Source organism: Moorena producens 3L (assembly GCF_000211815.1).
Classification (GTDB): Bacteria; Cyanobacteriota; Cyanobacteriia; order Cyanobacteriales; family Coleofasciculaceae; genus Moorena; species Moorena producens.
Genome location: NZ_GL890816.1, coordinates 57,672 through 108,346 on the forward strand (window position 1 = coordinate 57,672; position 50,675 = coordinate 108,346).

General features: G+C 43.7%; 43 protein-coding genes and 1 pseudogene (1 of these 44 only partly in view). 19 read left to right on the top strand and 25 right to left on the bottom strand.

Features of this window, described 5'->3' with window-relative positions; all coding sequences use genetic code 11:
* Window positions 1–555, top strand: partial view of an AI-2E family transporter gene (locus LYNGBM3L_RS00570; RefSeq protein WP_008177751.1) — the 3' end only. It extends 639 nt beyond the left edge of the window; the window shows 555 of its 1,194 coding nt (coding positions 640–1,194); its start codon lies beyond the left edge, outside the window; it ends in the stop codon at window positions 553–555.
* Between the two features lie 516 nt (window positions 556–1,071).
* On the top strand, window positions 1,072–2,271 hold the full coding sequence (locus LYNGBM3L_RS00575; RefSeq protein WP_008177754.1) for a homocysteine biosynthesis protein: 1,200 nt from the start codon (window positions 1,072–1,074) through the stop codon (window positions 2,269–2,271).
* A 374-nt stretch (window positions 2,272–2,645) separates the two neighbouring features.
* Here the strand turns inward: LYNGBM3L_RS00575 and LYNGBM3L_RS00580 are convergent, their stop codons facing one another.
* From LYNGBM3L_RS00580 to LYNGBM3L_RS00590, 3 genes are all read right to left on the bottom strand, one after another.
* Window positions 2,646–3,401, bottom strand: a complete 756-nt coding sequence (locus tag LYNGBM3L_RS00580) for a cysteine dioxygenase family protein (protein ID WP_008177756.1) — start codon at window positions 3,399–3,401, stop codon at window positions 2,646–2,648.
* Between the two features lie 518 nt (window positions 3,402–3,919).
* Entirely contained in the window at window positions 3,920–4,486 is a 567-nt protein-coding gene (locus tag LYNGBM3L_RS00585) for a GNAT family N-acetyltransferase (protein WP_008177758.1), read from the bottom strand.
* A gap of 71 nt (window positions 4,487–4,557) precedes the next feature.
* Entirely contained in the window at window positions 4,558–5,595 is a 1,038-nt protein-coding gene (locus tag LYNGBM3L_RS00590; protein WP_008177760.1) for an ATP-grasp domain-containing protein, read from the bottom strand.
* A gap of 121 nt (window positions 5,596–5,716) precedes the next feature.
* Here LYNGBM3L_RS00590 and LYNGBM3L_RS42545 point away from each other — a divergent pair, with 121 nt between their 5' ends.
* On the top strand, window positions 5,717–5,857 hold the full coding sequence (locus LYNGBM3L_RS42545; RefSeq protein WP_154659633.1) for a hypothetical protein: 141 nt from the start codon (window positions 5,717–5,719) through the stop codon (window positions 5,855–5,857).
* A gap of 126 nt (window positions 5,858–5,983) precedes the next feature.
* Here LYNGBM3L_RS42545 and LYNGBM3L_RS00595 read toward each other — a convergent pair whose 3' ends face one another.
* From LYNGBM3L_RS00595 to LYNGBM3L_RS00610, 4 genes are all read right to left on the bottom strand, one after another.
* The gene (locus tag LYNGBM3L_RS00595) at window positions 5,984–6,967 is read right to left on the bottom strand and encodes a DMT family transporter (protein WP_008177762.1); all 984 of its coding nucleotides are present in this window, start codon (window positions 6,965–6,967) and stop codon (window positions 5,984–5,986) included.
* Window positions 6,968–7,203: 236 nt separating this feature from the next.
* Window positions 7,204–7,977, bottom strand: a complete 774-nt coding sequence (locus tag LYNGBM3L_RS00600) for a hypothetical protein (protein WP_008177763.1) — start codon at window positions 7,975–7,977, stop codon at window positions 7,204–7,206.
* A complete protein-coding gene (locus LYNGBM3L_RS00605; RefSeq protein WP_008177765.1) occupies window positions 7,974–9,023 on the bottom strand; it encodes a Rieske 2Fe-2S domain-containing protein in 1,050 nt (349 codons plus the stop codon). The genes LYNGBM3L_RS00600 and LYNGBM3L_RS00605 overlap by 4 nt, the downstream gene beginning before the upstream one ends.
* A gap of 97 nt (window positions 9,024–9,120) precedes the next feature.
* The gene (locus tag LYNGBM3L_RS00610) at window positions 9,121–9,633 is read right to left on the bottom strand and encodes a hypothetical protein (protein WP_008177767.1); all 513 of its coding nucleotides are present in this window, start codon (window positions 9,631–9,633) and stop codon (window positions 9,121–9,123) included.
* Between the two features lie 39 nt (window positions 9,634–9,672).
* Between LYNGBM3L_RS00610 and LYNGBM3L_RS42550 the strand changes: the two genes are divergently transcribed.
* A complete protein-coding gene (locus tag LYNGBM3L_RS42550) occupies window positions 9,673–9,945 on the top strand; it encodes a hypothetical protein (RefSeq protein WP_154659634.1) in 273 nt (90 codons plus the stop codon).
* 265 nt (window positions 9,946–10,210) lie between these two features.
* Here LYNGBM3L_RS42550 and LYNGBM3L_RS00620 read toward each other — a convergent pair whose 3' ends face one another.
* Window positions 10,211–10,657, bottom strand: coding sequence for a YraN family protein (locus tag LYNGBM3L_RS00620; protein WP_008177774.1), 447 nt, complete (start codon window positions 10,655–10,657; stop codon window positions 10,211–10,213).
* Between the two features lie 41 nt (window positions 10,658–10,698).
* Between LYNGBM3L_RS00620 and LYNGBM3L_RS00625 the strand changes: the two genes are divergently transcribed.
* From LYNGBM3L_RS00625 to LYNGBM3L_RS00635, 3 genes are all read left to right on the top strand, one after another.
* Window positions 10,699–11,046 carry a hypothetical protein gene (locus LYNGBM3L_RS00625; RefSeq protein ID WP_008177776.1) on the top strand — a complete coding sequence of 116 codons (348 nt, stop codon included), beginning with the start codon at window positions 10,699–10,701 and terminating at the stop codon, window positions 11,044–11,046.
* A 381-nt stretch (window positions 11,047–11,427) separates the two neighbouring features.
* Window positions 11,428–11,793, top strand: coding sequence for a YtxH domain-containing protein (locus tag LYNGBM3L_RS00630; RefSeq protein ID WP_008177778.1), 366 nt, complete (start codon window positions 11,428–11,430; stop codon window positions 11,791–11,793).
* Window positions 11,794–12,331: 538 nt separating this feature from the next.
* Window positions 12,332–12,901: a DUF948 domain-containing protein gene (locus LYNGBM3L_RS00635; RefSeq protein WP_008177780.1), complete on the top strand. Its 570-nt coding sequence runs from the start codon at window positions 12,332–12,334 to the stop codon at window positions 12,899–12,901.
* A 129-nt stretch (window positions 12,902–13,030) separates the two neighbouring features.
* Here LYNGBM3L_RS00635 and LYNGBM3L_RS46850 read toward each other — a convergent pair whose 3' ends face one another.
* Together LYNGBM3L_RS46850 and LYNGBM3L_RS34560 are read right to left on the bottom strand one after the other, a co-directional pair.
* Window positions 13,031–13,210, bottom strand: coding sequence for a hypothetical protein (locus LYNGBM3L_RS46850; protein ID WP_008177782.1), 180 nt, complete (start codon window positions 13,208–13,210; stop codon window positions 13,031–13,033).
* A complete protein-coding gene (locus LYNGBM3L_RS34560) occupies window positions 13,179–17,636 on the bottom strand; it encodes a reprolysin-like metallopeptidase (RefSeq protein WP_008177784.1) in 4,458 nt (1,485 codons plus the stop codon). The genes LYNGBM3L_RS46850 and LYNGBM3L_RS34560 overlap by 32 nt, the downstream gene beginning before the upstream one ends.
* A gap of 1,347 nt (window positions 17,637–18,983) precedes the next feature.
* Between LYNGBM3L_RS34560 and LYNGBM3L_RS00655 the strand changes: the two genes are divergently transcribed.
* The 3 genes from LYNGBM3L_RS00655 to LYNGBM3L_RS00665 all read left to right on the top strand — a co-directional run bounded on the left by LYNGBM3L_RS00655 (window position 18,984) and on the right by LYNGBM3L_RS00665 (window position 22,434).
* The gene (locus tag LYNGBM3L_RS00655) at window positions 18,984–20,330 is read left to right on the top strand and encodes an ABC transporter substrate-binding protein (protein ID WP_008177789.1); all 1,347 of its coding nucleotides are present in this window, start codon (window positions 18,984–18,986) and stop codon (window positions 20,328–20,330) included.
* A 441-nt stretch (window positions 20,331–20,771) separates the two neighbouring features.
* Window positions 20,772–21,365, top strand: coding sequence for a hypothetical protein (locus LYNGBM3L_RS00660; protein ID WP_008177791.1), 594 nt, complete (start codon window positions 20,772–20,774; stop codon window positions 21,363–21,365).
* A 220-nt stretch (window positions 21,366–21,585) separates the two neighbouring features.
* Window positions 21,586–22,434, top strand: coding sequence for a carbohydrate ABC transporter permease (locus tag LYNGBM3L_RS00665; protein ID WP_008177794.1), 849 nt, complete (start codon window positions 21,586–21,588; stop codon window positions 22,432–22,434).
* Window positions 22,435–22,450: 16 nt separating this feature from the next.
* On the opposite strand, the gene LYNGBM3L_RS42555 is transcribed toward LYNGBM3L_RS00665, so the two are convergent.
* Together LYNGBM3L_RS42555 and LYNGBM3L_RS48250 are read right to left on the bottom strand one after the other, a co-directional pair.
* Window positions 22,451–22,594, bottom strand: a complete 144-nt coding sequence (locus tag LYNGBM3L_RS42555) for a hypothetical protein (RefSeq protein WP_154659635.1) — start codon at window positions 22,592–22,594, stop codon at window positions 22,451–22,453.
* Between the two features lie 138 nt (window positions 22,595–22,732).
* Window positions 22,733–22,858 (bottom strand): hypothetical protein, encoded by a 126-nt coding sequence (locus LYNGBM3L_RS48250; RefSeq protein ID WP_267871961.1) that lies wholly within the window; start codon window positions 22,856–22,858, stop codon window positions 22,733–22,735.
* A 55-nt stretch (window positions 22,859–22,913) separates the two neighbouring features.
* On the opposite strand from LYNGBM3L_RS48250, the gene LYNGBM3L_RS00670 reads away from it, so the two are divergent.
* Window positions 22,914–23,801 (top strand): carbohydrate ABC transporter permease, encoded by an 888-nt coding sequence (locus tag LYNGBM3L_RS00670; protein WP_044491826.1) that lies wholly within the window; start codon window positions 22,914–22,916, stop codon window positions 23,799–23,801.
* Between the two features lie 131 nt (window positions 23,802–23,932).
* On the opposite strand, the gene LYNGBM3L_RS00675 is transcribed toward LYNGBM3L_RS00670, so the two are convergent.
* Window positions 23,933–24,640 (bottom strand): hypothetical protein, encoded by a 708-nt coding sequence (locus LYNGBM3L_RS00675; protein ID WP_008177798.1) that lies wholly within the window; start codon window positions 24,638–24,640, stop codon window positions 23,933–23,935.
* A gap of 124 nt (window positions 24,641–24,764) precedes the next feature.
* Here LYNGBM3L_RS00675 and petL point away from each other — a divergent pair, with 124 nt between their 5' ends.
* Entirely contained in the window at window positions 24,765–24,863 is a 99-nt protein-coding gene (gene petL, locus LYNGBM3L_RS39340; RefSeq protein ID WP_071106406.1) for a cytochrome b6-f complex subunit PetL, read from the top strand.
* Between the two features lie 304 nt (window positions 24,864–25,167).
* Here the strand turns inward: petL and LYNGBM3L_RS00685 are convergent, their stop codons facing one another.
* On the bottom strand, window positions 25,168–26,085 hold the full coding sequence (locus tag LYNGBM3L_RS00685; RefSeq protein WP_008177803.1) for a histone deacetylase family protein: 918 nt from the start codon (window positions 26,083–26,085) through the stop codon (window positions 25,168–25,170).
* 76 nt (window positions 26,086–26,161) lie between these two features.
* A complete protein-coding gene (locus LYNGBM3L_RS42560) occupies window positions 26,162–26,302 on the bottom strand; it encodes a hypothetical protein (protein WP_008177807.1) in 141 nt (46 codons plus the stop codon).
* 341 nt (window positions 26,303–26,643) lie between these two features.
* On the opposite strand from LYNGBM3L_RS42560, the gene gyrA reads away from it, so the two are divergent.
* Window positions 26,644–29,259, top strand: coding sequence for a DNA gyrase subunit A (gene gyrA / locus LYNGBM3L_RS00690; RefSeq protein WP_044491792.1), 2,616 nt, complete (start codon window positions 26,644–26,646; stop codon window positions 29,257–29,259).
* Between the two features lie 109 nt (window positions 29,260–29,368).
* Entirely contained in the window at window positions 29,369–29,935 is a 567-nt protein-coding gene (locus tag LYNGBM3L_RS00695) for a Uma2 family endonuclease (RefSeq protein WP_008177811.1), read from the top strand.
* Window positions 29,936–30,055: 120 nt separating this feature from the next.
* Here LYNGBM3L_RS00695 and era read toward each other — a convergent pair whose 3' ends face one another.
* Window positions 30,056–31,072, bottom strand: a complete 1,017-nt coding sequence (era, locus tag LYNGBM3L_RS00700) for a GTPase Era (RefSeq protein ID WP_008177814.1) — start codon at window positions 31,070–31,072, stop codon at window positions 30,056–30,058.
* Between the two features lie 201 nt (window positions 31,073–31,273).
* Here era and LYNGBM3L_RS00705 point away from each other — a divergent pair, with 201 nt between their 5' ends.
* The 3 genes from LYNGBM3L_RS00705 to LYNGBM3L_RS00715 all read left to right on the top strand — a co-directional run bounded on the left by LYNGBM3L_RS00705 (window position 31,274) and on the right by LYNGBM3L_RS00715 (window position 36,657).
* On the top strand, window positions 31,274–33,151 hold the full coding sequence (locus LYNGBM3L_RS00705; RefSeq protein WP_008177816.1) for a DUF3370 family protein: 1,878 nt from the start codon (window positions 31,274–31,276) through the stop codon (window positions 33,149–33,151).
* Between the two features lie 471 nt (window positions 33,152–33,622).
* A complete protein-coding gene (locus tag LYNGBM3L_RS00710) occupies window positions 33,623–35,230 on the top strand; it encodes a hypothetical protein (protein WP_161603112.1) in 1,608 nt (535 codons plus the stop codon).
* Between the two features lie 215 nt (window positions 35,231–35,445).
* Window positions 35,446–36,657 (top strand): RNA-guided endonuclease InsQ/TnpB family protein, encoded by a 1,212-nt coding sequence (locus LYNGBM3L_RS00715; protein WP_008177823.1) that lies wholly within the window; start codon window positions 35,446–35,448, stop codon window positions 36,655–36,657.
* Here the strand turns inward: LYNGBM3L_RS00715 and LYNGBM3L_RS00720 are convergent.
* A pseudogene (locus tag LYNGBM3L_RS00720) lies at window positions 36,644–37,255 on the bottom strand (type I glyceraldehyde-3-phosphate dehydrogenase); the annotation flags it as partial. The gene LYNGBM3L_RS00715 and the pseudogene LYNGBM3L_RS00720 overlap by 14 nt on opposite strands.
* A gap of 588 nt (window positions 37,256–37,843) precedes the next feature.
* Here LYNGBM3L_RS00720 and LYNGBM3L_RS00725 point away from each other — a divergent pair.
* On the top strand, window positions 37,844–38,842 hold the full coding sequence (locus LYNGBM3L_RS00725; RefSeq protein ID WP_008177826.1) for a 2-hydroxyacid dehydrogenase: 999 nt from the start codon (window positions 37,844–37,846) through the stop codon (window positions 38,840–38,842).
* A gap of 299 nt (window positions 38,843–39,141) precedes the next feature.
* On the opposite strand, the gene LYNGBM3L_RS34565 is transcribed toward LYNGBM3L_RS00725, so the two are convergent.
* The 7 genes from LYNGBM3L_RS34565 to LYNGBM3L_RS00755 form a co-directional block, all read right to left on the bottom strand.
* Entirely contained in the window at window positions 39,142–40,218 is a 1,077-nt protein-coding gene (locus LYNGBM3L_RS34565; RefSeq protein WP_165691857.1) for a calcium-binding protein, read from the bottom strand.
* A 168-nt stretch (window positions 40,219–40,386) separates the two neighbouring features.
* Window positions 40,387–41,070 carry a YggS family pyridoxal phosphate-dependent enzyme gene (locus LYNGBM3L_RS00735; RefSeq protein ID WP_044491833.1) on the bottom strand — a complete coding sequence of 228 codons (684 nt, stop codon included), beginning with the start codon at window positions 41,068–41,070 and terminating at the stop codon, window positions 40,387–40,389.
* 31 nt (window positions 41,071–41,101) lie between these two features.
* The gene (locus LYNGBM3L_RS00740; protein WP_008177832.1) at window positions 41,102–43,501 is read right to left on the bottom strand and encodes a CHASE2 domain-containing serine/threonine-protein kinase; all 2,400 of its coding nucleotides are present in this window, start codon (window positions 43,499–43,501) and stop codon (window positions 41,102–41,104) included.
* 990 nt (window positions 43,502–44,491) lie between these two features.
* Window positions 44,492–44,629 carry a photosystem II reaction center protein K gene (locus tag LYNGBM3L_RS35225; RefSeq protein WP_008177837.1) on the bottom strand — a complete coding sequence of 46 codons (138 nt, stop codon included), beginning with the start codon at window positions 44,627–44,629 and terminating at the stop codon, window positions 44,492–44,494.
* 47 nt (window positions 44,630–44,676) lie between these two features.
* Entirely contained in the window at window positions 44,677–45,801 is a 1,125-nt protein-coding gene (gene tgt / locus LYNGBM3L_RS00745; protein WP_008177840.1) for a tRNA guanosine(34) transglycosylase Tgt, read from the bottom strand.
* Between the two features lie 180 nt (window positions 45,802–45,981).
* On the bottom strand, window positions 45,982–46,434 hold the full coding sequence (locus LYNGBM3L_RS00750) for a hypothetical protein (RefSeq protein ID WP_008177841.1): 453 nt from the start codon (window positions 46,432–46,434) through the stop codon (window positions 45,982–45,984).
* A gap of 790 nt (window positions 46,435–47,224) precedes the next feature.
* On the bottom strand, window positions 47,225–48,484 hold the full coding sequence (locus tag LYNGBM3L_RS00755; protein ID WP_008177843.1) for an RNA-guided endonuclease InsQ/TnpB family protein: 1,260 nt from the start codon (window positions 48,482–48,484) through the stop codon (window positions 47,225–47,227).
* A gap of 417 nt (window positions 48,485–48,901) precedes the next feature.
* On the opposite strand from LYNGBM3L_RS00755, the gene cobS reads away from it, so the two are divergent.
* Window positions 48,902–49,696 (top strand): adenosylcobinamide-GDP ribazoletransferase, encoded by a 795-nt coding sequence (cobS, locus tag LYNGBM3L_RS00760; RefSeq protein ID WP_044491793.1) that lies wholly within the window; start codon window positions 48,902–48,904, stop codon window positions 49,694–49,696.
* Window positions 49,697–49,768: 72 nt separating this feature from the next.
* On the opposite strand, the gene LYNGBM3L_RS00765 is transcribed toward cobS, so the two are convergent.
* On the bottom strand, window positions 49,769–50,218 hold the full coding sequence (locus LYNGBM3L_RS00765) for a PPC domain-containing protein (protein WP_008177847.1): 450 nt from the start codon (window positions 50,216–50,218) through the stop codon (window positions 49,769–49,771).
* Window positions 50,219–50,675 lie beyond the last annotated feature (457 nt).

Genomic DNA, 50,675 nt, shown 5'->3' on the forward strand with positions numbered 1-50,675 from the left:
AGTTTTGTGGGTTTGGTCATCCTACAAGTTAAACTGGCACTGGCACAGGCGGCTTTGGCAGGTATCTTGACATTTATCCCCAATATTGGCCCTGGATTGAGTGTAGTCCCACCGATTGCGATCGCTCTACTAGATGCACCCTGGAAAGCGATCGCTGTTTTAATTCTCTACATTATTATTCAGCAGGTGGAAAGTAATTTGCTAACTCCCCTGGTCATGAAGCAACAGGTATCCCTGCTACCAGCAGTAACCCTTTTGGCTCAGGTATTTTTCGCGACATTCTTTGGTTTTTTAGGTTTACTGTTAGCTTTACCATTAACAGTAGTTGGTCAGGTTTGGCTCAAAGAAGTTTTAATTAAAGATATCCTCGATCAATGGAAAACTAGTCCGATATCCATCAGACATACCCAGACCCCTTCAGAAATCGTTGCGATCGCATCACCAGATCCTGATTTAGCCAGCCCGACTACATCACAGGATTCCCAGGATAGCACTGAATCGGACAATCACCCCAAATCCGACAAATCAGATCAAATCGAGAAGGAGGAAGAGTAAACCTTCATAAGCCTTCAACCGTTACAACGCGAGCTATGGATTTTAACAACTTAAGCATTCAGCCGTCAGCCGTCAGCCGTCAGCCGTCAGCCGTCAGCCGTCAGCCGTCAGCCGTGGGCAAAAGGTCCACGCTACTTGAGGTGCTGACGTAACTCAGCATTATTCCAATGCTTACCTGTTGTATTCAAAAGCACCTCAAGTAGCGTGCGCATTAGCTGATAGCTGATAGCTGATATAGCGGTTTTTAGCCTCATGAGGTACACATAATTTTTTACCTTTTCCCTCTTCTGACTTTACTGCTCCCTACTCCCTGCTCCCTGCTCCCTAAAACCCAAAAACTTGTACCTTACTAGCTTAAAAAGCGCTATAGCTGATAGCTGATAGCTGATAGCTGATAGCTGATAGCTGAATACTTACTTAACAACTGCCTATGATCACCCTCGGCTGACGGAGGTAAGCTAAGATACCACTGACAAGTGATATTTTGGAAAACCCTTCTCCTCATTCCCAATCCCTATGCGAACCATTGCTCAAATTAATGACAAAATCGAGGGTAACTGTGCCGTAGTGTGGACAGTGGAAGAATTAAAAGCACGGGTGGCAGACATCGGTGTGACTCAGGCGGCGAAAGAAGTAGACATCATTACTACCGGTACCTTTGAGCAGATGGAGTCTTCCGGAGCAATCATGAATTTGGGACATACTGACCCACCCGTGAAAATACGGAAATGTTGGTTAGATGGGGTTCCAGCTTACACTGGCTTCGGAGCAGTGGATTTGTTTTTGGGAGCAACTCAAGTTGTTGACTACCCAGATAACCGTGAGATTCCAGATATGGAAGAACATAGGCAAAGGGGTGGTGGTCATGTCATTGAAGACCTGATTGCTGGGAAACCGGTCAACCTGCAAGCCCTTGGACAGGTGACAGATTGTTATCCTAGAAGCTCCTTTGAGACCACGATCACTAAGGATAGGATTAATCAGTTTTACTTATTCAATCCCCGCAATCTGTATCAAAACTTCATTGTAGGGGTGAATGGAGGCGATCGCCCCTTGTATACTTATCTGGGTTTGCTGCAGCCCAAACTCTCCAATGCGGTTTACTCTAACCCAGGAGCAATCTCACCCCTAATCAATGATCCGGAACTGAAGCTAGTGGGTATTGGCACACGGATTTTTATGGGTGGAGGTATTGGCTATATTGCTTGGGAAGGGACCCAACACTTCCCACTGCAAAAACGCCTTCCCAATCAGACACCCATAGGACCAGCAGCAACTCTAGCTTTAATTGGAGATGCCAAGCAAATGAACCCCAAATGGGTGCGGGGTTGTTACTTTAAAAATTATGGCCCCTCTCTGATGCTGGGTGTGGGCGTACCAATGCCAGTACTGAATGAAGAAGTAGTGCAACGTTGTGCTGTACAAGATCAAGACATTGTTGCACCAGTGGTAGATTTTGCCATTCCTAGACGGGTGCGTCCAACCTTTGGGTTAGTCAGCTACGCTCAGCTGAAGTCTGGTCGGATCACTATTGATGGTAAATTAGTACGTGTAGCTCCTCTTGCTAGTATTTTCCTCTCCCGGCAAGTTGCTATGGAATTAAAGCAATGGATTGAGAGTGGCAAATTTACCCTAACTGAACCAGTAGCACCAATTCCAATGGACCGCTCATTTCTACCTCAAGACCTATGGGGTTCACAAATTAGTTTGGATTGATTGATTTAGTCATTGGTCATTTTAAAATTAAAAACTGAAAATTGAAAAGGTAAGCATATGCGCTACGCGCAGGCTACGCCAACAGCTATCAGCGTGTCGCGTATCAGCTTATGGGGTACATCACAGGCTAGAAGCCTGTGCTACTTGAGGTGCTATCAGCCAACGGCTGAATACTTAGATAGGCAAATCCCCAAACTTTCAATTCTTTAAAATCTCAAACTATTAAATTATCCTGTTCGATGTTTATTTTAAGCATTAGGCTGACAGCTGAATGCTGACAGCTGAATGCTTACTTGAAAAGTAATAATTAGCAATTACCAATTAGCAATTACCAATTAGCAATTACCAATTAGCAATTACCAATTATCTTTAGCTTACTTGAGCTGTGACATTTGCTCGTCTAACACAGCTAATTTTGAGCGGAGTAGAGGATTGTCCTCTACTGCAAGGATTCGACAAATGCGATCGCGCATTTTTTCGTGGTGTCTGAGCGTGGTATCAGTGTCTGCTTGTAAGCCGTAGTGCCGCTCTTTAATTTGTGTCTCTGGCAAGCAGAAGAACACCCCTCCATCAGTGCGTTGAATGCTGCCTTCAAGCAGGTCAAAGATTCGTGCGTTGCTAGTAATCGAGCCCTTGGAGTTTTCGGTCCCGTATACATGAAGGCTAAAAAAGCAGGATTCTCCGGGGTTGCCCATCTGGTGAATCATATCGTCAGCTACCGCCTTTACCTCTCCAGAGCTATAGTCCAGTCGCTTCAGGGTTTGCAGCACTCCATCTGTTAAGGTATACACGTAGTGTTCCGCCTCGCCAAAGCACTGTACTGCTCCCCATTGGGCTGTGCCGTGGTCATGAATCGTGCTGTAGTCTCCTGGAGCCCAAGACATCACCATAATTTCAAAGGAACCACACTCGTACAGTAGCTTTCGACCGTAGCTGTCGGTGATGGGATGATCAAAGTCAGCCCATCCCATCAAGTCTTCCGGTGAGATGCGTGCATCCAAAATGCACAAACGAGCAATTTTCGGTACCAATACCGACTGACTTTGGATATTACTAATTAAGCGCTGGATACTCTTGGGAAGACTTTGGTCGGATACAGAAGTCTTCATGCCAGTAATAATCTGAATCATTTTGCCATCCTCTAATTTTTTAAAAAACTTGATTCTCTGAAAATAGAGACTTAAAAATTGAAAATTAACAAAATCGGATTAACCATCCTACGAATGGATTAACCGAAATTGATAGTATTACTAGGTGGGAGAATGGTGTTAGGGGAATGCTGTTAGAGTTTACTATTCAAAGCCTAATCCCTAATACTTAATCCCTCATCCCTAGATTTACCTAACTAATAATTCCTCACTGGTTGACTTGACTGTATAAACCTTAAAGCTCTAGGCTGAGAGAAAGCTGATAAATTCCTCACTATCGTCTGAAAAAAATTGAGAAATATCTCAGCTTATTTTGATTCAGAACACATGATGATTATTCCTCATATCATCAAAGATTTATTCAAGCTATAGCAAGCCTGATTGAAACGATAAAGAAATCGCTGCACCTCTTCGACCTCCTTCCCATATTGCTATCCGTTACATCCGCTCGAACTATCCGTTGCAAGCTCCTCCCATGCTCAAAACTAAAACACAGAATGTTATAGTTCAGGACGGTAAGGTAAGATATGGGATAAAACAAGCTGCATAATAACCATGTCGTGCCAGCGTCCCTTGAAAAACCCAATTTCTTTTTGAACACCTACAACCTCAAATCCAAATCGCTTGTGAAATTCAATACTCCCTTGATTGCAGCCCAAAATTTTAGCAACGACATGGTGATAGCAAAACTCCTCAACTTTCTTGAGCAATGCTGTTTGTAAAATACTGCCGTAACCCTTACCGGTTTCCGCTAAAGAAAAATAAATCGAAATCTCGCAGCAAACACGGTAGCCTAAGCGAGGGCTATAGCGCTTGATGACACCCCACCCGATAACACAGCTTTCTCGTTCTGCAACCAGTATGGTTTCGCGATCGCCAAACTTATTCGCGAGTACTTCCATGTCCTCAGCGGTATAAAATTGGCAATCCATCGTACTGTTGCCTGCAACGATAGACTCGTTATAGATAGATGCAATTGCTTGAAAATCAGTCTCTTTATATTGCCTTACCAGAATGTTGGGATGCTCTGATAAATCTGCACAGAAATTCTCTTGTTTAGTTGACATTTTTCTGCACTTATTTTGTTGCCCGTAATTATTTGCTCTCTCTCAATTATAATTTAGAGAACTAAACACTCCTAATCCTCAACCAAAGATAACGATAGGTTTTTTCTCGGCTTTCGATAAAACTCAATCATCCAGCTAAACAATCGCTCCATTATCGATTGGTTGGTTAACAGTTCTAATCTAGCAAAGCCACCAATATTTCCTCCATTGATTTCGCTAATGCACCAGTTACCCTCATCATTCATCAAAAAGTCATATCCCAAGGTATGTATACCCCGACAGCGATAGTGTTTAAAGGTAGCGTGAATTGCTTCTTTTTCTTCAGAGCTGATATCTGATAAGAAACATTCTCCATCTACGCTGACATTATGCACCCAATGACCACTTTTCGAACGGCGGATATAGGCACCGTAAATTTCACCATCTACCACAACAATCCGCTTGTCTCCCACATCAACTCGCTGCAAGTATTTCACAAATTGTAGTGGTTTACCTGTGGAACCTTTCAGATAATTCATCACCTCGGAAAAGTGACTAAACTCCCTGGTAGCTGCAAAGGGATTATCCACTAAGAAATGACCGTTGTGATCCCAAATTTTAAAAACTCCTCTACCACCACAACTATTATATCGCTTAGCCACAATAACTTGGTGCTTTTCAAAAAAAGCCAATCCTTCCATCCAGCTACTGGTTACTATCATGTCTGGTGTAAATTTACTGGCTACTTTGAGGAAGAATTCTTGCTGAATTTGCTCATGAATTCCAGTAGGACTGTTAACAAATTTTACAAACGGTTCCCACAATCGTAGTCTATCTAGATATCCTTCAGGAAAAGGCTTTAAGGTGCGACAAAATACCAAGTCAAACTCCTCTAGCGATCGCAAATCCTGGGCTTGTGAATCTAATTCGAGAAAGGTAGTGTAAGGTAGTATTCCCTTCACCGAAGCTACCTGAATCGATTCAGTCTTCGCTCCTTGGGTGAATACGCCCTCAGTAGGGATGTGGAAGAATTCAAATCGTTCGTCGAGGGCTAGCCGTTGGTAAAATATGGGTATGTCCAGTAACGGACTAGAGTATCGAGAAGGATTGCAAATGGAAAGTAATTTCATCTTACATTACTTCTTATATTACTTCTTACTTTCATTAAATTACAAGCTGATTTTACTATGCTGATTTTACTATACCGATTGCTAACTCTTTTCTACTCCTTTTATAGCAATTATCATACTGATGAGGTACAAAAATTTTTGTCCTAATCCCTACTCCCTACTCCCTACTCCCTACTCCCTACTGGGTGCATCTCATCTTTGTAAAAAAGAAGGGAAGTGCCGGAAGTGTCGGAAGCGTGGGGATTTTAGGGAGGGTGGGTAGTGTAGGCAGTTTGGGAATTTTATTAGAATTTTTGTTTAATTGCAAAAATGAGATGCACCCCTCCCTACTCCCTACTCCCTAACCACTCCTAGTAACTACCTCACTGAATTGATAACTGCTATCTACTTACATAGAAGAGGCAGAACTTTCTCCTCTAGCTGCAATTTCCTGTATCGGTTGGGGCTTTTGTTTACTAAAGTTAGTGATCGACACTCCAATCATGATCACAATAAATGCTATTACTTGCATCAGTGAAGGGCGTTCTCCATTGAGAATTAGCGCATAAATTATCCCAAATACGGGGGATAATACAGTCCACTTACCCACCGTCTTGGAGTCTAACTTTTCCAGGGCAGCGTACCAGAGAAATTGGGTAATCACGATGATAATTAGTGCATAGATCCCCATCACCATCCAAAGCTGACCTGAAAAGACATCTCCAAAATGAGACGGACCAAACAAATAACTAGCGATCGCGAAAAATATTACAGCTGATATAAAGTTACGGCTGAAGACAATTACCGACAAACTCTTGTTTTTAGAAAGGGTCAACTTGCCGATAATCGAAGTAACTGCATACAAAAACGTTGAAGCCAGGATTAAAAGGTCACCCTGATTGATTTGATAATTACTGCTTTTAAAAACAATAGCAACAACACCAACGCCAATCAGAGAAAAGCCAATCCATTCCCATTTCAGAATACGCTTGCCAAATAAAATTGCTCCTGCCAGAGCATAGAGTACCGGACCAAATCGCCCCAATAAGACTGCATTGGTGACAGTAGTGTGTTGTAATCCCAGGAAAATCAGTGCAGACAGTAAGGCGGCTAAACAACCATTAATAAACAATCCCAGAAGCAGCTTTACATTCAACTTTCTAAGTTCATTTAGAATAGGAATTGCTCCAAAAAAAGCCACCACTGCCAAAGACGCACAGAGATTGCCAACAAACAGAACGTTACAAAACGATATTGGTGTTTCCTTCCCGCCACTGAGCATACTAGCGTTTGCAATTAGGAAAGCAATCACCGAGGGTCGCAATGCTGCCAGGGCTCGGGAGACAACCAGCAGCAATTTAGGATTAAGGTTATTGATACTATTGGCAATCATTTCCGTTCTTCAGGAAGAGTGGTATATCCTTTCCTAGTAAAGCATTACTCCAGTAATAACAGGAATGGGTAAATTAATGACGATAGAACACCTAAAAGGGGTGGGATAAGGATACCTAAATCTACCCTTTTCTGTTAATACATATTTAAGATAATTTGTCAAATTCTAGACAAGTGTGGAATAAGGGGGGAGTGTAGGTAATTTCGTTACCCATGGATTGCCCATCATCCCCAGCTTTACTGAGTCACCAGTTCATAACTTTCTGGGTCAGCTTTGAGAACAAACATATCCCCATATTGAACTACTTCCCCAGTGATGCGGATAGGGTCAGCTACCTTATCCAAAATCCGAGAGTTAACCGCCTGGTTTTGCCGATCTACTAGGAGCAGATAAAGATTATCCCCCTGCTGATTGTACACGAAGAACACCGGAGGAACACCACCACTGATGCAGCGAATAGCACAGGAGCGATGGGTTTTAGTTTGTCCTGGTTTCATCACCCCCGGGTAGCATTTACTGTCTACAATCTCTCCTAAGAGGGAGAACTCACCCAGAGATTTACCCGCATCCGGTTTCACTGCTCCCGAAGGAGCGTCAATTGCCTCTGCAGAGCGAGCTGCTATCACCGTAAGGTTGTTGCGATAAACTGGACTACCGGTTAGCTTGACCCACTTTCCCACTTGATCCAAGACGCTGGACTTGGGTGAGGTTTTTCCCGGACCCGTGAGCAAGTAGCGAGAGTAGGAGGCTTGGGAGGAGGTATCCCCTGGACGGGGTACCAGCAAGTGAGGAACAGGTTGTCCTAACAGCAACCCTTCAAACTCTTGAGCCTTATTGACCTTTCCAGAATTAAACTGGTCATGAATTAAGGGGAAGACAGCCCCTAGAATCAGAATCACCAGGGCTAGGACGGGAATCAATATTAACAGAAACCGTTTGATAGCGGTAGGCACCTTACCATAACCGATATAAAATTCATCGGTGTTTTGACCTTGGCTGTTGGTACTCACGTCTTTTCCTCCATGGCGATTACAGCAGGACTAACGCTGGTACCAGGAAGGTTCGGTATAGTTTTCACTAAAATGCGATCGCCCTCTAATTTAATATCAAACGTAGGGATTTTTTCTGTAAACGGTGGCGGGGAAGCACCGTTTTCTGGCAGATACTGGTAGCCGTGCCATGGACAGGTGATGCAGCCATCCACAATTTTTCCCTCCCCTAGAGGGCCATTCTGATGCTGACAGACGTTGGAAACAGCAGAAATCTTACCGTCATACTTAAAAATTGCCACCCGCTCGCCCCCGAGAGTGACTATCTTAGCTCGCTTTTCCGGGATTTCTGCGATGCTGCCCGCATCCACAAATTCTTCGTTTCCTGTAACAAGCTCCTGATTGTCCTGCCCGAACTCCCGAATCCCTGCTGCCAAATGCACTCCCACAATCCACACTAGTCCAACACCAACAGCAAGGGTCAGAACTGGATCCGTGTTAGTTTGCAGTGCTCCTAGCAGGACATGACCTGTCAGTAGTCCGTAGGCAAGATAAACGCTCATATGTAAACCTTTCCAAACCGGAGCCGTTAGGTTAGCCAGCCAGAAATCGTGGCTAGTGGCTGCCATTAGGAACAAGATCACCAGGGGAACAAATCCCAAAACCTGGAAGGGAAAGCGAATAAAGGTAAGATAGTTAGTATTGCTCACAAACAGACTGACCAGAGGTTCGAGATTGCCGAAGTCGTGGTACCATTGCAGGCCAAGGCGGGTGTGCTGGAGAGCCAAGAAGAACATCGTAACCCCCATATGACGCCGATTGTAGAGGAGGGGATAGAATTTTGGACTCAGGCGAGTTAGCGGACCAATGGATAAGATCACATGCAACAGGATGAAAGCAGCTGAGCCAAAGGCGCGAATCCTGACTCCCCTGATGTCGATGTTGCTATCGAACCACTGGGTAACATTGATGAAAAGTACAATATAAAGGGCAACTAGGCTCAGAAGGATAGCATCGTAAATAAACTTCTGGCGGTTCCACAGAACAGCTTTATAGGCAACACTCATTTTTTTACTAAAGGTTAATTGCTATTGCTATTGCTCATTATTCATTAGTTATTAGTTATTATTAACTATCAGTAAACCTTCTTTTATTTACTAAGCACTAATAACGATAAAGTCTAGTCAGTTTGGCTGGCAATGGTAGAGCTGTAATCAGCTTTTGTTGCCCCTGGCTGTATATCAGCAAATGTCCCGCTTTGCCTCGCACACTGGGAGGAAGCAAAAATTGTTTACGAGATAACCCGGCCAGATTGCCTAGCAGTATTGAGCGGACGCTAATTTCTGTGGGGGCTTTTTGCCTAGGGTCCCAATACAGCAAGGGATCGGGAACTTGGAGCAAAGAAAGAGACTTAAGTTCCATCACCAGTTTGCCTTGGTAATTGACAAAGGTTTCAACATGAAACCGAAATGTTCCATCATCAAGTTTAGTTGAGCCAATTGCCTTTCTGGGTTGGGTTTGTGTCACGAACCCTGCCTGTGTAAATAAGTTATTGCTAGCTACATCAACTGGTTCGTAACTAGGACGCAGTAAAATCCCTGCCAAGAAGCACACTGGTAGGACAACTGCTAGTACCACAAAGGAATAAAAGTGAGTTTTACGGCGAGCGAGAATCATAGCATTTCCCTTTCAGGTCAGTCGTTTGGCCGAGATACGGTGAGCATTGCGTTCAGTCGGAAGAGTTTTGCCTCTCAACAGGCGAGTGGCAAACATCGGCCAGAAGGCAGTCACACCGGGAATGATCATAATGCGAAAGCCGATCGCCCATCCCTGGGCATTGGGATCCACCCGTTGCACGCCAAAGATGACGAAAGGAACCGCAAAAATCAAACCTGCGACCAGGTAGACGCGGAACAGTTTTATGATCCACTCGACCATAGCAATGGTGAGGCTTTCCATGTTTCTACTCTTGAGGAGTTATGGATATGATTCAGTTTATACCAAGCTATGATAATGGGTATCTGTTTCTTCTTTAAGATTAGGTAATACCGGAGAATCTGTCTGCCTGAAAAAATCGTATGTTTGTGACACTCCCACCTGGGAAGCCTCTCAAGGCTAGGTTTGTTGAGATAAAGGGCGCTGACTATACCAAGAAGCAAGTCCCGAAAAAATCAGGCAAAAGCAAGCCAAAAGGCAATGTTGATGATTAAGAAAAAATGAGCTAGCAGCAAAACCCAACCCCCAAACCGAGTAGCTAATCAAAAGCTGACTGCATGTAGTGTTGTAGCATCAGCTTATATCCTGCCACCAATACCGGTTGAGCTAGTTCAACTATCGGAAATTCGATCTCTTGATCTGCGGTTGTAGAGTGTAAAGGTTGGTTCAGGCACTGGCAACGGACAAGAGCAACATCAAATCGGCACGGTAAATCAGCTAAATCTGGATGTTCTGACAGAAATAACTCAGCTGTAAGCCGGAGTTTAGCTTGCTTTTGTGGTGTAATTGCTAGCATACCATCGGCATCCCAATTCCCTCGACTGCGAGTTTTAACCTCGACAAAAGCCAATGCCACCGGGTTTCCTTTGGCAATTAGGTCAATCTCTCCCCATCGACAGCGCCAGCTATGGTTTAGGATGATCCAGCCTTGGCTTTGTAACCACCTAGCGACTAACTTCTCTCCCAGTTGCCCAACCTTAGCCATCGTATCATTGTAAAGTCAATTATATCACTGGTATCTTGATTATGATACTTGTAATCGTCATCAACATTATGCTCTCCCTCTTGTGTCTATACATTGCTTGCCAAGTTTGGCGATTGGGACAGTGGCTTTCATCTATCGCTAATCAGTTGGAAAGGGTTGAAGGCCGTATCTCTAAAACGTTACATAGTGCTCCCAAGGCAATTGTTCTTGGGCAAGTAGGTATTCATGGTTTAAGAGAGGAGTATCAACAATTACAGGTTAAGCTACACACACTCAAGCAAATTTTTCTACTGTTGGGTATGCTTCAAAAATTTGGAGGATTTAGGTGGCGCTTTAGTAATAAACCGATGAGCAAGAACAGCTTACTTCCTCAAAAGCGATCGCACTAGTATAGCACTACGCATTCAGATGTTTGACATTCCCAAACTACGAAACGTAAGTAATCGCTGACTTCTGACTTCTGACTTCTGACTTCTGACTTCTGACTTCTGACTTCTGACTTCTGACTTCTGACTTCTGACGCTAAGCGTAGCGCTATATCAGGTAGTGACTAGTATCGGGTTGTAGTATTCCCAGCATAGCCGTCACCAACCCTAAGCGGCAACTGAGATCACCCTCACCGTAGCTCCCGTGATCAACCCACACTCAAGCGCCTACTAACTACTGATTAATTATCAAGCTACTTGTAGGATAATTAATCAAAACCATTTAGTATAAAAGTTTTATCCATCCCATTTATCTAAAATTGTTGGAGGAACACAAATCAAAAGATGTCAAAAAAAAGTGCTGGAACATTTATCGGTGGCATGCTATTGGGTAGTGCCGTAGGAACAGTGGTAGGGTTACTAATTGCCCCCCGTACTGGTCGCGATACGCGCAAGCTATTGAAAAAATCAGCAGATGCCTTACCCGAATTAGCCGAAGATCTTTCTAGCAGTGTGCAACTACAGGCAGATCGCCTTTCCGATTCCACACTGCGTAACTGGGATGATACCCTAGCTCGACTAAAGGTAGCGATCGCAGCAGGTCTTGAAGCTTCTGTCCCTGAAAAAGGTTCTGTCCCTGAAAGCGTAGAGCCTCAAAAGTCCGAGTCGGCAGTTGCCGCAGAGTCCAACTCGTCCGCTAATCAACATTAGCTTTAGGCATCCCGGACGGGGGGTAAGAAGGTTTAGTGCTTTTTTTTGGTGTTACCGATTGACCCAATCTCATGGGTTTTTTCTTACGTGCCCTTCTTCCGCTTCTTCCCCCTCTTCCCCTTCTCCATAAATTATCCCCCTACAAGTGCAAAGTCCTGTTTTTGTGTCGGTTAGCCGACTCACGAATATCGGAAATGGAAAAATTTATCCTATGGTGCAAGTATTAGCCAATAATATTACTAAACGTTGTCAAATACGTTGTCAAATGTCAAGAAAACTGATAGCATACAATTGGTTAAAGTTTGGGCGAGCTTAATGGTGTTTTCTCAAGGGTGTTTTTTCAAGACTCCAAGCTTGCTATTGAATTAAGTTGACTTAAGCTTAATTACTGCAGGCGAGGGCTTGATCAAAAAAGTCGTAAACTCCGATTTTCCATTGCCAGTTACTGAATCATAGCACAGGTTAACCTGTATAATAAATCAACGGTCATCACCCCTCTCCCCCATAGACGGGGCTTCCCAACATCCTAGGATTTTTTGTGATTGATCCTCTATTTTGGCTCGGGCTGTCCTTTCTGCTCGTAGCAGTTAGTTTAACCGCTGTTTTGGTAACGTTATTGCCTGCTGTACAAGAGTTAGCGCGGGCAGCTCGTAGTGTGGAAAAATTAGCTGATACCCTAAATCGGGAATTACCACCGACCCTAGAAGCCATTCGGCTCACAGGCTTAGAAATCAGCGACTTGACGGATGATCTTAATCAAGGAGTCCAAAGTGCTGGTCACGTGGTTCAACAGGTTGATCACAGTATTAGCAGTGCTAAAAACCAAGCCCAAAAAGTCAAAGAGAATACTCGTAATGTGGTTAAGGGTGTCAAAGCTGCCTGGAAAACTTGGAGGGGTACCTCACCAAAATCTTCTAGGTCAATCGATTCCCTACCATCATCTCACAGAAAAGCTCTAGAAATTCCTGAGACTGATCAACGCTCATCAGACGTTAATCAGCCAAGGCTCGGAGATAGTAACTATAACCATAAAGAGGTCAATCACGGGACTCGTGAAACCTCTGGTAACGAAATCCATGATAATTCTATCGATGATAATTCTTTTTAGCGAAGGCAATACCAAGACTCGAACCTGAAGACTATACAGAATAAATAAAGAATAAATGTAATGGCACCCTTTAGTTTATAAATTAAAGGGTGCCATTATACCGTTTTTGTTAATGGATGAGAAATCTAGTTAGTCAGTAATTGAGAACTGGTAAACACCAGCAGATAAAAGTATAGCAATCCTATTCAAACAGGCAGAAAAATCAGTCCGACTCTCGGTAGATGCTTCCCCATCTTCCCTAACTTCGGTCATCTTGCCAATCTTACAACTGGTCAGATTAGGAAAGAAATTCAAGTCTACTGCTGACATCACTCACAGATACATCGTGTAATACTGCAATCAAATCATTCTTAAAATATAAAGCTGTGCTACCGGGTAACCCATTATCAGCGTCAACCAAATCATATTGATCCGCTACACCATAGAGCTGAATGATGTCTTTAGATTCTAAGTCATAAATCTCTGCATAATCATTGTCGCCCTTACCCTGGTAGAAAGCGCGATGATCATCTCCTAGGATAAAAGTATCTGACCAAGCTCCACCAACAAGAACATCAATTTCACCATTACCTCGGGAACCATTTCCAACTCCATTGAGAGTGTCATTACCGGAACCTCCAATCAAATAGTCGTTACCAGAGCCACCCTTAAGGAAGTCATGGTGCTGCCCACCGTCGAGGAGGTCATCACCCGAACCTCCGATCAAATAGTCGTTGCCAGAGCCACCCTCAAGACTATCATGGTCCCGGCCACCGTCGAGGAGGTCATCACCCGAACCTCCGATCAAATAGTTATTCCCAGAGCTACCTTTTAAGGTATCATGGTCACTCCCGCCATCAAGGGTGTCATCACCCGAAGCCCCGATCAAAGAGTCGTTACCAGAGCCACCCTCAAGGCTGTCATTTCCATCGTCTCCTCTAAGGTAGTCATTGCCAGAGCCACCTTTGAGGGTGTCACCTCCCTTACCTCCTCTGAGACTATCATCTTCTGTCCCAGCCTCGATCAGGTCATCACCCGAACCTCCGCTTAGATTGTCCTCACCTGAACTACCTTCTAGGGTATCGTTGCCTACATCTCCCATGATCCTATCATTGCCAACACCCCCAGAAAGGGAGTCATCTCCCTGACCACCTCCGAGAGTGTCATGACCCGAGCCACCATGGAGAGTGTCATTGCCCCAAGTGCCCCTGAGAAAGTCGTTACCGAAACCTCCCACAAGACTGTCATCCCCAGAACCTCCTGAAAGAGTGTCATGACCCGAGCCACCAATTAGTGTGTCATTATTGCGATTACCCCAAAGCCTATCATCACCATGACCGCCTTCAAGGCGGTTATCGTAACGGTCTCCCCTAATCGATTTGCTTTCCCAATTCTGGTTAAGGACTTCAATCGTGAAAATTTCCTCGTAGCTTTTACCTCCGGAATCCGTGGTGCGGATTTTGATCGGGTGACTAGAGTTGACATCAAAGTCTAAGAGAGTGCCATCTTTGACTTTTAGTTGATCGTCAACAATTTTAAAGCGACCCTGAGCATCATCTAATAATTTATAAGTATGGCTATCTCCCCAATCAACATCCTTAGTAGTCAGCCTAGCAATAGTAGTGCCATTTTTACTGAATTCTTTGACACTGTTGCCATCAAGGCTGATATCTGTCGGAGCAAAATTCTGGTTAAGGACCTCAATGGTGAAAATTTCCTCGTAGCTTTTACCTCCGGAATCCGTGGTGCGGATTTTGATCGGGTGACTAGAGTTGACATCAAAGTCTAAGAGAGTGCCATCTTTGACTTTTAGTTGATCGTCAACAATTTTAAAGCGACCCTGAGCATCATCTAATAATTTATAAGTATGGCTATCTCCCCAATCAACATCCTTAGTAGTCAGCCTAGCAATGGTCGTGCCATTTTCACTCAATTCCTTGACACTGTTCCCAGAAAGGGTGATATCCGTTGGAGCACTATTCTGGTTTTCGAGGACTTCGATACTGAAAGTTTCCTCGTAGCTTTTACCCCCGGAATCCGTGGTGCGGATTTTGATCGAGTGACTAGAGTTGTCATCAAAGTCTATGAGGTGGCCATTTTTGACTTTTAGTCGATTGCCATCAATTTTAAAGCGACCTTGAGCATCATCTAATAATTTATAAGTATGGCTATCTCCCCAATCAACATCCTTAGTAGTCAGCCTAGCAATAGTAGTGCCATTTTTACTGAATTCTTTGACACTCCTGCCATCAAGGCTGATATCTGTCGGAGCAAAATTCTGGTTAAGGACCTCAATGGTGAAAATTTCCTCGTAGCTTTTACCTCCGGAGTCGGTGGTGCGGATTTTGATCGAGTGACTAGAGTTGTCATCAAAGTCTATGAGGTGGCCATTTTTGACTTTTAGTCGATTGCCATCAATTTTAAAGCGACCTTGAGCATCATCTAATAATTTATAAGTATGGCTATCTCCCCAATCAACATCCTTAGTAGTCAGCCTAGCAATAGTAGTGCCATTTTTACTGAATTCTTTGACACTCCTGCCATCAAGGCTGATATCTGTCGGAGCAAAATTCTGGTTAAGGACCTCAATGGTGAAAATTTCCTCGTAGCTTTTACCTCCGGAGTCGGTGGTGCGGATTTTGATCGAGTGACTAGAGTTGTCATCAAAGTCTATGAGGTGGCCATTTTTGACTTTTAGTTGATTGCCATCAATTTTAAAGCGACCTTGAGCATCATCTAATAATTTATAAGTATGGCTATCTCCCCAATCAACATCCTTAGTAGTCAGCCTAGCAATAGTAGTGCCATTTTTACTGAATTCTTTGACACTGTTGCCATCAAGGCTGATATCCGTCGGAGCAAAATTCTGGTTAAGGACCTCAATGGTGAAAATTTCCTCGTAGCTTTTACCTCCGGAGTCGGTGGTGCGGATTTTGATCGAGTGACTAGAGTTGTCATCAAAGTCTATGAGGTGGCCATTTTTGACTTTTAGTTGATTGCCATCAATTTTAAAGCGACCTTGAGCATCATCTAATAATTTATAAGTATGGCTATCTCCCCAATCAACATCCTTAGTAGTCAGCCTAGCAATAGTAGTGCCATTTTTACTGAATTCTTTGACACTGTTGCCATCAAGGCTGATATCCGTCGGAGCAAAATTCTGGTTAAGGACCTCAATGGTGAAAGTTTCCTCGTAGCTTTTACCCCCCGAATCGGTGGTGCGGATTTTGATCGAGTGACTAGAGTTGTCATCAAAGTCTATGAGGTGGCCATTTTTGACTTTTAGTCGATTGCCATCAATTTTAAAGCGACCTTGAGCATCATCTAATAATTTATAAGTATGGCTATCTCCCCAATCAACATCCTTAGTAGTCAGCTTAGCAATGGTAGTCCCATTTTTACTGAATTCTTTGACACTGTTGCCATCAAGGGTGATATTCGTCGGAGCAGTGTTGGTAGTTTGAGGCTCCTCTTGAACATACTGAACGTCGCTAATATTTGTTATTGTGTCCGGAATAATAATCTCTTCCCATACAGGTGCTTGACTCTCCTCCTCGAAGATAATCTTAAGGAGATCGCTTTCAGAGACTGTATGGTAGTCTTTGAGGGTAATCGAACTATCCGAGCCTAGACCAAGAATCAGGTCATCACCGCTTTGGGTTTGGGTCACACTAGAGAAAGCATAATTGGAAAGATCTAAAGTATCTAGATAGTTCCAACCTTTAATAAGATCATCACCCGTGGAAATTTCAAGTTCATAACCGCTAAAGATATTGGCCGCACTATTGGCAATGATGTAATCGTTACTGTTGGAGTTGATCAGATTTTCAAAAACTGTACCGAATGCGATCGCAGTCCCAAATTCAGACGTAACGTATTCTCTTCCGCTGTCATCGCTCCTAGCTTTATAAGAGCTATCATTGTAAGCTTCTTGGGTGGTCAGAATACCCCCCTCATTCATATCAAAGTGGTAACCTTTCTCCACAAAAGTCAGGTTTGAAAAGTCTAAGGTATTTACACCACCACTATCCCAGAGGGTTTGCTTAATCTCTTCGATCGGTTTGGTTTTACCATAATACTCACTACCATCTGTGTAGTAATTAACGCTGTCAAAGGAGTAAGTAGTATCCCCGTGGTTATACTCCCTAGCTCCATAGATAGACTGTAATGCTTGAATGTCGTAAATCATTGGGGTAATCGCTGATTTCCCAGCAAAGTTATACGACATTACTGTGTTGGTGGTATTGTCCTCGTTAAAGGGCAAAAATGGACCGTGATCATTATCCTCGTATGGATTCGGATGTTTTAACCCCAGACTATGTCCTATCTCGTGAATCACGGTCATGTAGCCATGATTCCCTGGATCGTCAGCAAATCCGTTATTACCTGTGGTGTCGTAAGCTTGGTTCAAATGCACATCCCCGGCCACATCCGACCAATTGCCAACATTGGTATTAAATCCCTCAGGCAAATAGGTATAGGCATAGCCCGGACCATCAGATACCATGTAGCGCAATAGACCATAGTCTGTTGCTGTATCTGCTACCTCATGGAAATCAACAGCAATGTATCTTTCCAGAGTTTCGAGGATGCTTCTGATATTGTCTTTGGTTTTTTCTGATATCTCTGAAACCCCCGTTTCAGGTCCGTAATAAGAACCACTATTGGCATTGTTATAGAAGCTGTAGGTGATAGTATTAGTGTCCCAATGGTGATGATCCAGAAGTGAATCAGCTGAGGAAAATGTGTTAGACATTGCTTTTAGTTAACTCTTACTGCTTGACAAAGCCTAGTTACGGTAAATGATTTGGCGCTCAGGGAAGTTCCTGATTGTTGATGGTTCATGTTTAATGGCTTATTGCCAGTTGCCATGAATCGTAGCTATAACCCCATTCTATAACTATTAAAAACCACTGAATTTCCTAGGATATTTATGTGAAAAACAATAAATATTAGATAGTTTTTAGACTTAAATTAATCATGAATTATATATGTTTAAAGTCAAGTTTAATATGTGTATACTTTTGGTTTGGTTTTGGTTTTTTTACGGCTTATATGCCCAAAAAAAACCAAAACGTAAATCCGGACAATAATCAGTAATTAAATAAATTAAATTTAAATAAATTAAGTTAGCATTTTTAAGTATGAAATATGAATTTTTATTGAAGTTTTTGATTGTCAATTAAGCCACATTAACATCAGATAGCGTTTTTATTTTAGTTTTGAACATACTACCTTAGGTAATATACAAAATACAAAATGCAAAACGCAATAGGGGAAACAGCTCCAGCGTTTTATTGTCCACTAAAGACCTCCTAGGTTTACATCTCATTTATAAACCCTATAAATAAAGCCTAGGAATAGGGATAAACTCTCAAAATTTTCCAGTTTACGTCGAACTCCAATCCTAGTTATGTGAAGTTAGTATAAAGTTATAACAAATAGATAGAGGCTAAAATCAGTAGTTTTTCTAGGTCACCGTTTATTGGTAAGCATTCAGCATTCAGCTTAAGCTTTTTTTTGTAGGTGATGTCGCCATGATGCCCTTTTGTTCGGTTCGTTCTGTTGCCAGCATCATGAATGGCTGATAGCTGGCAACCATAGCATGGGCTTAGTTGCGTAGGGTGCGTAGGGTGTGTTATATCATGTCAGGATAATTACCCTTAATAAAAATTTCCCCCATCTCCCCATATTCCCCTCCTGGGAGGTTCCCATCTCCCCATCTCCCCACACTTCCCGCGCCCGGGCCCCAAAATTGATGGGTATTCAACCAGACTTGATATTAGGGGCGGGCTTGCCCTCATCTTCAACCTCGTAGCCAGTGTTGCGACAGCCCGCCCCGTAACCCACCACCCAAGGGCGAGCCCTGATTTTCTTGGTAGCCAGTGTTGGGACAGTCGGTCCCGTAACCCACCACCTAGTAGGCTGAAGGGTTACGTTGATCAAGCCTGCCTTTCAAACATAGAGTCTTTCATCTGTGTATTCTGATTTCTCAAGCTTCCCCTCCCTAAGTTGTTGCTCAAGTCATTGAGTGGGGTTATCTTAGAACGGAATTGTACTCACAGTATGAGTGTCATTATTTGCTAAGGCTCATAATTGAAAGATGTTCAGACCCAAATTCTGGATCAAGATAGGTTTTGTCGAACAGATAGGAGAATTTTTGGCGAAATTTAGAACTAAACCGGCTCCTAACACGGTATTTACTACTGTATTTCTAGGTTTATCTTTAGTTTTAGTCGCCTGTGCCCCCAAAGGTAGAGAAAGTAAAAGCAATACGGTTACTATCCTGGGAGTAATGACAGGGGAAGGGGAGCAAATCATCGAACAGATACTAGAACCCTTCACTAAAGAAACGGGTATCAAGGTGGTGTATGAAGCCAGTAGTGATTTCGCCACCCTCCTACCTGTGTTGGTGGAATCTGGAAATGCTCCCGATCTTGCCATGTTCCCTCAACCGGGTTTGATGGCTGACTTTGCTAGGGAAGGTCAACTGGTCCCTCTAGATACCTTCATGGACAAATCCCAGTTATCTGCTGCTTATTCTCAAAACTGGCTAGATTTGGCAACTGTCGATAGTAAAGTATACGGGGTGTGGATTAGGGCGGCGGTCAAAAGCTTAGTTTGGTACAATCGAGCTGCGTTTAAGGCAGCTGGTTACAAAATCCCTAACACCTGGAATGAAATGATGGCACTGTCCGATCAGATTGTGGCAGATGGCGGTGTCCCTTGGTGCATCGGAATAGAAAGCGGTGCGGCTACAGGATGGGTTGGTACCGACTGGATTGAGGATATTATGTTGCGCACGGTTGGTGGGGAAGTGTATGACCAGTGGGTTGCTCACAACATTCCCTTTAATCACCCAGCGGTTAAGAATGCTTTTGAGCAGTTTGGCAACATTGCCCTTAATCCTAAGTATGTGTTTGGTGGTACTGTTGGTATTATTAGCACTCCATTTGGTGACGCAGCCACACCCTTATTTGATAACCCCCCAGTTTGCTATCTGCATCGCCAAGCTAGCTTTCTTACTAGCTTCTTACCTAAAGATGTAGCCCTAGATAAGGATGTGAGTATCTTTCTGTTACCGGGTATTAAACAGGAATTGGGAGTGCCAGTGTTAGTGTCTGGTATTGCGACTGCTATGTTTAAGGATACTCCAGAAGCACGGAAGTTGATGGAGTATTTATCAACTGCCCAACCCCATACTATCTGGGCAAGTCAGGGAGATTATGTTTCACCCCATAAACAGGTTAGTTTGGATGCTTACCCCAATCACATTCTTAAACGTCAAGCGGAAATCTTAGCCAATGCGGATATGGTGCGCTTCGATGGTTCGGATATGATGCCAGGAGCCGTGGGTACCGGGACATTCTGGAGTGGCATTGTTGATTATATTGGTGGGACAGATGTGGATACAGTTCTGAAAACTATTGAGGAAAGTTGGCCAGATTAAGTATGAGGAATTAGGGATTAGTCATTGTCAAAAAAAATATTTATTTAAAATCGCCTTCTAATGTTACTTTAGCAGAATTGCCTGGGAAATCTGTAACTATAAGATACTGAAATCAAATTAAGTCAGTTATTCGCAACCATTTAGCGAAAGGGACAATAGTGCCGTTTAGGCATTAATTACGATTAAATCTCTGAGTGCAATATCAGCAATTGCGCTTCGCTCCGCTGTAACGGCAATCCCTTGGGGTGTAAGCAGGAAGGATATAGTAGGATGTCAGTGACTACTATAAATTTGGCGTTGCTGAATATTTGGGTACTGTATAGTTGGAGCAGTTACCGATTACCGATTACCGATTACCTTTGGATCTTCCATAATTGAGGAACACCGTAAGTTTAGGATTCCCCCTTTAGGCCAAACTCAAGTTTAAATAAGAAATAAGCTATGGATACTAGTCAGATTGATAAATTTGTTTCCTATTGCCAAGGTGAACAGCCACAAAGTGAAGAAGATATGAGACGTTTTTTTATAGGGGTTATTGGTTTTCCCTATGATAAGGAACTTCTATTACAGGCATATCTATTTTTCAATATAAACTCATTATTTCCAACCTGTAGTCAGCTCATCCTGTTTGAAAAGGCTCTAATCCAAGACTATACAAATTTAGGCAAAGTGGATTTTGTTTATCTTAGTAAAAACAAAAAAATATTTTTAATTGAAACAAAATATATTGATACTGAAGCAACAGGAAAACACGAAAGAACTAGAAGAAATAAGCATAGAAATAAGGTAGTGGAACAAGTCATTGATTGGAAATACAAATTGAGGGATTATTGGAATATATCAACTAACCAAATTAATTGTGGAGTATTTACAACCGATCCACAAGTAGGTGATCGTGCAAGGAGCACTGACATTATCGCTAAATCAATATCTATCTATGAACTGGAACGGTGGCAAAAAAATTATAAATTTTATAAATTAGACCATGGCAAGAAACGGGATTCGGTGAGAGATATATATGAGGTGATCAAGTGATCAAGTGATCAAGTGATCAGGTGATGAAGTGATGAGGCAATGAAGGATGGTATTGTTCAAAATTGTTACTTTCATTCTCGCCGTTGTCATAGGCTGTGCTGGGGTGATGGCTTTGTTATATGGCATGAATGGCTTGGTAAATCAGCTACCCAATAAAACGCGATTGACCTTGGCCAAAAGGCCACGCTACGCGAACGGTCACGCTACGCGAAAGCATTTTATGGCTTGGGTATACTTAGCCCCTGCTTTAGCATTACTAACCGCTTACCTGATTCTGCCCACCCTCAATACTATCTATATCAGCTTCTTGGATAAGCGATCGCAAAATTTTGTGGGACTGGACAATTACATCTTTGCCTTTACCAACCCTACTATGCTAATCGCTTTTCGTAACAATGTCCTTTGGTTGGTATTGGTAACAGGGTTTAGTGTAGGATTGGGTTTAATTATTGCGGTGCTGGTGGATCGGGTACGCTATGAACCGGTAGCCAAGTCCATAATCTTTATGCCCATGGCAATTTCCTTTGTGGGGGCTAGCGTGATTTGGCGATTTATCTATGCTTTTCGTCCAGCTGGATCAGAACAAATTGGCTTACTCAATGGCATTATTACCCGTTTAGGATTTGAGCCTGTAGGTTGGTTAGTGGAGCGCGAACTTAATAATTATGCTCTGATTGTGATTATGATTTGGTTGCAGACAGGGTTTTGCTTGATTTTGCTCTCTGCTGCAATCAAAGGTATCCCCAAAGATATTATCGAAGCTGCACGGATAGATGGAGCTAGTGAGTGGCAAATCTTCTGGACAATTACTATTCCGATGATACGAGGGACTATTGCTGTGGTTGTGACTACTGTAGTAATAGCGGTGCTGAAAGTCTTTGATATTGTCTGGGTGATGACCGGTGGTAATCAAAATACGGAAGTGATTGCGTCTCGTATGATTAAGGAAATGTTCAATTATCGGAACTTTGGACGAGGTAGTGCGATCGCAGTTATTTTATTACTAGTTATTATTCCAGTTATGATTAGCAATATCCGTCGATTTCGAGAGCAGGAGAACAGCCGTTGATAGTAATATATAATTATTATTTGAATTGTGAACATACTCCCGCTTGGGAAAGGCAAGAGGCAAGAGGCAAGAGGCAAGAGTTAATCAAGTAGCGATGCAGCAAGGGAACAGGTGAGCCAGTGAGGCCAAAGGGGATTTCCCCCATTCGCGACTGCATCAAGACATAGAAGGATTTTGGTTAAGGTCAAAAACGGTAATTATGATTTATTATTTCTAATTGATTTAGAAATGCTATAGTATTCAGATTAAAGTTAAAATTTGATTCTGATGGCGTCACCGAGTTAAGCAACTGTTCTAGCTATGGTTGAAATTCTATAAGGCTTGGGGTGATGCGATCGCATCTTGCCCAGTTGTTTTGCCCAGTTGTTTTGCCCAGTTGTTTTGCCCAGTTGTTTAACCACTGCTGTTGTGGGATTGGTTGCACAAAGCGCTTATCTTGGAAAAAAATCGACTATTCCAGACATGACTTTAACCCAGCTATGGTACCAAAACCGCTCTTTGTAGCAAAATCCCAACATCTACAGCAATTCTTCTGGAAAATCCCGATTCATCTGACCCTGATTATCATCTCTTTGATCTGGACTCTACCCACTGTTGGCTTGTTCATTAGTTCCCTACGCTACCGAGATGATGTGCTCAAAACCGGTTGGTGGTCAGTCTTCCAACACCCCTTCAATTTCACCCAATACCACCTCGGTAACTATATTGATGTGATTACCTCCGAAGGGATGGGACAGGCATTTCTCAATAGTCTGGTTATCTCGATTCCCGCTACAGTCATTCCGATTGTGATCGCTACTTTTGCTGCCTATGGGTTTGCTTGGATGAAATTTCCTGGTCGCCAAGTCCTGTTTATGGTAGTAGTTGGTTTGCTGGTAGTCCCGTTACAGATGACTCTGATTCCGGTATTGCGAGTCTACGGATATCTAGGACTTTCCGGTACATTATTAGGTATTTGGTTAGCCCACACAGGCTATGGTTTGCCCTTAGGAATTTATTTATTGCGTAATTATATTGCTAGTTTGCCTCAGGAGTTAATCGAAGCAGCAGCAGTGGATGGTGCGTCTCATCTGACCATAGTTACCCAGCTGATTGTGCCTCTATCCATGCCTGCGATCGCATCATTTGCCGTGTTTCAATTTCTCTGGGTATGGAATGACTTGCTAGTTGCTTTAGTCTATCTCGGAGTTACACCAGACGTTGCCCCGTTAACGATCCGATTAACAAATATAGTAGGTTATCGTGGGCAGCAGTGGCATCTTCTTACCTCTGGTGCATTTATCACCATGATTGTACCACTGATTGTGTTTTTTGTTCTACAGCGGTACTTTGTGCGGGGGATTTTAGCCGGTTCGGTTAAGGGTTGAAACTCTTATCTATAGCAGTTCTTAATTGGGAGAGGTACTTTCGTCCTGGGTTTTAGGGAGCTTCAACAGCTGGGAGTAGGGAGTAGGGAGTAGGGAGTAGGGAGTAGGATTCAGTTTATCGAGGGTGAGATTCAGGGCTGACCTACTTTAGGTAATTCTGTTTCATTGGAGAGAGCGAAATTATCTAAAGAAACCTTTGCTGAATAGGCAATAGCATCCCGCTGGTACAAAATTAATAGGCTATTTGCGTTTAGAACCTTGTAACCCAAAAATCTATCTACTCCACTTACTACTTCCTGATAGTCATTACCATTGTAATGGGTAAATGCTATTGTGAGCATATCATTGTTTGTTAATCTTCCATCACCATTGGTATCTTGTTTAATAAGGTGGTATAAAACTGCTATAACTGGTTTAGATTCAACCCTGTTATTAGCTCTATCATTAGTTTCTGAAATGAAGCTATCGCTAGTAATTAGATAGTCATTATTAGCAAAGATCCATTTGCTTTTCCCTGTTTCACTATCCAAAAACAAATAGTTTATAGTTGAGCGTGTCGATTTGCTATAATAGGATTGGGTATAAGATTGGTCTGAGTAAAGCGGCACCATTAGATAGGTTGTGCCATCAACCTCCCTGAGATTACCCAGCTCCCACTCTTGAGAGCTTGAGCTATCGTCATTAACATTAACAATGTTAATCCCCTGGCGCTCTCTCGTAGTGCTTTTGACTATCTCGATAGCAGCAAAAGCTAAAACTGCTATTGCTAGCAATCCAGTAGCCATAATAACAATGGCATTAAAGCGCCACACAAAACGAAAAAATTTATTGTCTTCCATGTTTGTTCACCGTTGACTATTGACGGTTGACTATTGACGGTTGACTATTGCTCTGAGGAATAAGACTCAAGATCAGGTAAAATTAGGTAATATTATTATAATAGTCAATTTTTGGGAGAATAATATGATCTCTGGAGCAATCGCTTACTTTGTAATTCTAGCTGGTGCCACTGTTGTGGCTCTGACTCTATTTTTTGGACTTAGAGCAGTTAAGTTGATCTAACTACTCTTGTTTCCAAAACAATTAAAGCAGTATGGCGGGTTGAAACATTTAATTGTTTTGAGTATAGCCGCATACTGTAGCGCTATAGTTAACCGTAAGCATTCAGCAGTCAGCGGTCAGTGGTCAGCTTATTTTATTCAAAAGTACTGCGCTACGCGCACCCTGCGCAAAAAGTAGCCTAGTGACACAGGCTTCGACGTTGGGACCACCTAACCCATAAGCTGATACGCGACACGCTGATAGCTGAATGCTTACAGTTAACCAGCTATACTTACACCTAGCTATACTTACCCAGATCAACTCTCTAAGTCAAACAAGCTTCAATTGTTGCTAGCACCGACTGAGCTAGAGCAGTGAGTTCATACCCCCCCTCTAAACCAAAAACAATCCGACGAGTTAGTTGCAGACAATAGTTCGTAAATAGCCCATAATCATCTGGCTGCAAGGCAATATTTGCCAAAGGATCTGCGGCATTAGCATCATAACCAGCACTGACAATCAATAAATCTGGCTGAAATTTGGTTAAAAATGGCATCACTTTCTGTTCAAACATAGGCTGGTAATCTGCTAACGTGCTGCCTGGTGCCATGGGAAGATTGAGGACATTATTGTGAAACCCCTGTTCACTGGCTTGGCCTGTACCAGGATAGCAAGGGGATTGATGAAGGGAGATGTAGGCAATGCGAGCATCTCGTTCCACAACATCTTGAGTGCCATTGCCGTGATGGACATCCCAGTCTAAGATGGCAACCCGTTCGACTTCCGATTGCTCTAAGGCGTAGTAAGCTGCGATCGCAGCATTGGAAAATAAGCAAAACCCCATCCCTCTCTGACGTTCAGCATGATGACCAGGGGGACGGGCTAGAACAAAGGCTGAATTATTGGTAGTGAGGACTTGATCTACCGCATCTAGCCAAGCACTAACGGCGAGTAGGGCAACATCGTAACTGCGGGGGGATATCCCTGTGTCCGCATCTAACCTGCCACCATTACTCCTAGCAATTTTTTCAACTGTCTCAATGTAGCGCTGGCTATGAATTTGTTGTACTAGAGGCATCACTCGACGAGTTTCCACCGCTGTCGGTAACTGCCACTTAATTTGGTCAGCCCAAGGTGCAGCTTTGATGGCATTCACAATCGCCGTTAAACGTTCTGGTCGTTCTGGGTGAAACCGACCGTTATCGTGTTCAAGAAACTCATCGGAGTAAATGACAGGGAACATATTATAGCACGATTCAGCCAAAATTATGGAAAAACGTTTTAGAGCAAGGTACTTGTGAATAGATTAACCTTTCCGATTATTTCATCAGGTGATCCCTAAACAGACCAAACACGACACCAAAAGCGATCAGAGCTAGAGCGAGGCTGGCAGGGATTAAATCTGGTCTCAAAATGAAGGCAAAAATAGCTAAGCCGATCAAAACATAGGATAGTTTCATCAAAAACTCCTTAGTTGTTGGGAACTTCTGAGGTTTAGTCAGGGAAGGAAAACAATCTGGTGGTATAGACCGCCAGTCAACATCAGCAAGAAGAGGTGAATGTCCTAAGCTGCCCTAGGAAATTTTCGGTCTTTTTCCCATAATTTTTGCACAAGAAGCGCGAATCTGCTCATTGTCTAAGGCTTGCCCGTGGTTCTGTTACCGGCTATAGTCGAGATTTTGTGTTAAAATTTAAAAATAACCAGCCAAATTTGGAAAATAAAGGTGTTAAAAGCCTCTTTTGAGAGATTTTAACCGATTTTTTTAGCAAAATCCTCGATAATAAGGGAGTTTGTCCAACTATGAGTACATCCCAAGAACGCATTGTCCCGACAAATTTGCGGAACGAAATGTCCCGGTCTTATTTAGAATACGCCATGAGCGTCATAGTAGGTCGGGCATTACCAGATGCCAGGGATGGGCTCAAGCCAGTACACCGAAGGATTCTCTATGCGATGCATGAGCTGGGATTAAGCCCAGAGCGTCCGTTCCGCAAATGCGCTCGTGTGGTGGGGGAAGTGTTGGGTAAGTATCATCCCCATGGGGATACTGCTGTTTATGACGCTTTGGTGCGCATGGCTCAGGATTTCTCCATGCGATCGCCTCTGATTAATGGTCATGGAAATTTTGGCTCAGTAGACAACGACCCCCCAGCGGCAATGCGTTACACAGAGTGCCGCTTGCAAGCGATCGCTACCAATGCCCTACTCCGGGACATTGAGTCAGAAACTGTAGACTTTGTTGATAACTTTGACGGTTCCCAGCAAGAACCGACTGTCTTACCGGCACGGATTCCCCAATTACTGCTCAACGGCTCATCGGGGATTGCTGTGGGTATGGCAACCAATATCCCCCCTCATAACCTGGGAGAGTTGGTGGATGGCTTAGTGGCCGTGATCCATAATCCCGAAATCACTGATAAGGAATTAAGGCGGTATATCCCTGGTCCAGATTTCCCCACTGGGGCACAGATTTTAGGAACATCGGGTATTAAAGATGCTTACACCAGTGGTCGGGGTTCTATCACCATGCGAGGTGTGGCAGAAATTGAAACCATTGGGCAACGAGGTCGTCCAGACAAGGAAGCCATTATTATTACTGAGCTACCTTACCAAACTAATAAGGCAAGTTTAATCGAAAAGATTGCTGAATTGGTCAATGATAAGCGCATTGATGGCATTTCCGATATTCGGGATGAAAGCGATCGCAATGGCATGCGCATCGTAATCGAACTAAAGCGCGATGCTTATCCCAAAGTTGTCCTGAATAATCTCTACAAGCAAACCCCCCTCCAAACTAATTTTGGAGCAAATATGCTAGCCCTGGTGGGCAATGAACCCCAGTTGCTGACCATAAAGCAGTTCTTAAACGTTTTCCTGGATTTCCGCATTGAAACCATTACCCGACGGACTCAATATCAATTGCGCAAAGCTGAGGAACGGGATCATTTACTGCAAGGGTTACTAATTGCCCTAGATAGCTTAGATGCTGTGATTGCGGTGATTCGGGGGGCGGCGGATACGACTACAGCACGAGGACAATTAGTTACAGAATTTAGTCTATCTGAAGCCCAAGCTGATGCTATTTTGCAAATGCAGCTGCGCCGTCTGACTGCTTTGGAAGCCCAAAAGATTCAAGCTGAGCATGAGGAATTACAAGTTCGGATTGCGGATTTAAGGGATATCCTAGCTCGCCGAAGTCGCATCCTGGAGATTATTGAAACTGAAGCCCAGCAACTGAAACAGAACTTTGCCACACCACGCCGCACACAAATTCAACAGGTTGAAGGGGAACTGGATGATACTGACCTGATTGCTAATGAAAAAGCTGTGATTCTGCTGACTGAGCAAGGGTATATCAAACGCATGCCTGTGGATGAGTTTAGAGCTCAAGCTCGGGCAACTCGTGGTAAAGCTGCTGCCAGGATCAAAGATGATGATGAGGTAGAGCATTTCTTCACTTGCTGCGACCACGATAGCATTTTATTTTTTAGCGATCGCGGTGTAGTGTACTCTCTGCGTGCCTACCAAATCCCGGCTGTATCTCGCACCGCCAGGGGGGTACCGATTGTGCAGATGTTACCCATTCCCCACGAAGAAAAAATTACTTCTATTGTACCGGTATCTGAATTTACGGATGATGAATATCTAGTCATGTTAACTCATAAGGGTTACATCAAGAAAACTGCTCTAGATGCTTTCAGCAAAATTCGGGCAAATGGATTAATTGCTATTTCCCTCGGGGAAGGAGACCAGTTGCGGTGGGTACTTCGTGCTAGGGAAGAAGACAGCATCATAATTGGGTCTCGTCATGGCATGGCAATTCACTTCAAGTGTGACAATGATCAACTCCGCCCCCTCGGTCGTGCGACCAGAGGAGTTAAGGCTATGAAACTAAAGGGTGATGATGAATTAATCGGTATGGATATTTTGTCCGGTCAAATCATCGCTAGTCTAGCTGCTGCTGAGGATTCAGAGGAAGAGACAGAAGACCTTAGTGATTCTGAGATGGTGGAAACAGCAGCTCAAGGTCCTTGGGTATTAATTGTCACTATGGGAGGCTATGGTAAGCGGGTACCGGTATCCCAATTCCGGCTACAAAACCGTGCGGGTATGGGAGTTCGCTCAACCAAATTCCGTTTACCCAAAGACCAACTGGCAGCCCTACAGGTAGTTAATGAAGGGGATGAATTGATGATAGTCACTAGTCGAGGGATTATCATTCGTCAAGCTGTTGATGCTATTTCTCCCCAATCTCGCATGGCAACTGGGGTCAGAGTGCAAAAGTTAGATGATGAAGATGCGATCGCAGCGGTTGCTTTGGTTCCCATTTCAGATCAAGAGCAGGAAATCGAAGAGCAGGAACTCCCAGACCAGGAACTCCCAGACCAGGAAGAGTCGGTAGATTCAGATAAATAAACCACTAGAAATAAACCTACAATAGGTTTTTGTAGACGGTTAACCGTCAACCGTCTACAAAACCCACCTTAACTACACTAAGAAAACGGTTTTCTAGGAGGCAACTCAAATGATTCAAACTGCCAAAAAGTTTTACACATTTGAAGACTATCTTTCCTACCATGATGACACTGACTACAAGTATGAGCTTGTTAATGGAGAGCTTATTGCTATGCCACCTGCTAGTGGACTACATGCCCTGATTATGCTTTTTTTATTCAAGCAATTTGATAGAGAAATTGAGAGGGTTAGTTTAGATTGGGTTGTTATGCCTGGTAATCTTGGGGTTCGCACAGCTGAGAATAAATCTAGAATTCCTGATTTAGTCATTATCTCAGAAAATCAGCGGCAAGCTATCAGTTCCATGTCATCAGCGGTGCTGGAATCAGCACCACTACTAGCAGTAGAAATTGTTAGTGCAGGTAATCCCCAAGATGATTACCGCTACAAGCGTTCTGAATACGCGGTGCGGGAAGTGCCTGAATATTGGATTGTTGATCCAATTAAGTCTAAGGTTTCGGTTTTGCGTTTAGTTGATGGGTTTTATGATCTGACAGAATTTACAGGAAATAAAAAGATTGAATCACAAACATTTCCCGAGTTAGCTTTGACAGTTGAACAAGTATTTGCAGTTTAGACTAATTGTTAATGATTAAGTATTAAAATTAGCTCTTGAACCAAGTTTAAAATTTATCTGTATTTCTATCACTCATAAGTTTACATAGCAAAAAATACTATAGCTATAGTAGACTTACTATTACTTCTCAACCCGATATCCCAACTCTAATAACCGTAAGCGAGATTGTCGCCATTTCGGTTTTACTTTCACAAACAATTCCAGGTAAACTTGACCAGCAACTAACTTTTGAAGTTGTTGACGAGCCGCAGTACCAATTTGTTTGAGCATATTACCCTTTTTTCCAATTAAAATACCTTTTTGGGAGTCTCTCTCTACATTGATCGTAGCAAAAATACGGGTAATTTTTGGTTGCTCCTCTACTAAATCAATAGTAATAGCAACCGAGTGGGGGACTTCCTCACGAGTTAGGAGTAAGATTTGCTCTCGAATCAATTCCCCCATGATAAACCGTTCTGGCTGGTCGGTTAAGAAGTCAGGGGGATAATAATATGGCCCTGGTTCTAAGCGTTCAATTAATTTCTGCTGCAATAGGTCTAAGCGATCAGCTGTCAGGGCAGAAAATTTTACGACTTCCCAGCCTTGAGCAGTAGCTAGTTTAGCATAACTAGCATCGATTGATTCTCCCCTACTGTGTCGAGGTTGTATATCTGATTTGTTCACACCCAAAATTACTGGTGTCTTAGTATGGCTCAGTAGATCAACAATAAAGCGATCGCCTCCTCCCGCCTCCACCGTACTATCCACCACCAACAGCACCACATCCACTAACTCAATCGCTATTTGGGCATTTTTCACCAAGACCTTACCCAGTTGATGATGAGGTTTGTGAATCCCTGGCGTATCCACAAAAATCAACTGAGCTTCCGGTGTGGTCAAGATACCTCGCAGCCGATTTCGGGTGGTTTGAGCCACGGGCGAAGTGATAGCAATTTTTTGCCCTACCAGTTTATTCATCAGTGTGGATTTCCCCACATTCGGACGTCCTACAATCGCCACGAAGCCAGACTTAAACCCATCTGGAGCAACCGGAATAGTTCCTAGAACTGATGGCTTGATAACTTTTTCCTCTAGGTTATCTTGGGAAGAGTCTATGGTCGAATCATCTTGGTCTTGGATTTTAGAATTGTCAGTCATTGAACCAATCGTAGTTTTTATTGTTTTATTATGAAATTTATGTTAGCAACATAGATAAGGACTATGTTGAGTATGTTGTTACAGGGGATAACACCCCGGTTAATTGACCAACAATATCATAAATAGAACTGATCGTGGGCTTGAAGTAAAAAATTCCAAGTTAGTTACCCACACTCAAGCAGTTTAGACTACATACTACTTATGACCAATACCGCTACTTTCCCTGACCTGGAAAATCATTGGGCGAGAGATTGTATCAACCAACTGCGGGATCGTAAGTTGGTCAGTGGTTACCCGGATGGTAAATTTCGTCCTAATTCTAGAATTACCCGCGCTGAGTTTGCCGTCTTAATGCTGAATGCCTTTCCCTCAGCACCGATTCAGCGGGGTGGTATTCGTTTTAAGGACGTACCTAGTAATCATTGGGCCAAAAATGTGATTCAAGATGCCTACAAGCGAAGATTTTTTTCGGGCTATCCTGGCAGACGATTTAAACCCAATGAGTCCATTTCTCGAGTGCAAGCGATCGCAGTTTTAGCAGGAGCAAAGAATTTCCCTATCCCGTCAGATCCCGATGGAACTATCAGACGGTATTTTACTGATGCTACCCAGATTCCCCAGTATGCTAAAAATGCGATCGCATCCGCAGCAATTAATACTATTGTGGTTAACTATCCCAATATCAAACAGGTCAAACCAAATCAGAGTGCTACCCGTGGTGAAGTAGCGGCTTTGCTGTGTCGGGCGTTAAACATCTATGCTGTTCCACCTCAGTATATTGCTGGAGTGGAAGTTTATCCTGATGATGTTCGTAGTTTACCAGGGCAATTGGATCAGGTGCCTGTCTTTAATAGCAATAGTCCAGAACTAGTCAGAAGTGAGGGAATTTTGCTGTCTACGTTTTCACCGGAAGGGAAACAAGTTGCTTCTGCCCACCTTGACTATGGCTTTAATGGACGGTTTGATATCTTTAGCCACCATATTGCTAGAGCAGAGACTCAGGCGGAAACCCATCCCCTTTACCAAGGATTGATAGTTTATAATCCCAATGACACACCTGTTACAGTGGACGTCTTGCAAGGGGCGAGTTATCTGTCTACCCCAGATGCACCGTTTATCTCGTTGCCGGATATGGTAGATAATCCCAACGGTACAGTCTATGCTGGTCCTGGCAGTCGGACAATGAATGATGTACTCAGGGGAATTCTCAAAGAAATGTTTCCCGCTAAACTGGTGCTGAAGGCAAAACAAAGCCAGATGTTAATGAATCAGCCAATTCCAGTTAAACGATCACCAGCTTCCAATGGTCGTTCTACCATGATGCGGTTACGAAGTGATGGGATGGTGTATCTGGCTAACTTAGCGATGAAAGCCCCTCGTGATGGCAATGGAAACTATCGGGAACCTACGGTAGCAGAATGGCAAAACCTACTGGATACGGGTAGCTTAGCTCAACCCCGTGGACCGATACCCACTCCTCTCGAACCACCTCAAGAACCGACGGTGTTTGGTCGGGTGGCTGGTGTTTCCCAAGGTTCTCAATGGCAAGTGCTGATTCAAGATAATCCAAATGTTAACTATTTGAGTATTCCTCAGCTCGGGCAGGCATTTTCTTATGTGTTGGGGACCCTACATCTGATTACTCTGAGTACAGGGCAAATTCAAAGTGCACCGATGTTAAGGCGCTATCCCGATACGGCCTACTTTGCCCACAGTAATTATGGGGTAGAATACAATATAACTTTACCATTGAAGAATACTACTAATCAACCCCAAACGGTGACGGTATCGCTGCAAACGCCATTGAAGGATGAGGGGGGTACTGATCGACTGCTGTTTTTGAACCCACGGGTTGAAAACGTGTTCTTTCGGGGTACACTCAGAATAAATTATGATGATGATGATCGAAAGGCTCAGACGCGCTATGTGCATTTAGTGCAGCGACGAGGACAGCCAGGGCATCCATTGGTGACGTTGAATTTAGCCCCTGAAGAAGTTAGGCAGCTACAGGTGGATTTTCTCTATCCCCCGGATTCGACACCACCCCAGGTGCTTACAGTTCGGACTTTGGAGGGTTAGGAGAGTTGGAAATCGGCTCACAAATGCAAGGTCGCAATGGCGCGTACGCACAATCAAATATTAATCTCGATTCTAGTAGTCTGACGGATTTAGCATGAATCTGCTATTGTGTAACGTTAGCACCATACTAAACTTTATCAAAAATAGCTGATGCGAGCAAAAGCGATCAGTATTAACTATTTAGGAGTTTAGTTATTGCTGACGAAGTTTTGCCTAAGATCATCAAACAAGCAGAAATGCTGACTCTAGATGATAGAGATGATCTAGTTACGGCAGGTACTGCCTAGGGATATACCTAGAATTGCTGTCGGCACCAGAACAACTATATCACACTCAGGTTGCTAGATAACTGTTGCTAGATAACTATTGATACGTTGATCACTTATGCCTTCTCAAACCTTTATCGTGCGTGCTCATACTCGTACGATCCATACCCGTCCAGTTACCTTTTTCTGCCCGAAATGCAATCATATGACTACTCGTGAGTGCTATCCTGGTAAGCCTCCTAAATACTGTCTCGAATGTAGTCCGAGGCGGAAACGTCAGCAAGATGAGCTGTATATACCCGAAAAGGGGATGTTCAAGCCAACACACAACTTGGTTAATCTTACCAGTGGTCAGAAGACACCAGTATGTCTGGAGAAGTCCCCCCAAGCTGGGTGGCTTTTTGTGAGGACAGCCCTAGATTGGTTTAGCGGGGAAAGCATCATCAAGTATCACACAACTAAAGGGGTTTACAGCCAGGAGGTGCCGTTGGCAGATTATATCGTCGAAGCTCTACCAGCTGGCGAGATCACCACAGCATTTCCATCAGCTACCTCTGCTAAAAAGAAGATTACTCCTGCTAAATCTTCATCAGAGCTAATTTTAGTAGAACCCTACAGTGTGAAGAAGATGTGCGATCGCTTCCGGTGCGGGGACAGGTTACTCAAGAGGATGCGCACTGACCCAAACTTCAGCCAGTGGAGTCGCTCTCGGGATCCCGAGGGCATCACTTGGGAGTATCGGCAAGGAAAATATTTTCCTTTAGTTGATCAGGTTAATCAGGTTCATCAAGAATCATCAGACACCTTTGAACCTGAGATCGATGAGACTACTCCCACCACTAATGGGTCATCCCAGGGTATTTTAGTAGAACCCTACAGTGTGAAGAAGATGTGCGATCGCTTCCGGTGCGGGGACAGGTTACTCAAGAGGATGCGCACTGACCCAAACTTCAGCCAGTGGAGTCGCTCTCGGGATCCCGAGGGCATCACTTGGGAGTATCGGCAAGGAAAATATTTTCCTTTAGTTGATCAGGTTAATCAGGTTCATCAAGAATCATCAGACACCTTTGAACCTGAAATAGAGGAGACTACTCCCACGACTAATGGGTCATCCCAGGGTATTTTAGTAAAACCCTACAGTGTCAAAGAGATCTGCGATCGCTTCCGTTGCGGGGACAGGTTACTCAAGAGGATGCGCACTGACCCAAACTTCAGCCAGTGGAGTCGCTCTCGGGATCCCGAGGGCATCACTTGGGAGTATCGGCAAGGAAAATATTTTCCTTTAGTTGATCAGGTTAATCAGGTTCATCAAGAATCATCAGACACCTTTGAACCTGAGATCGAGGAGATTACTCCCACGACTAATGGGTCATCCCAGGGTATTTTAGTAAAACCCTACAGTGTCAAAGAGATCTGCGATCGCTTCCGTTGTGGGGACAGGTTACTCAAGAGGATGCGGACTGAGCCAAACTTCAGCCAGTGGAGTCGCTCTCGGGATCCCGAGGGCATCACTTGGGAGTATCGGCAAGGAAAATACTTTCCTTTACTTAATCAGGTTAATCAGGAATCACCAGCCACCTTTGAACCTGAGATCGAGGAGACTACTCCCACGACTAATGGGTCATCCCAGGGTATTTTAGTAAAACCCTACAGTGTCAAACAGATGTGCGATCGCTTCCGTTGTGGGGACAGGTTACTCAAGAGGATGCGCACTGACCCAAACTTCAGCCAGTGGAGTCGCTCTCGGGATCCCGAGGGCATCACTTGGGAGTATCGGCAAGGAAAATATTTTCCTTTACTTAATCACCAATAGTTCATTAGTCTCAAACGGAGTCAGCAGATGCGTTCGCGTAGCGTGGCCGTAGGCCAATCGCGCCCCGCGTGACCTACGGTCAATCGCATCTGCTTTACCAAAAATTTTGGGTCTAAAGCCCCGTCCTTCTAGGACGGCTTTTTTCTTGGACTATTACTTTACAGTTTTATACAACTCTGCTAATATAAAAGTATATAAAATAGGGTCGAAATTCGGTGATTATTTTAGAGTTTAAAGCGAAAGGGAAAGAGTCCCAATACTCAGCCATTGACGAGGCTATTCGGACAGTTAAATTTATCCGAAATAGCTGCATCCGTTTATGGATGGACAATAAAGGGACTGGAAAAGGTGATTTGAGTAAATACTCTAAAATCCTTGCCAAGAATTTCCCTTTTGCGAATGAGTTAAACTCTACTGCTCGACAAGCTGCGTCTGAGAGAGCATGGTCATCGATAGTTCGCTTTTACGATAATTGTAAGAAAAAAGTCTCAGGCAAAAAGGGTTTTCCTAAATTCCAGAAACGCGCTAGATCTGTTGAATACAAAAAGTCGGGATGGAAACTGTCACCTGACAAAAAGTCAATAACATTTACGGATAAAAAAGGGATTGGGAGGCTTAAGCTCAAAGGTACCTGGGACTTGTGGCGCTTTGATAAGAAGCAAATTAACCGGATTCGGATAGTCAAGAGAGCTGATGGGTACTATGTTCAATTTTGCGTTGCAGTCAACGTGAAAGAAGACGTGGAGCACACTGGCGAAATGATCGGATTGGACGTAGGACTTAAAGAGTTCTATACAGACTCCAATGGTCACTCAGAACCTAACCCCCGATTCTACCGGAAGGGAGAAAAGCGACTAAAGTTTTATCAACGTCGAGTATCTCGCAAAAAGAAAGGCTCGTCCAATCGCAGGAAAGCCATTAATAGACTGGATAGGCATCACCTCAAAATAAGTAGGCAACGTGAAGAGCATGCTAAGAGACTGGCACGTTGCGTAATCCGATCTAACGATTTGGTCGCCTATGAAGATTTGAGGGTCAAGAACCTAGTTAAAAATCATTGTCTAGCTAAGTCTATTAATGATGCAGGTTGGTATCAATTCAGAAAATGGTTAGAGCATTTTGGTACTAAGTTTAGCAGGATAACTGTTGCGGTGAATCCTGCTTACACCAGTCAAAACTGCTCTGATTGCGGTGAGGTAGTCAAAAAGTCTTTATCCACTAGGACTCATGTCTGTGAATGTGGATGCGAACTTGATCGCGACCACAATGCTGCAATCAACATTCGCAATAGAGCCGTAAGTACGACGGGGCACGTCGGAACTTGGGTTATCGACCCGAACGCTTCAGGAGATTTGGCCTCTACTCTTCTTGGTTCCGGCCAGGTTGAGCAAGTCGGATCGTTGAGTGAAGAATCCCCGCTCTTATAGGGCGGGGAGTGTCAATTGGACCATCTACCGTTGGCTGGGTAGCAGTCATGGCATGGATGGTAGTCATTAACCCTTCCGCTAGCCCAAAATTGTCATTAATCACTTTAGCAATGGGAGCAAGACAGTTAGTTGTGCAACTGGCATTGGAAACGATACTATCAATACCTGGGTTATAGGTATCGTGATTGACACCCATCAACAGGGTGGGAACCAAATCAGGGTTTTTAGTAGGAGCAGAGATTACCACCCGCTTCGCTCCCGCTTGTAAATGCTTAGATGCCCCATCATAGGTGGTAAATAGACCCGTAGATTCTACTACATATTCCACACCGAGTTTCGTCCAAGGCAGTTCCTCTGGGTTTTTAATTGAGACACAGGGGATTTTCTTGCCATTGACCACAATTCCATCAGCTTCAGCTTCTACGGTACCCTTGAAACGACCATGGGTTGAGTCGTATTTGAGTAAATAGGCGATAGTCTGTGGTGGAACTAGGTCATTAATGCCCAGCACTTCGATTTCTGGGTAGTTGAGGGCAGCACGGAATACGAGTCGTCCGATACGACCAAATCCATTGATACCCACTTTGACAGTTGCCATGGACAAATCTCCTTTAAGAGGTTTACAAATTTACGTTTGTCGATAATTAAGAATCCTGATCCAGCGATGCAGCCTAGTCTTGGGGAAACCCCCACTCGCGCTCTGCATCAAGACAATGTCATCCAATAGAGAAGATTAATTCTTCCTTTATTGTTGACAGCTGGGAGCATCAAAACTATCATTAACGGATTGCAAAGCAACCAGATGTGACTCAATGATTTTTGCTAGGCATCCAAGCTATTGTTTATAGCTCACTCTACTCATTATTTGTTAATCCTTTAACTTAATTTAAGACTGTGGTAATTGGTGTCAATCTCTCCCACTGATCTGTGTTAAACTTCAAATAAATAAAAGAGAAGGTAAGCATTTATAGCGCTACGCGCAAGTCAGAAGTCAGAAGTCAGAAGTCAGAAGTAAGCTATGACTAAGTTTCGGAGTTTAGGAATGTCAAACACCTTAATGGGTAGTGCTATACATGACCGCTGATAGCTAACTGTTAAATGCTTACCAGAGAATTAACCTTTTCTTTAAACCTAGTCTTTAAATTTTTATCTAAAATTTAATTAAGCTTGTTTTGGCATTACATCTATGAAAGTCGCTGTCTTTAGTACCAAAGTCTACGACCGACAGTTTCTGGAAGCTGTTAATTCCCAATATGGTCATGAATTAACTTTTTTTGAACCGCACCTCGATACTCAAACGACTATTTTGGCATCAGGATGTCCAGCAGTATGCGTTTTTGTCAATGATTCCCTCAACGGACAAGTGTTGGAAAAGCTGGCGCAACAGGGAACTCGTCTAATTGCTCTACGCTGCGCTGGTTTTAATAATGTGGATGTCACAAAAGCGACAGAATTGGACATGATAGTAGTGCGTGTTCCGGCTTACTCCCCTTACGCGATCGCTGAACATACGATTGGCTTAATGCTAGCCCTGAATCGCAAGATACATCGTGCTTATTCTCGAGTACGAGAAGGAAATTTTTCCCTAGATGGACTCTTGGGATTCGATATGCATGGTCGCACTGTAGGCATTGTGGGAACTGGTAAAATTGGTGTTGTGGTAGCCCAAATTCTCAATGGTATGGGGTGTCAATTAGTGGCATATGATCCCTATCCCAACCCGGATTGTCAAGCTTTAGGGGTCAAGTATGTAGAGCTAGCTGAACTCTTTGCTATCTCTGATATTGTCACCCTACACTGTCCCTTAACTACTGAAAACTATCATCTGATTAATTCCGAAGCTCTAGAGCAGATGAAACCAGGTGTGATGCTCATTAATACTAGCCGAGGGGGATTGATTGATACCAAAGCCATTATCGCTGCCCTCAAGTCCAAGAAAATTGGCTATCTCGCTCTGGATGTCTATGAGGAAGAATCTGAATTGTTTTTTGAGGATTTGTCTAATGAAGTCATTCAAGATGATATTTTTCAACGTTTACTGACTTTCCCTAATGTAATCATTACTGCTCATCAAGCTTTTTTAACTGAAAATGCCCTCCATAACATTGCTGAAACTACACTATCTAATATTACTAACTTTGAGCAAGGTCTTCCTTGTCCGAATAAAATTATTAATAGGGAATAGGGAATAATATCAAGTCAGGTTTAATACCTATAATTAGAGGGAGAGTGGGAAGTGTGGGGAGATTGGGGGGGTTCCTAGGGAATGCGTTCGCGTAGCGGCTCTTTCATAGCATCCCATTATATCGAATCCCATAATTTTGAAGTTGGAAGACTTATCCAAAATAGTTCAAAACTATGATATGATTCCCTATTTTAACCAAACCTTAACAACTAGTGACCTCGGCAAAATTCAATCAAGATTTTAGTAATCGGTAATCCTAATCCAATTACCAATTACCGATTACCAATTACTAAATTGGCCTAAAACGCACTAGGAGGAGCGGTAACAAAGGAACGAGGAGGGAAGACTTGTAAATCAATATGCTGCTCTGGACTGAAATCAAGACCTGCTTGTAGTTGAGCAAATTGTTGCTCTTCAAAAGACAGAGCACCTGTAGTTTTATTGTAGGAGATTTGATCAATATCAAGTTCCCCAAAACTAACAATTTCAATCCTATCTCCCTGTTGGACATTGAAATCTGTAATCCTGTCAATTCCGCTTTCAGGTCGTGGCACTTCCGAGTCATCGTTCCTCGGCAATAGGAAACTATCAGTTATGTTGATTCCCCTTGAAAATTGTAGCGGTTGTGATGGAGGCATTGAAGGCGGGAAGATTGGTAATGGACGATTTGTAAATGTGAACTTAAAGATATCAGATCCGTGACCACCAGTCAGGGTATCGCTTCCGTTGCCACCTACTAGAGAATCATCACCATTGCCACCAATTAGATAATCATTCCCACCACCAAAGACATTTTGATCATCACCATCACCAATCAGGGTATCATTGCCAGTGCCACCAATGAGAGTATCACTGCTACCCCCACCTTCGAGCACATCATTTCCGTCTCCACCATCCAGGATGTCACGACCTGGATTATAGTTGATGGGAATTCCAGTCAAACGTCTACGAACATCACCTAAAAGGGAATCATCACCAGCTCCGCCTTTTAGGGTATCATTACCATCTGCTCCGTTGAGAGTGTCATTTCCTGTGCCACCGTCGAGGAAATCATGATCAGATGTCTGTTTAACCTCAAACAAACTCAAGCCAAAGCTAGGACCCGGTCCACCAGTAAGGACATCATTCCCTGAGCCACCAATCAGAGTATCATTACCCTCTCCACCGTTGAGAACATCTGAATCCTCCTCCCCTTCAAGACGGTCATTACCCCCTCGACCATTGAGAATATCATCCCCAGCTCTACCTTTGAGGGTATCATCCTGTGAGCCACCGCTGAGAGTATCGTTGCCACTATCACCTATGAGAATTACACTAGTATTTGTAGTATTTGTTTCCAAGTCCACTAAGTTCAAGTTAAACATTTCTTCGAGCACCTATTCCTATCCAACTCCGACCTCCTTTATTGTCTGGTCTTAGGTATGGTAAGGCTAGCCAATTTTGCAGTATTTAGCCAATTTGACCGATTTATTGGTGCCCGTTGACGCTTCTCGGTAAACCCGACCGGGGTCCCAGCGCAAAATACCATTAAAAATGCTCAAAAATTATTCACGTTTTCCGAAAATCTTGCTTCCTAGGCGAATCATCGTTGCTCCTGCTTTAATAGCCTGCAAATAATCTCCCGACATTCCCATTGACACTTCTTTTAAATTTAACTGAGTTGTTTGATTAAGCTGTTCCTTGAATTTAGCAACTTCTACAAATGCATCAAAAATTTCAGCTTCCGATAACTCCAAGGGAAGAATTGTCATTAACCCTTGAATATCTAAGGAATCGCAAGCTTCCAATTCTGGTAACGTTTCTAATAACTGCTCAACAGACCAACCATATTTATTAGGATCGGGCAATATCTTAATTTGTAAACAAACCTTAGGTCGTTTATTTAACTCATTAGCCCGCCGATTTAAACTCTGGGCTAACTTTAAATCATCAACGGAATGGATCCAGTCCATTGTTTGAACAGCTAGTTTAGCTTTATTTTTTTGTAAGTGACCGATAAAATGCCAGGAAATCCCCTCTAAATCTTTTAACTGCTCCTGCTTAGCACAAGCCTCTTGCAATCGATTTTCTCCGAAATCCCGAATTCCCGCACCATAGGCTTCCCGCATTTTTTCCACAGATACGGTTTTGCTCACTGCAATTAAACGGACATTAGGCTTTAACTGTTGAAGAATCTGCTGGATATTATCAGTAATAGGTGTAGTGATAGTTAAAGGTATTTTTTCCATAGTCTTCCTCTTGCCTTTTTCCTCCATGGCTTCACCCACCAATCACTTTGGACAAATCTTGTAGGATTACCTCAGCTGACTGGTATCTGTCAGCGAAATGATAGGTTACCATCTTTTCTATAATTTGGGCAAATTCTTCAGGTACATCTGCCAGATTACGCCAGATCACTTCACCACTTTCTGGAGAAATGGGCAATTGATAGGGACGAATGCCAGTTAATCCTTGAATCCCAATCATACCTAAAGCATAAATATCACTATTGAAACTAGGGTGTCCCGCTAATTGCTCTGGTGGGGCATAACCGCGAGAGCCAATGGCAACCGTAGCATTTTCTTCCTGACTCTGCTCTGGGCTTTTAATCTGTTTAACTGCTCCGAAATCAATTAGTACCAGTTGACCATCAGTTTCACGACGGATAATATTGCCAGGTTTGATATCCCGGTGGATGACGCCGTATTTGTGGATAAAGACAAGAATTTCTAAAATATCTTTCAGGATATCCGCGACTTCCTTTACTCCAAGCCGTTTATCTACGGGCAATTCGTCACTCAGGGACTGACCGGGAATATATTCTTCCACTAAGTAAAATGCTTTATCTTCTTCAAAATAAGCTAGTAGTCGAGGAATCTTTAAATGATTACCCAAGATTTCTAATATTTCTGCTTCAGTGCGGAATAGCCGTCTGGCAATTTTCAAGAATTGCGGATCGCTACGAGCCGGTTTCAATTGCTTGACCACACACTGGGGTGAACCAGGTCGCTGAGTATCTTCTGCTAAATGGATTAGACCAAACCCACCTGAACCAAGAACACGCTTGGTTTGGTAGCGTCCAGCTAGGAGGTTATGTTCGGGTCGGTACTCTACCGATGTGCCATCAGGGTCTGCACCAGCTGTTGGGTTCCAAATTGCTGTGGCATCTTCTTGAGATAAATCGGTTTGTGGTATCGGTATAGTTTTGGTGTTAGTGCTGGAGATGGTTTTGTTTTGTTCTTTCAACAACGCCTGTAACAAGGCCAAGTTCTGTTCCTGTTCTTGAGCTTTGGCTTCAATTTTGCGGCGCTCTTGCTCTGCTTTTATGCTCTCCTGTTTAGCCTTGTAACCGGTGTAAGTCATTACACCAGTACCCGAAAGGATTAATGCCAACGCAGGTGCCACAACAGGTATCCATCCTGAGTTGAGAAATAGCAGGTAGGATGTTCCGAGCAAAATACCTAGAGCAATACTCTCAGATAGTACTAACTGTCGAGTGTTGCGGCTTACCCCAACTAACACGCCCCCTATTAGTGTCCAACCCCAAATCCACAAGCCTTCTGTCCACTCAGACCAAAACCAAAACTGTGCTCTTCCCTCTCCAAGTGCGCCACTGAGCAGTTGACTCACGATTTGACCATGTATCATGACTCCTTGCATATGCTTGCTTTCTTTTTGAGCAAAACTGTAGGGTGTTAAGAAGTCATCATCTTTGATACTAGGAGCATTCATCCCGATTAGGACAATCCGGTCTTTGACCAAGTCCGGTTCAATCTCCTCATTCAGAACCTTAGTTAAGGTAACGGTATCGGCAAGGTGATCAGCAGAGCGGTAATTCAATAAAATTTGGTAGCCTCCCGTATCTCCCTTTTGGTAACCTCCAGCAGTAGGAGATATCTTGTTATAGACTGTTTTTCCTAGCTTCATCTGTTTTCGGGAGATGTTTTCGGGCTTGATTCCCCGCTGTTCCAAATAGCTTCGGGCTAACTGAAAGCCGAATGATAATCTGGTGGTGCAACCCACGATGCTGGTATTATCACTGGTATTGTCAAAAAATAATGGAGCCCGCCGGACGATTCCATCGGGATCTTCAAGTAGATTAACAAAGCCTACACGATGCTGAGAAATGTTTGGGGGGGCTGCAACACTGGATGCTTCTGATTGACCCCGATAGCAAATTGGGATTATGCGATCGCTACTTTGCAGTAGTTCAGAAAATTCGCCATGACCCGGTTCTACTGGACTGTCTCGAAAGATATCGACACCAATGACAGCGGGTTGATGTTGCTCCAACTTCTGTAATACCTCATACATTACAGCATCTTTGATTGAAGACCCTCCTGGAGCTGTTGTGCCTTTTAAATCTGGCTCAGTCACCTCTACTACTAAGAGGCGGTCATCGGGTGGTAAAGCTGGTCGCAGCTCTATCATCCGGTCGAAAGCCTTTAACTCAAAAAACTGTAACATTCCTAGGTGCTTAGACCCTAGCATTAAACCAGTTACCGCCAAACTCGCTACCAATGCTGGGTTTATCCCAACATATTGCCCCAAGCGTTTCAGCCGCGACCAAGCTTTCGCAGATTTTCGGGGCGGGGGGGAGGGATTTTCCACCTGGGGGCTAATAAGTTTTGATTTGTTTGGTGACTCTTCTGTCGCCACTTTTACCAGCTGAGCACTCATATATAATAGTTATTACTAGAAACGATCACCCTTGATGTTCACCCTTGATGATTCTATAAATAATACGATCAACGGTTCGATCACCCTGTAGAGTAGTGACTCATTCCTTGATTCAATGCCCTGACCTAAGTTGGAAACGTTGCTCTTTGTATTTTCCCGATCGATTTAATCGATTGAGCAGAAGCAATGGAAGCGAAGTTGCTTACACTACCATTTGGCTTTTTTTTGGTTAGGAAGCAAGTCGTGCTTATTGTGTCAAGCTATCAATCGGATTATCTGAAATTTGTCTTCAACTTCGCCGTGGTCAACCACCCTTATCCCAATTATTGATGCCCACCTGACTAATATCTTGGGTAATTCTACATTGATAGTTTTGACAGCAAAAACTGGCATTTAGCCTATACAAACAGCTTCCTGCATTTTAGCTTAACAACCGGTGGATAGTCTTCATCCAACATATCGGCAAGTTTTACTACTCACAGGATGCCCTATCGCCAACTTTTCTTTTTTTGATTGCTTTATCAACACTAGAAAATCTGGCTACTGTCATGCTTCAAGTACAGTTTCGGCTTTGGTTATCTACTTGAAAAGACTTCCAATTCGCCGTTGCTTATCTATTGTCACTTATTAGTTAGACAAAAAAAGACAAAAAACACCTATAACTATCAGCCTGGCTTCAATCGCAGGTTGATAGTTCGTACACCCCTACTGCTAATCTATACCGTCATCAACCCTGCCAAGTCATCATCCCACCCTGACCTAACCGGTTCATAGGTGGGATGAATCGTAGGGATTATTGATCACATAGTCTTCCGAGAGACAAACGTTGGTCAGGTAGTGAGGTTACTTTCCCCCGGATTCATCCGTCGGGTTTGTACTACTCCTTTCTGACACAACCTAGAGCTTTTTGGTAGATATGTCTAAATTTGTAGATATTTTCTGATCAAACCAACCCCTAGAGCCAAACCGGTTTTCTAGCGGGGGAGAAGTTTACCGGAAGCCCACGGCGGCTTGCCAGACAAAGGCTAGCAGCAAGAAGAACACAGGGATGACTGGTAGAACGTCCACCACTGGACCAAAAATAGAGTAAGCTTCGGGTAATGTTCCTAACAGGAGTGCAGCTTCCATATCTTAAATCTTCCTTTCCAACACAGATTTAATAATTGACATGTATCTTAACATGAAGTGAACAGCCATTGAGCAAATTGTGTAGTGAATTGATCACTTAAGATGGCTGCCCTGATCGCTTGAGTAAACCGAATTAGCTCAGTCACATTGTGGTGAGAGAGTAACATATAGCCTAGAGATTCACGCGATCGCACTAAATGGTTCAGATAAGCACGACTGAAATTCTGACAGCAATAGCAAGGACAACTGGCATCTAAGGGGGAAAAATCTTCCCGAAACTGGGCGTTTTTCAAGTTCCAGCGTTCCCCCTGGACTAAGGCGCTACCATGACGTCCCAGGCGAGTGGGAATAACGCAATCAAACAAGTCTATGCCAGATGCGATCGCTAAAACCATTTCCCTGTAGGTACCGACCCCCATCAGATAACGAGGCTTATGCCATGGCAGTAATGGAGCGGTTGTCTGGACAATTTGGTGAATCAATTCAGGCGGTTCCCCCACACTGACACCACCAATGGCATAACCTGGTAAGTCCAGCTCGACCAAGGATTCGGCAGCCCTTTGACGCAAATCTAGGTACACCCCACCCTGAACTATACCAAACAAAGCTTGTTGTTCAGGGCGATTGTGGGCAACAATACAGCGTTTGAGCCAGCGATAGGTTCGTTGAGTTGCTAATTCTACCTCAGTTCGCTCAGCTGGATAGGGGGGACACTCATCAAATGCCATGATCACATCTGCTCCCAAGGCATGCTGAATTTCCATACACCGTTCTGGGGTTAGATCAATCATCCGCCCATCCCGAGGAGATCGAAACCTCACCCCCTCTTCAGTAATAGTACGGAGCTGGCTTAAGCTAAACACCTGAAAGCCACCAGAATCAGTTAAGATTGGTCCGTGCCAACCCATAAATCGATGCAGACCACCGGCTTGTTTAATGATGGCTTCTCCCGGTTGCAGATGGAGATGATAGGTATTAGCCAAAACCATTTGCGCCCCAGCTACCTCTAACTGGGCTGGTGTTAGAGTTTTTACCGTTGCTAGGGTGCCTACTGGCATAAACCTGGGAGTTTCCACCACACCATGGGGGGTCACAAACACCCCAGCTCTTGCCTTAGTGTGGCTACAGGAAGCCTGACATTGAAATGAAAAATTAATTTTCTGTTGATTCAAGTTGATCTAGGTCTTGAAATATCGTTAACTAGACCATAGCTTCTAATTCGGTTAACCCAGGTTAAACTCTTGCGTCTTCGATATTTTGTATTAGATGCATCCAACTTGGAGCAAGCCAATACTTATACCCTTGAATTTCATTAATCAACCTGTAACCTTCTAACCTTCTAACCTTCTAAGCTAAAAAGGACTATCTGCATCATCATCAATTTGCACATCCCATTTCGCGCTTAGAACCTGTGTGACCATAGCTTCAAGGGCTTCCGCCTGAAGTTGATCAACACACTCTTGTTGCAAGGGATTCAACAGCGGAATCAGCCGCAACTGACGATTTTCATTAATTAGGTCAAAGTATGCTTCTTGGGTTGGAGACTGACTCAGTTGTAAATAGTCAAAACTATGGACATTGATGTAAAGTGTCCGATTGGCAATCAGGGTCGAGCAATGGGGATCAGCAAATACTTCCTGAACTAACCCTTCCCCCTGGTTCTTTAGTTGACCATCGAGAGTGTGGATGTAACGGACGCAACCTAAATCACCAAGCAAGCGTTTCATATCTCGCTTGTTGATGATAATGCCAGTTTCAATGATGCAAGGAGCTGGGAGTTGGTGTCGAGATTGGTGGTGACTCATGGATAAAAGCCTATAATGCTTTTCAGGGCTGATATTGACATGCAACTGGTATATTTAATTGATTGGCGAGGCAACCCTAAAGGTTAAACCAATTGATGAGAACATAGCTACGGCAACGGGTTAAAACCAACAATAAAGGTTAATGGTTATCGTACTTAATACCTAATCTAAGCATGCTTAATGGTTAATACAAGCGTATAAGCGTGTAAACCTACAAGCGTTTAAGGGTGTAAGGGTGCCTAGTAAGCAGCAAGAGATAATTCCAATAGATGCAGGGGATAATCTCTGTTAGGTGTTTATCTTTAAATAGTTCACAGTAAACTCGTCAAATCTAGTCAACTAGATTACTCCTGTTTAAGGTTTTACCCTTATTGAGTGAACACCAACAGCTTATATCCCAAATGGGGTCAACCCATTGCCAACTACTTTTTATTGATGCAGTCGCGCTATAGCCAGGGGCCGTGTGGAGCACATTCGAGCACCTTGTCAGCCCCGTGGAAACCACGGCAGTTGCTCATAGGGGAGACCCCCTTTGGCCGCACTGCCTCCCCGTTGTTGGCGCTGCATCGCTTCTACCAAGGAATGTTGATTGAGCCGTTTTGGTCGGAACGAACTAACTAGATTGGCAGCCCGTTGCTGTTGAGACCTAACCCATAGGGTGGAGTAACTTGCTGCTTATAACAACAGCTTATGACACCATACTATCCCAATCTTTCGATGGTGCTCAAAGGAAAATTCAGTGACATCCTCCCGGCGCTGATGCTACGCATACAGCGCGGGCTTCCAAGAATCACTTCAAGGATTTCCTGGTTGCTCCCTTGTGGGGTTTCGCCTCTGACCTAGATTGGGTTGCCCCAACCCCCGGTAGACCGACTGCACAGGCAATTTCGATTCCCGACTGTCCATCGGTACTGATCAGTTGTATCCCTCTATTTTTTATGACTTGACCGCTAGCTACATCCCTATCGGTTTTATACCCACAATCAGGGCAATTGTGAACTCTAACACTCAAGTCTTTTTTGACTTGCCCACCACACTCAGGACACTGTTGAGAAGTCCTCCTGGCATCTACTTCACCAAAAAACTTTCCACGCTTCCAGCACACATACTTAACGATGGTTCGGAATTGTCCAAACCCAGCATCAAGCATATACTTACCCAACATCCCTTTGGCACTAGTTTGATAGTCCAAATCTTCCATGAAGATCATATCTCCAGCATCACAAAGAGCATGAGCTTGTTTGAAGTGAAAGTCCTTCCGAGTGTTATCAATTTTGTGGTGAAGTCTAGCAATCTGCATCCGCTGTTTCTCGTAATTCTTAGACCGTTTCTGCTTTCTAGACAACCTACGTTGCAGCACTTTCAGCCTACTTTGCAGGGTCTTAAAAAACTTCGGCGGCTTGACGAGAGCACCATCACTTGTTGCTAAGAATTTTTCCAGCCCGACATCGACGCCAATGGGATGACCATGTGGCATAGGGTCTGGAACACTGACATCACATTGAATGTTGATAGATGCATACCATCGGTCAGCTTTCCGTATGATTCTCACTTGCTTGACCACAAACCCGTTAGGGATTGGGCGATGCAAGTTAATTGGAATCAGTCCTATCTTGGGCAATTTGATGTGCAAGTCCGTAACCGGATTGTCTTTAAACTGAGGGAACAGCAAAGACTTGAACTGCCCATGCTTTTTGAACCGTGGAAAGCCAAAACCACGGGACTGAAAGTACTCCCAACCTTTGTGCAACTGCTTGATAGCTTGCTGAAGAACTTGAGAAGGAACCTCCTTGAGCCTGGGAAATTCTTTCTTAGCGTTGGGCAGGTTGTTCAGTTGATTAATTTCGTTAGGAAACTTTGCTTCAGATGAAATGATGTACTCTTTTTCAAGAGAGCATCTGTCTATCAAGCATTTGCGACTATCACACCAATCTTTGATCTCCCGCAACGCATAGTTGTAAGCACTGCGACAAATTTCCATCGACTCAATTAATCTTTGTTCTTGAGTGGCGTCTGGGTAGATTCGGTAGCGATAGTTCAGAGTCAACATCCTAATATTCTAGAGGATTTACTGGCTGTAGCGCTACTGTTAAATGTTGTTAATTGAGGGGGTGTTTAACCCCCTCAATTAACCTGGGGGAGTCCATGTATCCCGGCGCTAACAAGATCAGATATAGCGCGGGTCTTATCGCTCCCCCAGGTTAATTGATTAGTTGAACCTCCCCACCCTGAAGAGGGATGGGGTATCCTTTGCACAACAACGCTCGTTGCTGTTCTCGACCTGGGCGTGACTTTCCCCCGCACGGTCGGTAGCTGAGTGGGGTCAATACCCAGTTTTTTTTGAGACCCTTACTTTTTATATTAACACTATTGAGAGGGAAAAGAATACCCCGNCCTCTTAGGTCGGGGATGAATTTTCCCTCTCAAACTCTCCCACTCTGATCAATTTCAGTAACAGCAGTAACCCATGAAGTATTTTACCGGACAACAATTTAAACAATGGGGACGTCAACTTTTCTGTTCAATGAGCAGTGCTGTAACTTTTTATACCTGTATTCCCCTACCAGCTAGCTGGGGGATGGAGTTTCGGGGCATTGCCCGTTGGGCACCGATGATTGGATTGCTGATTGGGGGGATACTGGTAATATTAGATACTTTATTGCAACAGTTGGGGATGCCAGTATTCACTCGCTCTGCTGTAGTTGTGGTCAGCTGGCTTGCCCTGACTGGAGGATTACACTTAGATGGGGTGATAGACACAGCGGATGGTTTAGCAGTTCCAGATCCCCAGCGCCGTTTAGATGTGATGGCAGATAGTGCTACAGGAGCGTTTGGGGCAATGGCAGCCTGTACTCTATTACTGTTAAAAACAGCTGCCCTAACTGATATCGGGGCTTATCGGTGGGCAGCTTTGATGGGAGCAGCTGCTTGGGGACGCTGGGGACAAGTAGTAGCGATCGCATTTTATCCCTATCTCAGACCCACCGGTAAAGGAGCATTTCACAAACCATGGATACGTATTCCCCAAGATATTCTCTTGGGATTATTCGTTGTCTTAAGTTTATCTATAGTGCCAGTGTTGCTTGACCCGACAAATGCTTGGTTCTCCTTAACCATGGCCATCGGAGGATGTGCGATCGCTCTACTGACTGGCGGCTGGTTCCACCGCCAGCTGGGGGGACATACTGGAGACACTTACGGAGCAGTGGTGGAATGGACAGAAGCCCTGTTTCTGTGCTTACTGACCCTCATCCTTAACTAATTCTTTCGCTAATTCTTTGGCAAAGACGACCTGTTGGTTAATCGAGTACTTACCGACTCGACCACTAACCCCCTAAATTGGTTTAAGTCGGGTTATCTTTAATCTGAACGTGCCACCGCCCGTTGAGCCAAAGGCACGCACCCTGATAATGTACTCATCTGTCTCAGTGATGCGAGCAAATAACAAGGAGTTAGTACTCCCATCTGGTCCATCATCATTTTCCGCTACCGTAGAACCATCAGAAGCAATCACAGAGATCATCGTGTCAAAGTTGTCTGAGATCAGGTCGATGGCAACTTGGTCTCCCGCATCAAGATTTACTACATAGTCTCGGGCAAAGCCACCGTCCCCGATCGGAATATCTTTTTGAGTCAGGGTGTCAACAATTTCTTTGCTATGGGAAATCGGCTGCGGATTGTACAGGTTTTGTGCTCTGGCTACCGGTGCAGTTAAGCTCGTTGCCAAGAAAGTTGCTGCTACAGGTATAACCCAGCTAAACCAAGCAGCAAAAGCTTTACTCATCTAAACTAGATATCTTTTAGTTGCTAACATTTCTAACACTGTACCCTAACCCCCTTCAAAAAGCAGGGTCGTGTCGAGTATGGGATTGAAGTAGACCCAGGCTATCCCCTGACAATACAACCAGCTTAATCTATTGCTGACGGGATGTTCCACCGCCAAATTTTTGAGATTTTTCCTACTTTACTCTAGTCATTTTATAAGCACAAAAAAGCATAAATTCAACGCGATCGCTATTTCAACCTCACTTCGAGATAACCAACTTTATCCAGGAATTAAAAGCTTTGAGTCTGTTCTGCTCTCTCCTCAAAAAAATCGCCAATTTATGACATCAAACTGAGGTTATTTCCCTCAATATTTACTTCGGAAGAGATTTTTTTTACTAGAACTTGTCAATGATTCATTTATCCTATATAATACTGTTATAGGAAGAGTTAAAACAAGGCAACCAAATGAACAA

Coding starts and splice junctions, on each gene's coding strand:
- LYNGBM3L_RS00575 (WP_008177754.1), top strand. CDS start 1,072: ATGCGAACCATTGCTCAAATTAATGACAAAATCGAGGGTAACTGTGCC.
- LYNGBM3L_RS00580 (WP_008177756.1), bottom strand. CDS start 3,401: ATGATTCAGATTATTACTGGCATGAAGACTTCTGTATCCGACCAAAGT.
- LYNGBM3L_RS00585 (WP_008177758.1), bottom strand. CDS start 4,486: ATGTCAACTAAACAAGAGAATTTCTGTGCAGATTTATCAGAGCATCCC.
- LYNGBM3L_RS00590 (WP_008177760.1), bottom strand. CDS start 5,595: ATGAAATTACTTTCCATTTGCAATCCTTCTCGATACTCTAGTCCGTTA.
- LYNGBM3L_RS42545 (WP_154659633.1), top strand. CDS start 5,717: ATGAGGTACAAAAATTTTTGTCCTAATCCCTACTCCCTACTCCCTACT.
- LYNGBM3L_RS00595 (WP_008177762.1), bottom strand. CDS start 6,967: ATGATTGCCAATAGTATCAATAACCTTAATCCTAAATTGCTGCTGGTT.
- LYNGBM3L_RS00605 (WP_008177765.1), bottom strand. CDS start 9,023: ATGAGTGTTGCCTATAAAGCTGTTCTGTGGAACCGCCAGAAGTTTATT.
- LYNGBM3L_RS00610 (WP_008177767.1), bottom strand. CDS start 9,633: ATGATTCTCGCTCGCCGTAAAACTCACTTTTATTCCTTTGTGGTACTA.
- LYNGBM3L_RS00620 (WP_008177774.1), bottom strand. CDS start 10,657: ATGGCTAAGGTTGGGCAACTGGGAGAGAAGTTAGTCGCTAGGTGGTTA.
- LYNGBM3L_RS00625 (WP_008177776.1), top strand. CDS start 10,699: ATGATACTTGTAATCGTCATCAACATTATGCTCTCCCTCTTGTGTCTA.
- LYNGBM3L_RS00630 (WP_008177778.1), top strand. CDS start 11,428: ATGTCAAAAAAAAGTGCTGGAACATTTATCGGTGGCATGCTATTGGGT.
- LYNGBM3L_RS46850 (WP_008177782.1), bottom strand. CDS start 13,210: ATGTCAGCAGTAGACTTGAATTTCTTTCCTAATCTGACCAGTTGTAAG.
- LYNGBM3L_RS34560 (WP_008177784.1), bottom strand. CDS start 17,636: ATGTCTAACACATTTTCCTCAGCTGATTCACTTCTGGATCATCACCAT.
- LYNGBM3L_RS00655 (WP_008177789.1), top strand. CDS start 18,984: ATGTTCAGACCCAAATTCTGGATCAAGATAGGTTTTGTCGAACAGATA.
- LYNGBM3L_RS00660 (WP_008177791.1), top strand. CDS start 20,772: ATGGATACTAGTCAGATTGATAAATTTGTTTCCTATTGCCAAGGTGAA.
- LYNGBM3L_RS00665 (WP_008177794.1), top strand. CDS start 21,586: ATGGCTTGGGTATACTTAGCCCCTGCTTTAGCATTACTAACCGCTTAC.
- LYNGBM3L_RS00670 (WP_044491826.1), top strand. CDS start 22,914: ATGGTACCAAAACCGCTCTTTGTAGCAAAATCCCAACATCTACAGCAA.
- LYNGBM3L_RS00675 (WP_008177798.1), bottom strand. CDS start 24,640: ATGGAAGACAATAAATTTTTTCGTTTTGTGTGGCGCTTTAATGCCATT.
- petL (WP_071106406.1), top strand. CDS start 24,765: ATGATCTCTGGAGCAATCGCTTACTTTGTAATTCTAGCTGGTGCCACT.
- LYNGBM3L_RS00685 (WP_008177803.1), bottom strand. CDS start 26,085: ATGTTCCCTGTCATTTACTCCGATGAGTTTCTTGAACACGATAACGGT.
- LYNGBM3L_RS42560 (WP_008177807.1), bottom strand. CDS start 26,302: ATGAAACTATCCTATGTTTTGATCGGCTTAGCTATTTTTGCCTTCATT.
- gyrA (WP_044491792.1), top strand. CDS start 26,644: ATGAGTACATCCCAAGAACGCATTGTCCCGACAAATTTGCGGAACGAA.
- LYNGBM3L_RS00695 (WP_008177811.1), top strand. CDS start 29,369: ATGATTCAAACTGCCAAAAAGTTTTACACATTTGAAGACTATCTTTCC.
- era (WP_008177814.1), bottom strand. CDS start 31,072: ATGACTGACAATTCTAAAATCCAAGACCAAGATGATTCGACCATAGAC.
- LYNGBM3L_RS00705 (WP_008177816.1), top strand. CDS start 31,274: ATGACCAATACCGCTACTTTCCCTGACCTGGAAAATCATTGGGCGAGA.
- LYNGBM3L_RS00710 (WP_161603112.1), top strand. CDS start 33,623: ATGACTACTCGTGAGTGCTATCCTGGTAAGCCTCCTAAATACTGTCTC.
- LYNGBM3L_RS00725 (WP_008177826.1), top strand. CDS start 37,844: ATGAAAGTCGCTGTCTTTAGTACCAAAGTCTACGACCGACAGTTTCTG.
- LYNGBM3L_RS00735 (WP_044491833.1), bottom strand. CDS start 41,070: ATGGAAAAAATACCTTTAACTATCACTACACCTATTACTGATAATATC.
- LYNGBM3L_RS00740 (WP_008177832.1), bottom strand. CDS start 43,501: ATGAGTGCTCAGCTGGTAAAAGTGGCGACAGAAGAGTCACCAAACAAA.
- LYNGBM3L_RS35225 (WP_008177837.1), bottom strand. CDS start 44,629: ATGGAAGCTGCACTCCTGTTAGGAACATTACCCGAAGCTTACTCTATT.
- LYNGBM3L_RS00750 (WP_008177841.1), bottom strand. CDS start 46,434: ATGAGTCACCACCAATCTCGACACCAACTCCCAGCTCCTTGCATCATT.
- LYNGBM3L_RS00755 (WP_008177843.1), bottom strand. CDS start 48,484: ATGTTGACTCTGAACTATCGCTACCGAATCTACCCAGACGCCACTCAA.
- cobS (WP_044491793.1), top strand. CDS start 48,902: ATGAAGTATTTTACCGGACAACAATTTAAACAATGGGGACGTCAACTT.
- LYNGBM3L_RS00765 (WP_008177847.1), bottom strand. CDS start 50,218: ATGAGTAAAGCTTTTGCTGCTTGGTTTAGCTGGGTTATACCTGTAGCA.